Origin of the sequence: Aliikangiella coralliicola (genome assembly GCF_007004725.1) — a bacterium.
Lineage (GTDB): Bacteria > Pseudomonadota > Gammaproteobacteria > Enterobacterales > Kangiellaceae > Aliikangiella > Aliikangiella coralliicola.
The window spans coordinates 435,601-493,271 of sequence record NZ_ML660163.1 but is presented as its reverse complement, the minus strand read 5'-3'; the positions used below and the strand labels follow the sequence as shown (position 1 = coordinate 493,271).

The window sequence follows — 57,671 nt, the reverse complement described above, 5'->3', positions numbered from 1 at the left end:
TGGTGCAGAAATTTGCACAACGTCTCACGTATTATTGTAAAAAAGCGCCATTGCAATGGTTTAATTTTTATGACTTTTGGCAGGCGGACAACTCGAAAGAAGTCCAAAGAAAATTCGAGTGATATTGAAGAGAAATAGTTTATGTTGATTGAAAAGAAAGTGGAAGAAAAGCGTACAAGTAAAACCATCCTTTTTGGTAAGGAAAAGCTAACGATTGAAGACGTCAACGCGATTGCACACAACGATGCTGACGTTTGCCTAAGCGATGACGAATCATTTTATGAGAAAGTTACTTCTGGCGCAGAATTTCTTGAGCGTTTGTTAAAAGAAGATGGTGTTATCTACGGTGTTACTACTGGATATGGTGATTCATGTACAGTACAGGTACCGTTGGATAAAGTTGACGAATTACCGCTACATTTGACTCGGTTTCACGGATGTGGGCTTGGTGAATTTTTTAACGAATTGGAAGGGCGAGCGATTTTAGCCGTACGTTTAGCTTCTCTGAGTCAAGGAGTCTCAGGAGTACGCTGGCGAATGTTGCGCCAATTTGAAACATTGCTGAATAAAAATATTGTTCCCGTAATTCCCAAAGAAGGTTCGGTTGGTGCGAGCGGTGACCTTACCCCCTTGTCTTATGTTGCGGCAACTTTAATTGGCGAGCGAGATGTTTATTTTGAGAAAGAAAAAAGAGCCACAGCCGAAGTTTTTGAGGAGTTGGATATTACTCCGTTAAAGCTTAAACCTAAAGAGGGACTAGCTGTGATGAATGGAACAGCAGTAATGACCGCCTTGGCTTGTTTAGCTTATTCAAGAGCTGAATACCTCACCCGTTTATGCACGCGGATTACTTCACTTTGCTCATTAGCGCTAAAAGGTAATAGCAATCATTTTGATGATATATTATTTAGCGTAAAACCACATCCCGGACAGGGACAAATTGCCACCTGGATTAGAGAAGATTTGCATCACGATCATCATCCACGCAACTCTTCGAGATTGCAAGATCGCTACTCAATCCGCTGTGCGCCACATGTGATTGGTGTGCTTCGAGATTCTCTTCCCTGGATGAGGCAAATGATTGAAATTGAACTCAACAGCGCTAATGACAATCCAATCATTGATGGTGCAGGAGAGCATGTACTCCATGGCGGTCATTTTTACGGTGGCCATATTGCTTTTGTGATGGACTCCCTTAAGAACTGTGTCGCCAATTTGGCAGACTTAATGGACCGACAAATGGCATTGTTGGTTGATAACAAGTTTAATAATGGATTACCGAATAATCTATCTGCCGCAGTTTCAGATCGAAAACCACTGAATCATGGGTTTAAGGCAGTACAGATCGCTGTTAGCGCCTGGACCGCTGAAGCATTAAAAAACACTATGCCCGCGAGCGTTTTCTCTCGTTCAACCGAGTGCCATAATCAGGACAAAGTGAGCATGGGAACCATTGCTGCCAGAGATTGTGTCAGAGTGTTAGAGTTGACGGAACAAATTGCTTCTGCGTTGTTGATGGCAAGTACTCAGGGGTTAGAGCTCAGAATGAGACAGAATGAACTGGAAAAGAGTTCGCTCTCTGATTCTATCCTACAAACTCATAATGAAGTTTTTGAGCATTTTGAAATATTGACTGAAGATAGACCTCTGGATAAAGAATTGCGAAAATTTGTTGATTTAATTCAGTTGCAAGTCTGGTCGACCTACTAATTTAGAGTTGGAACTATAATGAAAAATGAACTGTCGGCCGAATTAGTCATTGAGGTACCTTTTTACGATCTCGATCCGATGGAAGTCGTGTGGCACGGAAACTATGTAAAATATTTTGAAAGAGTTCGTTGTGCGTTACTTGCAAAGTTTGACTATGGATACCCAGAAATGAAAGAGTCTGGATATATGTGGCCAATAGTCGATATGCGATTAAAATACGTAAATTCTGCCAGTTTTGGTCAAAAGTTGCGTTGTAAAGCAACGATTGTTGAATTTGAAAATCGCTTGAAAATTAAATATCAGATTCTTTGTGATGAGACAGGCAAGCGTTTAACAAGAGGTTATACAACTCAGGTTGCAGTTGATATTAACACACGAGAAATGCTTTTGGTGTCCCCTGAAATATTGTTAAAAAAACTCGGAGTGCAAAATGAAAATTGTTAACTCATTATTGATACTGAGTTTTTTATTTGGGGCGAATGCTGTTATTGGGGCGAGCGCATCGACTTGTCAAATTAAACAAATTAGCCAGAAAATTGCTAAGAGCGAGCTGCATTCAGATTTTATTCAAACAAAAGAGATTAAGGCGCTATCACGACCGCTTATTTCACGCGGGAAAATATGGCTGAGTCCGAGTAACAAATTGATTTGGCAAGTTTCGTCGCCACTTAAATCGACAATGGTGATTGGCGCAGGAGAAATGTACCAGTTTGATAAAAACGATTTGCCTGTTGAAATACCACCGAATGCAATTGCTAACGAAATTTCTACGTTGTTTTTTAATTTATTAAGCGGTAATCTCGAATCATTGAAATCGCATTTTACGATCACAAAGCAATGTAATGAGATGGGGTGGAGTATTAAACTGTCGCCAATTAAAAATGAGTTTTCTAAATTACTTAAAACAATTGAACTCACCGGCCAAGTGCATATAGAAAGTATTTTATTTGAAGAAAGCCGGGGAGATCTGACTAAAATTCGATTGACCGCGCTAAAAGAGCAAGCTCCACAGGTTTTAGAAAAATACCTCGAAGTAAGTCGCCTCGATAAAAAACATTCAAAAGAGAGTCGTCTTGAATAATAAGTTTGGCTTGTTAGCGTGGTGTGTTGGAATGGCGTTGCTAGTAGCGCTAGCCTCTTCGTTATTTCGGAATGGTGTCAATATCGAAAGCAATATTCTTAAGTTGCTTCCATCTTCTCAGCAGGATCCGTTTAGCGAGCAGGCGTTTGAACAATTTTCGCAACAAAGTATGCAGCGCTTGGTGTTTTTGGTAGCCAATAAGAGTCGAGTGAAGGCGAAAAAGTCAGCTGAGCAACTTGTTGAAAAAATAAAGTCGCTTGACGATATTCAGTCTGCTAGCTTTGGCATGTCGTCGAGTGAGCAAAAAGTACAAGGGTTGTTTAGCTACTTATATAGACATCGCCTGGTTTCGAAAAACGACGAAAAATTATTGAATGAAAAAAAATTTGATGACTTTTCTGACCGAGTCATTCAACAACTCTATTCGCCTTTGTCCGGCAGCCTGGCAGAACTAATTCCTAAAGATCCATTTCTTTTGTCTTATCGGTTCACATCTTCTATAAGCAATAGTGAACGAAACCTGCGGCTTGACGAAGGTTTTTTAATTGCCAAAGTGAATGATGTTTATTATGTTTTAGTCACTGCAACTTTAAAGCGAAGCGCATTTTCGCCGGAGGTACAGCAAAAGGTCTTAAGTGCTATAGGTGAAGTTGAATCTGATTGGCATAATGCTTCAGTTGGTACGAAGCTGCTGCGGACTGGGGCAGTGTTTTTTGCGTCACATGCGCAGGAAACAGCGCGTAATGAAGTTTCTACAATTGGTGTGGGATCATTGATACTCGTAATCGCTTTAGTCAGTTTAGCTTTTTTGAGTATCAAGCCGTTATTGTTGGTGACTACCACGATTTTTGTTGGTGTCTGTAGTGGATTTGTGACTGTTCACTATCTTTTTGGGTCAGTTCATTTACTGACAATTGTATTTGGTGCAAGTTTAATTGGTGTAGCTGTTGATTATTCCTTTCACTATTTTTCTGTTGAACAAGGTTCGGAGACTCGCAGTCGATTAAGCAAGGTATTTCCTGCAATTACCCTGGGTTTGATCTCTAGTGTCATTGGCTATCTTTCGCTATTAACCACACCGTTTCCTGGATTACAGCAAATGGCTACATTCTGCATCAGTGGACTAGTCGCTGCTTATCTTACGGTTGTTTTACTACTGCCATCAATACCATTAAAAAGCCGTATTCAAGGGCATGTTCTTCTGGTTTGCGATAAAATTATTAACTTTGCACAGAGTGGGGTGACAAAGCGAATTTGGCTAATGACACTACTCATTCCGGCAGTCGCACTAGTTACTTTTTATTCTAGTCCTCAAGAAAGCAGCGATATTCGTCAATTTCAAAATAGTAGCGTTGAATTGACACAACAGCAACAAGCGATTCAATCGATTCTGCTGACGCCAGCTGCAAACCAGTTTTATCTGGTCAAGGGAAAAACGCTCGAAGAAATGTTGGAGAGTCTGGAAAACGCGGTTCCTGCACTTGATAGATTAGTTGAATCTGGAGTCATCGAAGGTTACCAGAGCATTTCTCAATGGCTACCCAGCCTTCGCCGTCAGCAGCAAGTATATCAGCTTTATCAACGGTTATATCAATCGGATGCGCTAATAAATCTTGCGAACACTGGAATAATTGAAGAGAAGGACATTGATAAATTTCGTCGCGACTTTGCTGAAACAAAAAGTCAGATTATCTCTTCAGAAAACTGGTTAAGTTCTCCCCTTGGAAAATCTCTCTCGTATTTATGGTTGGGCGATATCAATCAACAGTATGCGGCCATAATCTCTATTGAGGGAATTAATCAGCTTGAAAAATTAGAAGATATCGATGCAAATGTTGTATTCGTCGATAAAGTTTCAAGAATTTCTGAGTTGTTTCAGATATATGAAACCAGAGCTTCATGGTTATTACTTGTTGCGCTAGTTTTAATTTTTACATTACTTAGTTTTCGATATCCTGTGGTTAAAGCGCTACTAATCATATCATCACCAGTCATTGCTATTGCCAGTGCGTTACTCGGTTTATTTTTGTTTAACATTCCACTGAGTTTATTTAATACGTTAGCGTTGTTTTTGGTGATCGGAATTGGGATCGATTATGGCTTATTTTTTGCGGAGTCGCGAGAAGCGAGCGCTAACACATTACTAGCCGTTGTGCTTTCTGCGATGACGACTTTGTTTTCGTTTGGCTTATTGGCGCTTAGTGAAACGCCTGCTATTCATGCTTTTGGTGTGACGATGCTATTTGGTATCGGTACTTCATTGGTTTTATCTCCTGTGATAGGAAGTTTGGTTATTAAACTCGGAAAACATACATAGTGACACAATTAAAAAAAGAAACTGTCGATGTCTTAGTAATAGGCGCTGGACCAGCGGGGAGCTTGGCTTCAGCATTACTAAAACAAAACAAAATTAATGTTTTAGTATTAGAAAAACAAAAATTCCCTCGCTTTTCGATTGGGGAGAGTTTATTACCTCAGCTTATGTCGTTTTTAGAAAAAGCCGATATGCGAGAGGTGGTAGACGAGGCCAGGTATCAATTTAAAGATGGGGCAGCATTTAGAAAAAATGGTGTTTATAGTGAATTCAATTTTAATCAGAAATACTCTGAAGGGCCTGGTACTACTTATCAAGTAAAGCGAGCAGACTTTGACAAGAGACTTGCTGACAGGGCAGAAGAGTTAGGAGTGGAAATTCGTTACCAACACGAAGTTTGTTCAATTGAAGAGAAAGATGATTATAGTGAGGTTGTTGTTAAGGACTCTCAAGGAGAGGCTTATGAGGTTAAAGCTGGTTTTGTTTTAGATGCAAGCGGTTTTGGCCGAGTTTTACCTCGTTTGCTTGATTTGGAGTACCCATCTGATTTACCTCAAAGGCAATCTATTTTTTGTCATATTCGCGATGGGATTTCTGATGGTGACTATGACCGGAACAAAATACTAATTAGCGTACATCCTCAGGACAATGATGTTTGGTATTGGTTGATACCATTTTCCGATGGTACCTGTTCATTGGGCGTGGTTGGTAAACCTGAATTTTTTGCCGAACTATCAGGAGAGCCGAGAGATAAATTACTCAGCGCTGTTGCCGCTGAACCAGACTTAGCTAAGTTATTACAAAGGGCTGAAATCATCACGGAAGTGCAACAAATTAAAGGTTACTCTGCAAATGTTAAGTCTCTATTTGGTAATAATTTTGCTTTGCTAGGGAATGCCGGAGAGTTTTTAGATCCGGTTTTTTCATCTGGCGTAACAATCGCATTTAAATCCGCAGAACTGGCCACGTCGCTTTTAATTAAGGAGAAGCGAGGTGAAACAGTTTGTTGGCAAAAAGATTATTCCGATAGTTTGTTGAAAGGTGTTAACACTTTTCGTGCGTTTGTTAATGCCTGGTATGATGGAAGACTTCAAGACATTATTTTTTATCAGGATTCATCGCAGCAGGTTAGAAAAATGATATGTGCGATTTTAGCGGGATATGCGTGGGATGAGAATAACCCTTATGTCGCACAACCGGAACGAAGATTGAATGTTTTGGCCGAAATATGCAAAAGTTAATTATCTTAATTATAGCAATCACTTGTTTGTGTAGTTGCGTTAGTCGCAAGCTCGCTGACAAGTCAATCGATATCAGCGCTGGAGTTCCTTTTTCATTGTTAACGCCTGCCAGTTTGGGTAAACAGTTAGCGCTTACTCAAGCTGCAGAAATCAGTTTCGACAACAACCAACATGAACTTTTATTTCAAGCGGAAATCACTTCGAAAAAAATGGTCGTGGTAGGATTGTTGGCGAGTGGCACTCGCTTATTTACCATTGAGTTTGATGGTGAAAAAATTACCAGTGAAGGTATCAGCAAAGTTATTGAAAAAATTAAACCTGGTTACCTCATTGCTGACATTCAATTATCATTATGGCCGGACAAGATCTTACGCGAGCACTTAAAACAGCATTCTGATTGTTTTAAATCTGGACAATGCGAATTACTGAATTCAAATGAAGGAAATCGGCGTCGGTTTATGAAGGATGGCGAAGAAATTATCAGTATAAGCTACCGCGGAACGCCAAGTTATAAGCATCAGCTAGAGTTCAAACATCACTTACGTGGTTATGGATTGAAGATTTCACCGCTAGCGATAGAAGAATTTTGATGAGTGAGCAAAACGATGACTGAAAATACTTATTATTTGGCAGACTTGGGAATTGTAAATGCTCTGGGAAGTGGTAAAGAAGCTGTTTTTGAGCATCTAATTTCAGCCGACTCTCCGGGTATGGGCAGAATAGTGTCTCCGTTAAGCAACAAAAACTATTATGTTGGTCAAGTGCAACAAGCACTGCCTGAAGTGCCACCCGAACTGAGCAAGCTTGACTGTCGAAATAACAGGCTTGCGTTGGCTGCAATCGAGCAGATTAAGCCAGTTATTGAGAAAGTTGTGGCAAAATACGGTTCCGAGCGTGTCGCAGTTGTTATGGGAACCAGTACATCCGGCGTTGCGGAATCGGAAGTGGCTGTTGCCCATAAAAACAGGGAAGGCAAGTTTCCCGAGCAGTTTGATTATCAGCAACAAGAGATAGGCACGGTTTCTGAGTTTTTGGCCAGATATTTGAGAATTTCAGGTCCTGCATATGTCATTTCTACAGCCTGCTCATCGAGCGGTAAAGTATTTGCTTCTGCCCGAGGGTTGATTGAGCTCGGGATATGTGACGCCGTGATTGTCGGTGGAGCCGACTCATTATGTGAAATGACACTTGGCGGTTTTTCCGCATTAGAAGCAACCGCTGATAGCTTAACGAATCCTTTTAGCGCCAATCGAGATGGCATTAATATTGGTGAGGCGGCGGCTATTTTCGTAATGACAAAAGAGGTTATAACACTAGAAGCGAGTGAAAAAGGAGATGCAACTAACAGGCTTAGCAACGTCAGGCTACTTGGGGTCGGAGAGTCATCGGATGCTCACCATATGTCGGCCCCTGATCCGGAAGGCCTGGGAGCCATTGAAGCTATGCGAAATGCATTATCTGATGCGACAATAGAAGCTGCTGATATAGACTATATTAATCTCCATGGAACTGGCACTAAATTAAACGATGAGATGGAGAGTAAAGCCGTTTTCGAAATCTTTGGCGGTCGCGTGCAAACGAGCTCGACCAAACCTTTAACTGGCCATACTTTAGGTGCTGCCGGTGCTACTGAAGCCGGTATTTGCTGGTTGTTACTTAACAATAGAGAACAAGAAGTGCTGGCTCCGCACATTTATGATGGCCATAACGACCCCAAATTAAGTAAAATTACGCTTTGTCAAACGAGTTCGAGTTCTGGTCCTTTGTCTAAAACTATGAGCAATTCTTTTGCATTTGGTGGAAATAATGTAAGCGTCATATTGGGCGTTGACGGAGATTAAAATTGACAGAGTGGGCAGGTGAACGGTTTGAATTTAGAATGCTTGCGAGAAGAGAGTCGTTTATAGATGTTAGTCATTATGAGTATCGATAAACAATGGTGAAGCTAGACACAGTAAAATCACAATCAACTGGTAAGTCTTTTGGTGAGGCGAGTTCGATCATAGAGCAATTCACAGTGGCTGAGCTGATTCCTCATTCGCCACCAATGGTATTACTCGATAGAATTGTTAAATATAGCGAGCAGAGTTTGAGCGCTGAAATTGATTTGCACGAAGACAGCAAATTTTTTGATGTCGGTAATAATGGCGTACCTGCATGGGTTGGAATAGAGTATATGGCTCAGGCTATCGCTTTATTCGCCGGTATAAAAGCAAAATTGAAAGGACAGCCAATCAAGCTCGGATTTTTACTCGGCACCCGTAAGTACCATATCGATAAGAAATATTTAGAGGGTAACCAAACCTACCAAATTAATGTCACTCAGCTTTATATGGATGATTCGGGGCTTGCCAGTTTCGATTGCGACATTAAACACGGTGATGAATTTTATGCCAGGGCAAAACTAAACGTATTCGAAACTGACGATGCGAGAAAAGTATTAGAGACTGATTGATGAGAAGAAGAGTTTTAGTAACCGGTTCCAGTCGTGGAATTGGAAAAGAGGTCGCACTATCCTTAGCTAAGGATGGATTTGACGTTGTTGTTAATTGCCGTTCTGGCGTCGATAGTGCTCAATCGGTTATCGAAGCGCTTAAAGCCCTTGGCAGCGATAGTTATTTATTACAATTTGATATTGCTGACAGAGAACAAGTTTCGACGGTTATTACTGAAGATGTTAAAGAGAAAGGCGCATACTATGGCATTGTTTGTAATGCGGGGATCACTCGAGATAATGCCTTTCCTTCAATAACCGGGGAAGATTGGGACCAGGTTATCCACACTAATCTGGACGGTTTTTATAATGTGGTTCATCCAGCTGTAATGCCGATGATTCAAGCTCGAAAAGGGGGGCGAATTGTTGCCATGTCATCGGTATCTGGCGTCGTGGGAAATCGCGGTCAGGTCAATTATAGCGCGTCAAAAGCAGGTTTAATTGGTGCAACTAAGGCGCTTGCCGTTGAGCTTGCAAAAAGAAAGATTACAGTCAACTGTGTCGCTCCCGGTTTAATTAATACTGAGATGTTGTCTGACGAACTAGTCAGTGAAGCAATGAAAATGATTCCGGCTAAAAGGTTAGGCGAGGCTAAAGAAGTTGCCAGTTTGGTTAGCTATCTATTTTCAGATGGAGCAGCTTATTTAACTCGTCAGGTGATTTCAGTCAATGGAGGAATGGCTTGATGAGTCACCGTGTTGTCGTTACCGGGATGAGTGGAATTACTGCTTTTGGTGATACCTGGGAGAAAATCCGTCCTCAACTAGAGTCGAAGAAAAATGCCGTACGCTACATGACTGAATGGGATTGTAGTGATGACCTTCGAACCCGGCTTGCCGCACCCATTGAAAATTACGTTTTTCCAAAATTTCCTCGCAAGAAGGTCCGCAGTATGGGGCGTGTTTCGCTGTTGGCGACGTGTGCAACTCAAACCGCATTGGAGCAGGCAGGCTTGCTTACTTCAGAAATACTAACAGACGGCAGAACCGGTATTGCTTATGGTTCTTCTTCTGGCAGTATGGCGCCGATCACTGTTTTTTCTAATATGCTTAACACTGGCTCCATGACAGGCTTTACATCCACTTCGTATGTTGAAATGATGAGTCATACTGCACCAGTAAATATGGGCGTTTTTTTTGGGTGTAAAGGTCGAATTATTCCCACTAGCAGCGCTTGCACTTCTGGCAGTCAAGGAATTGGTTACGCTTATGAAGCGATAAAATATGGAAAGCAACAAGTAATGATTGCCGGTGGCGCTGAAGAGTTAAACATTACCCAGGCTGCGGTGTTTGACTCTTTGTTTGCAACTTCTACTCAAAATAGTTCACCGCAACTTTCACCAAAACCCTTTGATAAAAACCGCGACGGCTTAGTGATAGGCGAAGGAGCCGGTACGCTAATTTTAGAAAATTATGACCATGCTAAGCAGCGTGGCGCCAATATTCTCGCTGAAGTGGTTGGCTTTGGATGTAATTCCGATGGCGCACATGTTACCCAACCCAAACAGGAAACTATGGCCACCGCAATGCAGTTAGCGCTTCAAGATGCGCAGGTAGAGGCGGCTAGAATTGGTTATGTCAGTGCCCATGGCACGGCGACGGATCGTGGCGATGTTGCTGAGTCAAATGCTACTCGCTCGGTATTTGGTCGCAATGTTCCCATCAGTTCTCTGAAAAGCTATTTTGGTCATACACTGGGCGCATGTGGTTCACTTGAAGCCTGGTTGACGATCGAAATGATGAATAGTGGCTGGTTTGCGCCGACAGCTAATTTAGACGAGGTGGACCCGGAATGCGGCGAACTTGATTACATCACAGAAAGTGATCGAGTGTTAGACTGCGAGTATGTTATGAGTAATAATTTTGCTTTTGGCGGCATCAATACTTCGCTGATATTTAAAAAAGCCACTTGATTTAATCGAAGCTCAGAAAGAGTCATTTTTCTGAGCTTCGGATAAGACCATGTTTTAGTTCAAGCCGCTCTTGGTTGAGCAAGTCATACTGAACAGTTTGAAACTAATATTGAACACTGATATGCCCTAACGAATAAGGTGGAAGGGCAGCGTTTTATTTCCTGTTTTTTTAATTTCCATCCTGAGGGTGAAGAGTACGTTTAGCGCGATCTTGAGGTGTTTTTTCTTTCCAGACAGGAAGATATTCCAAGTATTTACTATGAACGCTATTTTTGTTTTTTTCAAACCATTGGTTAGACTTTGCTGAGTTTTCAACTAACTTTGTATCTAGTAACCATTCTTTAAAGTCTGAAGAATTCAAAGAATACTCGGCATTTTCATCATTTTTTATCGGCCACATTGAAAAGCGAGCTTTCCAAAATCCCATACGTGGGGTAATGAGACTGTAATAAGTTTTACCTTCAGTTAGATCTGCTTCGAGGAAATCCGCGGCTTCTGATACCACCATAAATAAATGCTTGCCCGGTTTGGCGTTATACGCGATCTTGGTTCCATTAGCGATGATCCCGATAAATTTGGGTTGACCATCGATAATATCGTAAAGTGAACCGTTAATCGCACTCCCCACAAATGACGATCGCATAAAAATAACTTGTGATTCATTTTGATTGGCTTTCTGGATAGTTTGATTGGTCTTAATTTGCATGGGGTTGGATGCACAACCGACCATTATCATAGCCATGGATAAAATTAATACGCGAAAAATAGACATAGGAATTCCTTTTGTTGTGTTTTTATAGATGAGTTTTCTTGAAAATAGTCAGTCAGAAATATCAGCAATCTGGTTTGTGATTCACTGCCGCACTTTTCAAGAGCAGGTTATTTTTTCAAATGTTGCTAACCTTGGCAAGGTATTCTCAGAAAATTAACGGAGATGCGCGGTTTGATGTCTCTAAGCTAGAGTTGACTATAGGCTAACTCGTTTGCAAATCGATTTCATAGTTATCAATCAGGCGAGGTTTTCCCATCCAGGCTGCCGCCGCAATTAAGAGTTTTTTATCCGAGAGTGATGCTGTTTCCAGATCGGTTTGGCGCACGATTTCAAAATAATCGATCTTAAATCCATTTTCGGTCAGAGTTTCAATGGCTCGTTCTTTTAATTGAGCAATCGGCTGTTGCTGCTGTAAGCCGTCTGCTACAGATAAAATTGTCTTTCTGAGTACACTGGCCTGCTCTTTCTGCTGCGTCGTCAAATAACCATTGCGCGAGCTCATCGCAAGCCCGTTGGCTTCCCGCTCGATAGGAGCGCCGACGATTTCTATTGGCATCATCAGATCTTTAACCATTGCTCGAATGATTTGATATTGTTGGTAATCTTTTTTACCGAACACCGCGAAATTGGGTTGTACGATATTTAATAAAATATTGACAACAGTGGTGACTCCACGAAAGTGACCTGGCCGGCTAGCACCACATAGTTTATCGGTCATGCGGTTTGCTTCGACACTGGTGTGAATTTCTTTTCCCTGAGGATAAATATCATTGATAGTGGGGGTAAACAGATAATCGGTATCAAGTGTTTTCAGTTTTGCAATATCATCATCGAGCGTTCGTGGATAGCTGTCAAAATCTTCGTTGGGGCCGAATTGCATTGGATTAACAAAAATACTACAGACTACAATATCGGCTGTCTTTTTAGCCTGTTCAATGAGTGATAGATGCCCTTGGTGAAGGTTACCCATGGTTGGAACAAAACCAATAGTCTTCCCTTTACTTTTTAGATTCAGTATTTCCCGTTGTAAGTCTTTTGGTTGCTTGATTAATTTCATAACTCAATATTAATTATAACTGTCGATTTTTGTTTCTGTTTTCAGTTTATCGTTTCAATTGTGATCTTAATAGAAACCAATATTTAATCAAAACTATGTTCGCTACCTGGAAAAGTTTTGTTTTTAACTTGTTCAACATAATTTTTTATCGCATCTGCAATTGAGTGAACGGAGTCGTCATGCATAAAGTTTTTCACAAACTTTGGTCTAAAAGAATCATTCAGACCTAGCATGTCGTGCAATACGAGAACTTGTCCATCTGTTTCTTTCCCTGCACCAATCCCGATGGTGGGAATCGTTAGTTTCTGTGAAATTTCTTTGGCCAATTTTTGCGGTACGCATTCCAGGACTAGAAGCTTTGCGCCTGCTTTTTCCAATTCAATCGCATCGTTGATCATCTGTTGTGCTTGCTGTTCTTCTCTTCCTTGAACCTTAAAGCCACCTAGCGCATCAACAGACTGCGGCGTAAGTCCTAAATGAGTACAAACTGGGATCCCACGTTCGGATAGTTTCTTAATCGTCGATAGCAGCCATTCCCCACCTTCTAGTTTTACCATATTGGCGCCGGCTTGCATTAACGCCGCGGAATTTTCAATTGCCTGAGCTTCAGTTGCATAAGACATATAGGGTAAGTCGGCCACGAGAAGTGCGCCATTGTTTCCAGCGGCAACACAACGAGTGTGATAACACATTTGCTCAAGCGTAACCGGAACTGTGGTTTGTTGACCTTGAATAACCATTCCCAGGGAGTCGCCAATTAAAATAATCTCAACGCCGTTTTCAGAAAGTAGTTTCGCAAAAGAGGAGTCGTATGCAGTTAATACTGCAATAGGTTGCTGGTTATTTTTTAGCGACTGAATTGAATGTAGTGTTTGAGACTTCATCGTTCTTCCAGGATACTTTGTGACTGATTATGTTGTTACTGACTATATTACGGTCGGGTTAAAATAATGTCGACCGCTGGTTGTCGTTTCAATGCGTTCTAACAGTTGTTGATAGTGTTGATCATTATTCACTAAATCCATTCCCGACGCATTAACAATCAGGAGTGGTGAAGAATCATAGTAATGAAAGTAATCTGTGTATGCGTTGCTCAACTTTGTGAGATATTCTTCGGTAATCGAGTATTCCATTTTTACGCCTCGTTTACGTATTCTCTTCAACAGAACTTCGACTGGTGCCTGCAAGTAAATAACAAGATCAGGTGTCGGCGCATCAATGGTGAGGTTTTGATAAACTTGCTCATATAAATTCAGTTCATCATTGTCTAGAGTGACGCGTGCAAATAGACGATCTTTGTCCATCAAAAAGTCAGCCATGCGACACTCGATGAACATATCTGTTTGTATCAACTCTTTTAATTGTCGAATTCGTTGAAACAGAAAAAAGAGCTGTGCTGGTAATGCGCCTGCTTTAGGATCTTGGTAAAACTTTTCTAAAAATGGATTTTCTTCGGCACCTTCCAGAATTAATTCTGCTTGAAAGGTTTGAGCGAGTTTTTTCGCCAGTGTTGTTTTACCGACGCCAATCGGGCCTTCTACGGCGATAAATGATTTTTTGTTTAATGTTTGGTCGGCATCTATCACAGTTTAAAGATTCCTTGTTTATCAATTGATTCCGCCAGGCTTTTTACCGCAGTTCCGTCAGGAAGGACAAGGTCGGGTGATATTTCGAACAATGGTAAAATAACAAAGCTCCGTTGTTTCAATCCGATATGAGGCACTGTCAGTCTTGGCTCGTTAATAATGTCATTATTGTACAGTAGCAGGTCCAGGTCTAGTGTTCTTGGTCCCCATCTTTCAGAGTTGCGGACACGCCCCTGATCATTTTCTATCTTTTGTAATTGATCGAGCAGTTTTAGCGGTGACAAATGAGTGGTTAACATCGCAACCGCGTTGGTGAAGTCATTTTGATCTTGTGGCCCCATCGGTTTGCTTTGGTAGAAACTTGAGCAAGTATTCAAGTGGGTACGCTCTATTATTGAGAGGGCTTTTAGCGCTCGTTCTAGCTGTTGTTGCGGTTGTTGTAAGTTCGCGCCCAGTCCAATAAAGGCGATCTTCCCTGTTGATTGGGGGTTGTAGGTTGAAGATTCGTTCATGAAATTTATTGATTATTTTTAGGTTTTCGGTAACGTCGGTTCTTAGTACGTCGATTCGGTTTATCGCCTGAGCGTTTATTTCTAGGTTGTTTCGACAACAGGTTTACCATTTGACTTTTTTTACTGTCATCAGAATCTTGAAACTCGGTCCACCAATTGGCAATTTCAGATAACTGTTGATCGTTTCCTGCGCGCAGACACAAAAAGTCATATGCGGCTCTGAATCGCGGATGTTGTATCAGGCTGTCAATGTTACGCTTACGTCGATTACTCAGTCGGGGTTGCAGGCCCCATATTTCTCGCACAACCATTGAAAAGCGTTTAGGAATTGCAATCGTTTGCCGCTGTTTTTCGAGAATTTTATTGGCAGCTTTTTGACTCGCCTCATAAGGAGCCATGCCTTTTCTGATGAGCTGTTGAGTGTGTAACTGTAAAGGATGCCATAAAAAAACTGCGAATAGAAAAGCCGGCGTTACCGGCATTTTCTGTGCAATGCGATTATCTGTGCTTTTCAATGCTGCATCAATAAACAGTCTAAAGCTACCATCGCTATCTTGGTTGAGTGCGTTAGTCGTTGCTTTAAAAAGGTGTGGTGCGACGTCGAAGTCGACCAATTGCTCCCAGGTTTTTCGGGCATGACCGGCAAGAAAAAGTTTACTACTCTCATCCCACAGGCGAGCAGGAGAAACGTGCTCTAACATTTCTGACAACTCGGCAATTGGCTCGGCCGTACTTGGTTCAATAGAAAGATCGAGCTTTGCGGATAGTCGAATTGCCCGCAATATTCTGACCGGATCTTCGCGATATCGAGTGACGGCATCACCAATGAGTCTGAGTTGCTTTTTGTCCAGATCATCCATACCGCCCACATAATCGATTAAAGTATAATCTTGCGCGGAATAGTAAATAGCGTTTACGGTAAAGTCTCTTCGAAACGCATCTTCTTCAAGATTCCCGTAAACATTGTCTCTAACCAGTAGCCCTTGAGCGTTGGTTTTAGCATGAGCGTGGTGTGATTCTTCGTGGCCGGCCCTGAAGGTTGCTACTTCGATAATTTCGCGCCCAAATAATATATGTGCCAATCTGAAGCGACGACCGATTAAACGGCAGTTTTTAAATAGTTTGAGCACTTCCTCAGGTGTTGCATCCGTTGCAATATCGAAATCCTTTGGCGACAAATCCAGCAGCATATCTCTAACGCCGCCGCCGACCAGATAGGCTTGGTAGCCTGCGTTATTCAATCGGTGTAAAACCTTTACCGCGTTTTTGCTCATTTTTCCGCGAGAGACTGAATGCTGTTCTCTTGGAATAATTTCCGGCTCGTGTGTCTCTTGACTATTTTTACCGTTAAAAATTCGCCGCCAAATTTTTGTGATCATTAACTGGAGTAATCCCTGACGCTTATAAGTTATTCAGGAAAGCTGCGACACTGCGGATACCGCGTCCGGTAGCACCGGCTGACCATAAACTATTGGCCGAACTCTTGTAGCATGCGGCTAAATCTAGATGTATCCATCCACTTTCAGGTGACGGTAGAAAACGAGATAGGAAACCTGCTGCATTGCTCGCTCCACCAGCTCCGCCGCCTGGTATTGGTTTGCTATTGGCGGTATCTGCGAATTCAGAAGGGCAATTTTTCTGATGAGCCGGGGTCAAGGGAAGACGCCATACTGGGTCAAATTCAGATTCTGCCATAGAGGAAAATTGCGCTGCCAGTTCGTCATTCATGCAAAATAGCGCGTTATAATCTTCGCCCACTGCAACGATTGCTGCGCCGGTTAGCGTTGCTGCATCAATAATGATAGGCGCGCCCGTTGCACTAGCATCAATTAAACCATCCGCTAACACTAATCTGCCCTCAGCGTCTGTGTTGACGATTTCAACAGAAACACCGTTTCGATAGTCGAAAATATCAGACAGTCTGACAGCGTCACCGCTCACCATGTTTTCTGCGCAGCAGAGAAATAACTGCACTCGCTTTTTCAAGCCGTTCATAATGGCCAGTGCTAAAGAAGCCGCGACTGTCGCTGCTCCGCCCATGTCACATTTCATATGCAACATACCAGTGGAAGACTTTAAACTGTAGCCGCCACTGTCGAACGTGATTCCTTTACCAACTAACGCAGCAGCGGGAGGGGAGTCGGAACAATCTTTGGGACAAAAGTCCAGCGCGAGTAATGCCGGTGGCTTATCGCTACCCTTGCCGACACCGTGTATCCCAACATAGCCTTTATCTTTTAATTCTTCACCACTGATAATCTGGTAACTGACAAGGTCGGGGGCAAGCTGGCTGATAAATTCTCCCGCTTGCGTTGCAAGGCCGACAGGTGCCAAATCTTCAGGTGACTCATTAATGATTTTTCTAGCCCAGGAGTAAGCAGAAATCCGGTTTTGCAAAACGTCTTTTTCCTGCGCCGGGAGCTCAGCGAAATCTATTTTAAGTTGGCTTTTAGGGCTGTAAGACCCTAGCCAGAAATGCCACTGTGATTCCAAAGACCAATCACCAACCAGGTTTACAGCAGGTATTTTCATTGCTTGGAGAGTTCGAGCGCATTTTTGTATTTTTTGTAGTGCAGATTGTGATTCAACTAAATCTGGCATATGAATCGTTGCGCCGGCTTCATTAAATGATAAGTCATTATTTTGGCCCCACGATTCACCAATTGGCGCTGAGGATAATAAAACCTGTAAAGTTTGGCTCATTTAATTTTCCCTTGTTAGTGACTATTCTTGTTGCGTTAGCCTATTAAAACACACGCAAGTTGTTATTAGTTAATGATTTATTGGTCGAGAAAGTGACCAAGTTTACCGTGCTTGGTTGATAGATAGTCTTCATTATGCGGATTTCGGCCGTATTGTAATGGAACTCGCTCAACAACATCGATATTGGCTTCCTGAAGTGCCTCTACTTTACGTGGATTATTTGTCATTAATTTCACTTTAGAAACGTTCAGAGATGTTAGAATTTCTGCCGCAACCTCAAAACTTCGATGGTCTGCTTGAAATCCCAGGTTGATATTGGCTTCAACGGTATCTTGTCCTTCGTCTTGTAATGCATAGGCGCGAATTTTATTCACTAGCCCAATGCCTCGTCCTTCCTGGCGCAAATAGACGATCATTCCTCGCCCAACTTCAGATATTTTCTTCATTGCAGCTTCCAGTTGCGGTCCACAGTCGCAGCGTAAGCTCGAAAAGGCGTCACCTGTTAAGCATTCTGAGTGAATTCTTATTAAAAGCGGTTCTTCTTGATCGAGTTCTCCCATGGCCAAAGCAACATGTTCTTTTCCATCACATGATTTTTCCAGGGCATAAATGGTGAAATGGCCCCATTTTGTAGGGAGCTTTGCGTGTACTGTTGATTTTTTACTCATGTTTTGCGGTCTGCTTCGCTAGCGTAAATCGCCGTCTGGTTACTACATCTGTGTCTATTTTAGCTTATCTATCAAAGGATTAATATGCGTTAAAAATAATCGCTGTCGATTCATTCAATATTGTGGCTCAGAAAAAAATCTAATTGTTAAAAATTGTACGATCAATTCAATTTATCGATTCAGGCAGGTACAATGCGACTTCTGAGCTTAATTTCTCCACCGGGATACTGAAACAGGGATACATTGGTGAAGCATTTGTTACGGCTATTGTTTTGTTATAGTTTAATTTTATTGGTGTCTGGATGCGCCTCATTGCTGCGAGATTCTACTTCCAAAGAAGATTCGGGCAAAGTGATTGTCACTGATTTGGACGACACGCCAGTGCTGGAAGCAAGCACTCAAATTAGCCCTGAATTGCTTAAGGAAGAACTTGATTTAATTCGAGAGCATATATTAACCATTCATCCTCAGCCATTTGCGCGCTGGTCAAAAGCAGAATTTGAAACTCATATTCGTCAATTGAAAAAGCAACTTAACTATCCGCTCTCGCGGGGCGAGTTTTTTCTACGTGTTGCTCCCTTATTAGCAAATATGCATGATGTCCATAGTTACGTTAACTTACCAAAAGATCAATTTGGAGATTTTCGCAGACGAGGGGAGAAACTGTTTCCTCTGGCGGTTATTTTGCATCAGAAAAAAATATTCGTTGCTTCAGATTTGTCTGCAGAACCTATGGTGCCTAATGGCGCTGAAATTATTTCTATTAATCAGGCCCCAGTGTCTTATTTACTAGATAAAATGCGCTCGTTAACTGTTAATGAAACTCCGACAGGCCAGAATCGCCGTATTCAGATGGATTTTACCTGGTTATTATCAGCCATGGGTTATGCGCGTGATACCTACCGAGTTCAATATCTCTGGCAAGATCAGCCGTTTGAGCTTGAGTTAGCTGGGCTAAAACTTCCAAAAAGCTTGTCAAATGGCGAATCACCGGTTTCTTTTTATGGGTATTCCAAGTTAACGCCGAATACTTCGTTGTTCTGGTTAAACGATTTTAACGAAAACCCCGAAGTGTTTGAGGCTTATCTTGACGAAAAGTTTACCCAAATGCATGAACAAGGCATTAAAAACCTGATCCTTGATTTGCGCTACAACAGTGGCGGTTTGTCGGAAAACTTGAAAGCTTTGTTGTCTAGACTGACCCATAAGCCCATCCACTGGGCTGAGCGCGGTGTCATCAAAATTAGTGAAAGCCTCAAGAAAAACCACCTGACGAAAACCCGTCAGCGAAGAGAGGACAAATACTCCTGGGGACTCCAGTGGCTGCCGTTTGAGTGGACTGACAGTTTACAACACTCTATCTGGTGGTCTGAACCGGGTGAAGTTATCAACCTTGAGCTTAATGCAATTGAACCTAACTCCAGCAAGAACCTTTCAGGTGTGTGGGTACTTACTAATGGTTATTGCTACTCCGCCTGCAGCTTTTTCGTGGCAAGCGTTAACCACCATCAGCTAGGCAAAACACTAGGCGAGAAACCTGGTAGTTTGGCGAAATTTCAGTTTGCTTATCCGGTCAACATTGAACTGCCCCATAGTGGTTTGACCTTAACGCTACCAACAATGCGCCTGGATTTTACCAAAACCAACCTGCCTGATTTAATCATGCCGCAAGAGCAAATTCGCAGAACTCAAGAAGATATTGCCTCTCGTCGCGACCCAGTTTTGAACCGAGCATTACGGGACGCAGAAAGCGTGAATAAACAAAAGTTCTAACAACTAGTAATTTTTCCCATATCATTGTTATTTAATTTACGATAATCTCTATTTGAGATTTTTGTTGGTTGGCTTAGGTTAATTAGGCAGCGAAGCATAAAAGGCGCTACACTTAAAAGGGTGTCTTTAAGCGAGTTTATTGGTGTTTTATACGGTCAAGGAGACGAAAGATATTATGGCAAAGTGGGTGACAGAACAGCTCGAAGAGTTACTTCATCAAATTAATGAAGTTCCATTTACTGATGATCGAGACAGAAAACAATTATCTATTTTGATGAATGGTTTTGCCAGGCTAAACAATGCTGCGATGGAAAAGGCTGCGACTAAAACTCGTTCTCAAATGCGAGGTTGGAGTCTGGATGGAGCAGTTGAGGCTGAAGCTGAGAAGAAGAAATCCAAAAAAGAAGACTCTACTGCCGATGAATTGACTCGGTTGCGTCCAATTCGGTAGTTTTGAGCCATACGCTAGCGCTTGTATTGGTTTTATTGCTGGTACAAGGGCGCTATTGTCCGATCTCTATAGTGAGCCTACTTTCCCCGTTCCCCTCAAGTAGATTTCCTTTTAATCATTAATTCAATATACCACCCTGAAAACAGACTGACTCTGTGGGCAATTGATGCAGACTAACTGGTGTTTAGGTTTTAACCAGTGGTATAATCCGCGCCCTGATTTTTCGTGGAATCAGTCTGTTTGTCACTTTAAACCACCGGAAATTACGATTGAGCATGACCAAAAAGCTGTACATTAAAACCTGGGGCTGCCAGATGAACGAATATGATTCATCTCGTATGGCCGATCTATTGAACAAAACTCATCAACTGGAGCTAACCAATGAGCCTGAAGAGGCTGATGTTCTGGTTTTGAATACTTGTTCCATTCGAGAAAAGGCGCAAGAAAAGGTATTTTCACAGCTGGGCCAATGGAAAAACTTTAAGCAGAGCAAGCCTGACCTGCTGATCGCTGTTGGTGGTTGTGTTGCCAGCCAGGAAGGAAAAGTGATTCGCCAAAGAGCGCCATACGTTGATATGGTGTTTGGGCCTCAGACTTTGCACCGATTGCCCAACATGATTAATGAAGTTTCCCAGGAAAAATCACCAGTTATTGATATTACCTTTCCTGAAATCGAAAAGTTTGATGTTTTGCCTGAACAGCAAGTGGAAGGTGTCACTGCTTTTGTTTCAATCATGGAAGGATGTAGTAAATACTGCTCTTTTTGTGTGGTTCCGTATACCCGAGGGGAAGAGGTAAGTCGACCATTCGACGATATCATTGCCGATGTGGTCGGCCTTGCTGAAAAAGGCGTCAGAGAAGTGAATTTGCTGGGGCAAAATGTTAACGCTTATCGTGGAAAAACACACGATGGCGGGCACGCAGACCTCGCCGATCTCATTGAATTGGTCGCCGCGATAGAAGGTATCGACAGAATTCGATTCACCACGTCACACCCGGTAGAATTTTCTCAGAGACTAATTGATGTTTACGCCAAAGTCCCCGAATTAGTCAGTCATTTGCATTTGCCGGTTCAAAGCGGGTCTGATCGCGTTTTAAATATGATGAAACGAGGCCATACAGTACTCGAATACAAATCTAAGATCCGAAAACTTAAAGCAATTCGTCCGAATATCAGCATGTCATCTGATTTCATCATCGGTTTTCCTGGAGAAACTGACCAAGATTTTCGCAACACTATGGATTTAATCGCGGACATTGATTTTGATTTAAGCTTTAGTTTTATCTACAGCCAAAGACCAGGTACACCTGCATCAGATTTGGTTGACGACACGCCAATGGAAACTAAAAAAGAGCGTTTGGCTTTACTGCAACAACGGCTTAATCAACAGGGCCTGGCCCATGCTCGACGTATGCTGAACACGACTCAGAGAATTTTAGTCGAAGGCCCTTCAAAGAAAGATCCGATGCAACTGTGTGGAAGAACAGAAAATAATCGAATTGTTAATTTTGACGGACAACCAAAAATGATTGGCCAATTTGTTGATGTGGTGATTACTGAAGTGTTGCCTAATTCAATGCGTGGAGTTTTAGCTAACTAAGGAAAGCGGAAAATCATTGATGGTAACCAAGGAATTTATTCTCGACCCCTATGACAATCAGTATCTGGCGATTCTGAGTGGACACCTTGACGAAAATTTTCGTCTATTGGAAAAACGTCTCGGTGTAGAAATTAATAATCGTGCTAATGTTTTTAAAATTATTGGCGAGGATGCACACGTAGAGGCCGCGCTGGAAATTATCCAACAACTTTATCAGGAAATTGAAGATAACCGTTGTTTAACCACTGAAAAACTTCACTTGATTGTTCAGGCAGGTTGTCAAAAGCTCTCAGATAGCATTAGTGAGAAGCCATCAGACATTGTTATCACGACCAAAAAAGGATTGATTCGACCGCGGGGAATTAATCAACAAACTTATGTTGAAAATATTCTCTCCAGTGATGTGACTTTTGGTGTCGGACCTGCCGGAACGGGTAAAACCTATCTTGCTGTGGCGGCGGCAGTCGATGCGCTTGAGCGTCAGGAAATCAGACGAATTTTATTGACTCGCCCGGCGGTAGAAGCAGGTGAAAAGCTCGGTTTTTTGCCTGGCGATTTGAATCAGAAAGTTGATCCTTATTTGCGACCACTATATGACGCATTATATGAAATGCTCGGGTTTGAGCGCGTAGCCAAATTGATTGAGCGTAATGTGATTGAAGTGGCCCCGCTAGCCTATATGCGAGGACGCACCCTGAACGACGCATTTATTATTATGGACGAAAGTCAGAATACGACCATCGAGCAAATGAAAATGTTTTTAACCAGAATAGGGTTTAATTCAAAAGCGGTGATAACCGGCGATATCACTCAAATTGATTTACCTCGTGGAAAAACCTCTGGGTTGAGACAAGCTATCGATATTTTGAGTAATGTTAAAGGTGTGAAGTTTTCCTTTTTTCAATCTGCCGATGTGGTGCGACATCCTGTTGTTCAGAGGATTGTCCGTGCCTATGAGGCTAATGATGAGCTTGCTCAAAAAAAGCCGCAAAATCGTAATGAAAGATTTGAGCTAAACGACGAAAATACTTTTGAATCACAAGACGATAAAACCCAAGATGCGGGTCAGGCGTGAGTCTATGATTGTCGAGGTTGATATTCAAAATCCGCAGCAATTTCAGAACATTCCTGCACAAGATGAAGTTGTTAAGTGGATTCAGTCCGCTTTAGAGCACGCCAAATATGCTGCAGAAAGGGCTGAAGTGACACTTCGCATTGTCGATGAGTCTGAAAGCGAACATTTAAATCACACCTACCGTAATAAAGCCAAACCAACCAATATTCTTTCTTTTCCGTTCGAAGCTCCGCCAGAAGTACCGCTCGATCTACTCGGTGATCTGGTTGTGTGCAACGAAGTGGTGAAACTGGAAGCGACTGAGCAAAATAAATCAATCAAAGATCATTGGGCTCATATGTTAATTCATGGCACATTGCATTTGTTAGGCTTTGATCATATTGATCCCAATGAAGCAGATGAAATGGAGTCGCTGGAAGTTTCGATTTTAGCGTCTCTTGGAATTGCTGATCCCTATAATTGAGCTAATCAATTCATCAAAAATCATTTTAACTTATTCAAATAACTATCTATTGAGAAAGCCGTTGAATTCTCTTATCCAAATCTCAGGCTAATTTATTTTTAGTTGTCGAGTTACTCTAAATCTCAACAACCGAAAAAATGGTAAAATTCCGATGTTATTAGCTTGAATATTCACTCTCAACATTGGCCTGAGTTTGGTTAATTCCACGATGGTTTGTTTGTCATTATTAGCGGCTTATTCACTGCCTTCTGTTTAGAATTGTTGCTAAAAATGCATAAAATTCGGCGTTATTTGCTAACATCGTTTTAACCGTTCGATTAATATCCAGCCCTAATTCTCTTATATCTTATTAGTATATGCAGCCATTCCTCTAGCTTGCAATTGGGCGATAACTGTTTTATAAACGAAGTGCTTCGAGAATCTAAGTAGTATCCGGGCAAAATAAAAATAACCTAATCTAATCAAAGGATATAGAGACATGGCTAACAACTTCAGAAAAAGAAGCTTAATCTTGGCAATGGGGCTCGCGCTTAGTTCGACGCCTTTATATGCTGCTGAGGAAGAGCAAGACGATGATGGCGAGGAAGAAGCTCAAACGATGGTAATTGTAGGGTCTCGAGCTGCTCCACGTTCAATTGGAGATTCTCCTGTACCAGTTGATGTTATTTCAGCGGATGAGATGGCAAAAAATGGCTCGACCGATATGACCTCCCTGTTGGCAGCGGTCGCGCCTTCATTTAATGTTAACGAACAACCTATCAGTGACGCTGGAACCATTACCAGACCTGCTAACTTACGTGGACTTCCACCAGATAACACACTTGTACTGGTTAACGGCAAACGCCGTCACCGTTCTGCTGTCATTACTTTCCTTGGTGGTGGTATTGCTGACGGCTCTCAAGGGCCTGACGTCTCTGTCATTCCTGCAATGGCATTAAAACAGGTAGAAATACTTCGTGATGGTGCATCTGCTCAATATGGTTCAGACGCAATCGCAGGTGTACTTAACTTTGTACTAAAAGATAATAGTAGTGGCGGAGAGTTTGAAGCCCGTTGGGGTGAATATGCTGAAGGAGACGGCGATACGGCTGTTTTTTCTGGAAACCTCGGTCTTCCATTGAGCGAGCGGGGTTTTGCAAATTTTACCTTTGAACTAAAAGATGCTGAGGCAACCAGCCGCAGTGTACAGCGTGGCGATGCTGCAACGCTGATTGCGGCCGGAAATACCAATGTTGCTGATCCTGCCCAAATTTGGGGTTCTCCAGAAGTAAAAGACGATATTAAATTTTTCGGGAATTTCGGACTTGATTTAGGTAACAACAAAGAAGCCTATATGTTCGGAAACTACGCCGAAAGAACTGTCGACGGTGGTTTTTTCTTCCGTAATCCAAATACTCGACCTGGCGTCTTTGCTGGTATATACAGGGATGTTAACGGCACGATAATGCTGCGTCCTGATCCAGAAGTAGATGCCGCTGGAGCTGCTGCCTGGGACAATGCAACACCGACTTTGCTTGTTGGTTCACTTGCCGGCGCAGACCAACAGATCAACTGTCCTTTAGTTGAAATAGTAAACAATGTACCCGATCCTGCTGCGCTAGCATCTCTTCCCGGCGCTAACTGTTTTGCATTCAATTCAATGTTCCCTGGCGGTTTTACGCCCAGGTTTGGTGGTCAGGTAGTTGATACTTCCATTGTATTAGGGACTAAAGGTGAGTTTGAAAGCGGTATGTTATACGATCTGAGTTTCAGTGTAGGTCGTAACGCAGTTGATTTTACCATTCGTAACACGGTTAACGCTTCTCTGGGACCAAATACACCAACCTCATTTGAGCCTGGAAGCTATATTCAATTAGAAAAAGCGCTAAACTATGACATTTCTAAAGAAATAGAAACTGATGTGGTTGAATTGCTAACATTTTCTGCTGGTGTTGAGTGGCGAGAAGATTCCTTTGAAATCAAGCCGGGCGACTTGAAGTCATTCGAAGTTGGTATTTTGGGCTTCGATCCGGCGGCTAACAATGGAAATGGCGCAACTCAAGGATTCGGCATCGGTTCAAACGGATTCCCAGGTTTTAAACCCGAAGCCGCAGGCGTGTTTAGTCGCAGTAACGTTGGTGTTTATATTGATTTAGAAACCTACGTTAATGACGCACTTATGATTGATTTTGCTGTTAGATACGAAGATTTCAGTGATTTTGGTAATACCACTGACTGGAAATTATCGGGCCACTTTCAAGCCAGCGATGAATTCGCGTTCCGTGGTTCTGTCTCGACAGGATTTCGAGCGCCGACTGTTGGTCAATCTAACGTAATTAACGTATCAACACAGTTTACCAACGGTGCACTCGCTGATCAGGCGACCTTACCGCCGACTAACCCGATTTCAGTTCAAAAAGGTGGTAAAGCATTAACACCAGAAGAATCTGAAAGTTTCACGATTGGTGCTGTTTGGGAACATGAAGACTTGTTTGTTACGATTGACTTGTTCCAGATTGAAGTGACTGATCGAATTGCTCAAACGTCTACTTTACTGTTAACACAAGATGATATTACGGCGTTGTTAGCACAAGGTATCAACGATGCGACCAGTTTTACTGGAATCAGATACTTCACCAATGACTTCGATACCACAACACAGGGTATAGATATAGTTATCAGCTATTCGTGGGATGGTTTCGGTGGTGACAATGACTTAAACTTTGCGATAAACCACACATCAACAGAGGTTGATTCTCGTAATCCTGACATTATCGACGATACAAGAGTTAGACAATTGGAAGAGAATGTTCCGGAAGATCGAGCAACAATTACTTACAATCACTCTCAGGATAACTGGGATCTTTTAGCCCGCTTAAATTACTACGGCGAATATTTCGAGCCACACCTCGATGATCCGACGTTACCGATTGATGCTGGCTCTGCAGTGACAGTAGATGCTGAATTTGGTTTTAATGCTAATGAAAGTCTTCGTCTTGCGATAGGTGCTAAAAACCTGTTTGACGAAGAGCCTGACCTAAACCCTTGGGCAACAGTTGTTGGTTCTCAGTTTCCACCAACCTCTCCAATGGGATTCAACGGACGCTTCCTATATCTAAAAGCCAACTATTCTTTCTAGAGTTCAGGCAATTAGATATTTCTTAAGAAACTGGCGCATTATGCGCCAGTTTTTGTTTTCATTGAGTTTTACTTCAGACGTTGACAAATCCCTTCCAAACTCCCCGGTTCCTTTGCTACAATTCTGTTGTTTGTAGCCACAAGAGCAAAGTTCTCAATGAGCGATGATAAACCTCCCTCGAGGAGTTGGTTCGAGAAAATAGTTTATCTTTTTCAAGATACCCCACAAGACAGAGAGCAACTGGTCGAAATTTTGAAAGTTGCTGAAGAAAATGCCCTAATCAATCCAGAACTTCTTTCAATGATGCTTGGTGTCATGCACATATCCGAGCTTCAAGCGCGAGATATTATGATCCCTCGTCCTGAAATGGTGGTGATTGACGAAGAAATGGACTTTTCATCGATGTTATCCACTGTAGTAGAGTCTGGCCACTCGCGGTTTCCAGTTATTGGCGATAATCGTGACGATATTGAAGGGATTTTATTAGCCAAAGACCTGCTTCACTTTTCCTCTCAATCAGAAGCGGATCCTGTCAGCAGATTCAACTTAAAGGATTATTTACGTCCTGCCGTTATCATTCCAGAAAGTAAGCGCCTCGACACACTATTGAAAGAATTTCGCGCTAATCGCAATCATATGGCAATTGTTGTCGATGAATATGGTGGTGTAGCTGGTTTGGTGACTATCGAAGATGTGTTAGAGCAAATTGTGGGTGAAATCGAAGATGAGTTTGATATCGACGATGAAGAAGACAATATCCATAAAATTGCTGACAATCGATATAACGTCAAAGCTCGAACCGAGATTGAAGAGTTCAATGAATATTTCAGTTGCGAGCTAAGTAACGAAGAGTATGACACGATTGGCGGTATTTTAATGCAAGCTTTCGGGCATATGCCTGCAAGAGGTGAATCGATTACGATTGATAATCTTAAGTTTGAAATCGTTTCGGCTGACACTCGAAGAATAAAACTTTTGCGTATTAGTTTTGTCGAAAGTCAGAGTCTGGCTAAAGTCAGCGAATAATCTAATCCGAAATACTACAAATAAGATCACAACAGAAAAGATCACTAAAAATAAGATCAACAAAAATAAGGTTACTTAGCGTTGCTTACATTAATTCAGTCCTGGCTAGACTGGTGTTTTAAAACGCCGCTGAAAAGCCGAATTAGTTTGTTTTTAAGTGGTGCGCTTTTCCCACTAGCATTTGCGCCAGTGAATTTGTGGCCGCTGATTTTTGTTTCATTTTTCTTTTTTGTTACGGCTTTAATTCGTTCAGTCCCGCTATCACCATTTAAAATCGGTTATTACTGGGGGCTTGGCTGTTTTCTCGTTGGCGTTAGTTGGGTTTATGTCAGCATTCATGAGTTCGGCTATGTTCCAGTGCTAGGCGCTGCGTCATTAACGCTGCTATTTGTCGTTTTCTGGGCGTTTTTTAAGGGCGTTTTCAGTTATTTAGTTATTAAAACGATCCAAATGTCATCACGCTCAATGGTGATATTAATTGCGCCTACGCTATGGGTTCTAAGTGAGTTTTTACAATCGAGTATATTTAGCGGTTTCCCCTGGTTACTGGCAGGATACAGTCAGATCGACTCACCGCTTTCTTCATTGGCGACCTGGTTTGGCGTATATGGTCTTAGTTGGTTTGTTGTTGCTATTGCAGCAGCGATTGTTTGTGGGCTAACTCGGCCCGAAGGGCGTTTGTATTGGGGAGTCGCGGCGACGCTAATGGGGGTTGCGCTAATTGCCAGAGTAACGCTAACCGATACGGCGGCGATTAAACAACAAACAGCGTTGAATGAGAAAAACTCGTTAGATGTTGCGTTAGTTCAACCGAATATTGCGCAGGAGAAAAAGTGGGACAGGCGTTACTTTGCCGAAATTATCGAGATTCTTTTTCAAGAATCTGAACAGCTGTGGTCTGCAGATCTGGTTGTTTGGCCTGAGGGAGCAATTCCCGCCTATGCGCATCAAGTGAGGGATATTACCTACGATCTCCAACAAAGAGCGATTCAAAACAATTCTCACCTGATTCTCGGTATTCCTGAGTATGATCAAGCGAGAGAACTTAGTTTTGTAGCATTGAAGTCATTTGGTGAGCAATCACAAACCTACCACAAGCAAGTGCTCGTTCCTTTCGGTGAGTATGTTCCTTTGGAAAAATGGTTACGTGGCTTGATTAAGTTTTTGGATTTGCCAATGAGCGGATTTACGCCGGCAGATGTGCCTCAAGTTCCCATGCAGTTTGACAATTTTACTGTGATACCTGCAATTTGTTATGAAATTGCTTACCCGGAAATTATCCGCGAATTATCTGCTGTTAATCAGTCTGCAAACAAAGCGAGCCCTCAGCTTATCGTGACGGTTAGCAATGAAGCATGGTTTGGAGAATCACTGGGACCCTATCAGCATATGCAGATGGCCAGAATGCGGTCGCTTGAATTGGGGATCCCCCTGGTTCGTTCTACCAATGATGGCATTACCGCAGTTGTTGATGCCAGGGGAACATTAATAAAGCAGCTTCCTCGGTATCAACAGAGTAGCCTACGCATGTCGGTTCCCATGACTAATTTTGCTACTTATTATCGACGTTGGGGGCTTGCTGGAGTTTATACCCTGTTGGCGATTTCCAGCGTTTTTATTGTTTTATCAGTCTGGTATCGAAAAACTAAGGGTTCGTGATAGCTATAAGTTAAAGCTATAGATTCTTCCCAATATTTGCCGTTTGCAACGCCGTTTATCTCGTCTCTAAAATCAGGAAGCCACTCTTTTAATAGGGGGGATTTCGTCGCTGATAAGACTATCGATTGTAATAAGGTGCCTGAGCCAATTGTCGCTGTGGGACCGCTTATAGAGCTGAATCAATATAAAATGACAGTATAAAATCGGCTATTTTGATGTCTGATGTCGTTGCTCATTTTGCCCATAGATGACTATGCGCTGCAATGAGCGCCTAATCAGCCACCAAAATCTCTCGATTTTCCTAATGTCATTTTATATTGATTCAGCTCTAGTTTGCAGTGCAATATTCCGTGGATGTCCAAAGTAAAAAAAATCATAAGAAAAAATCACTTTTATAATCACAAATCAATTAAACAGAGTATACTTAAAAGACACAAGTTAAAGAACAATAGTTAATAAAAGTTGAATAAAATCAACTGTTTCTGATTGATTTATGTTAGGTTGAGATAAGTTAACCCGTTATTCGCTGTAATCTTGACTTATATCACTGGGACGGCTTGCTATTTTTTAGAAAGTCTTTTAAAAAGGCATAGCGATAAGAGAATCTGGGAAGGGGAATGTTAGAGAACTATTTACCTATACTTGTATTCATTGTGATCGGGCTGGGCTTTGGTACGTTTCTGGAGCTGGTAGGTTTCTTCGCCGCTCCACGAAAAGACGTTGAAGACAAGCTACTTCCGTTTGAATGCGGTTTCGATGCTTTTGAAGATGCACGTCACAAGTTTGACGTTCGTTTTTATCTGGTTGCTATCCTATTTATTATTTTCGACCTTGAAGTCGCTTTCCTGTTTCCCTGGGGGGTTGTTTTCCAAGAACTGAGTTGGTTTGCCATTGGCGCTATGGGCGTATTTCTTGGCTTGCTGGTTGTCGGTTTTATTTATGAATGGAAAAAAGGGGCGTTAGAATGGGAGTAGAAAGCACTATCACGATGAATGGTCAAAATGCGCAAACCCAAAAGCGAGATAATATCGAATCGTCTAACATCAAACTTCCAACGGAAGCGCCGGGCGCGCAACCACAGCAGGCCGGCAAAGGCTATCTGGTTACAAGCGTTGACACATTAGTCAACTGGGCGAGAACCGGCTCTATGTGGCCAATGACTTTCGGTCTGGCTTGTTGCGCGGTTGAAATGATGCAGGCAGGTGCCTCTCGCTATGATTTTGACCGTTTTGGCGTTGTTTTCAGACCGAGTCCTCGTCAATCGGACGTAATGATTGTGGCCGGCACACTCACCAATAAAATGGCACCGGCATTAAGGCGAGTTTATGATCAGATGCCAGAACCTAAATGGGTTATTTCTATGGGGTCCTGTGCTAACGGTGGCGGTTATTACCACTATTCTTATGCAGTTGTCAGAGGATGTGATCGGGTCGTTCCCGTTGATATTTATGTCCCTGGCTGCCCGCCAACTGCTGAAGCGCTGATTTACGGCGTCATTCAACTTCAGAACAAAATTAAACGTACCAATACGATTGCGCGACAGGTTTAGGGAACCTCAAATGACCGAAAAATTATTACAAGCGGTTGAAAAGCATCTAGAGGATAAAGTTCTTTCAACCAGGCAATATCTTGATGAAATCACTGTTGAAGTCAGTAAAGAAAATTTGTTGTTGGTTTTATCTACATTAAGCGATCACGATGATTTCCAGTTTGAACAACTCATTGATCTTTGTGGAGTCGATTACCTTACCTATGGCCAGGACGAATGGTCAACCAGCGAAGCAACAAGCAGCGGATTTGAACGTGGAAGAGAATCTATCCAGCCTTCGCAGACCTGGGATAAACCACGTTATGCGGTGGTTTATCACTTACTATCAGTCACTTTGAATCACCGCATTAGAGTTCGTGTATTTGTTGAAGAAGATATGATGATTCCGAGTGTTGTCGAAATTTGGAACGGCGCAAACTGGTTTGAGCGCGAAGCATTTGACTTGTTCGGCATCCTGTTTGAAGGGCACCCCGACTTAAGAAGAATTTTGACAGACTATGGTTTTATCGGTCACCCATTTCGAAAAGATTTTCCAGTTATCGGTGAATTGGAAATGCGATACGACGAAGAACAAAAACAATGTATTTATGAACCAGTAACAATAGAAGAAAGAGTTTCTGTGCCAAAAGTTATTCGTAAGGAAACAACTGGACCGGTAAATTAGTTACTCAAACTTTATTCTTAATTAAGAAAAATTTGTCAAAGCCGCTAACTTCGGTATGCGTTAGGCTGAGCAAAAACTAAGGCCAGGAATTGGCGGCTTACCACAGAAAAAATAAAATGATAAAAATCTGAGCGTGTATTAATAAAAGCGTGTTTTAAAACAGACCCTAAGAAAATATAGAATTAAAATATGGCTGAAATTGAACATTACACATTAAACTTTGGGCCTCAACATCCTGCCGCGCATGGTGTCTTGCGGATGATTCTCGAAATGGATGGCGAAACCATCGAGCGCGCTGATCCTCATATCGGGTTATTACATCGCGCCACTGAGAAATTGGCCGAAATCAAACCCTATAACCACAGCATTGGTTATATGGACCGTCTCGATTATGTGTCAATGATGTGTAATGAACACGCTTACGTTCTGGCAATAGAAAAATTGTTAGGCGTTGAAGTGCCGAAACGTGCGCAATATATCAGAGTCTTGTTTGCCGAGGTTACTCGTATACTCAATCATTTGATGTGGTTGGGCGCACATGGTTTAGATGTTGGCGCGATGACCATGTTCCTGTACTGCTTTCGAGATCGCGAACCCTTGATGGATGCTTACGAAGCCGTTTCCGGCACACGCATGCATGCGACTTATTATCGTCCGGGTGGCGTTTATCGTGACTTACCCGAAGTTATGCCTCAGTATGAAAAATCTCCCTGGCGCAATGAAAAAAAGTTAAAAGAATTAAACGCGAACCGACAGGGCTCGTTGTTGGATTTTTTGTGGGACTTTAGTGAGAATTTTGATGCTAGTGTTGACGAGTATGAGTCATTGCTGACAGAAAATAGAATCTGGAAACAACGCCTGGTTGGTATTGGTGTTGTATCTCCTGAGCGAGCTTTTCAACTGGGACTCACCGGGCCAATGCTGAGAGGATCGGGAGTCGCCTGGGATTTGAGAAAAATGCAGCCTTATGAAGTGTATGCCGACCTGGATTTTGATATTCCAGTTGGCAGAAATGGCGATAGCTACGACCGTTACCTGGTTCGTGTTGAAGAAATGCGTCAATCAAACAAGATTATTCGTCAGTGCATTGAGTGGCTGCAAAACAATCCTGGCCCGGTCATGATCGATGATCACAAAATCGCGCCGCCCAAACGCGCCGATGTTAAGAATGATATGGAATCGTTAATTCATCATTTTAAATTATTTACTGAAGGCTACTGTGTGCCTGAAGGCGAAGCCTATGCATCGGTTGAACACCCCAAAGGAGAATTTGGTATTTATCTTCTTTCAGATGGAGCGAATAAACCTTATCGACTGAAAATAAGAGCGCCTGGGTTTGCTCATATTTCAGCGATGGATGAATTAACTAAAGGGCATATGCTGGCTGATGTGGTGGCGATTATTGGTACTATGGATATTGTTTTTGGGGAGATCGATCGCTAATGACTGACTTTAATTACGACCAGACTCGCCACCTCAAAAAATTAATTCCGGCAGAAGAAATTACGGCAATTGATAACTGGATAAAAAAATATCCACCGGAGCGTAAACGCCCACCAATTATCGCTGCGTTGAAAGTGGTGCAAGATCACAATGGAAACTATCTAACTGAAGAAATGATGCAGGCGGTTGCAGAATATCTGGACGTTCCTCATGTTGCAGTTTACGAAGTCGCAACTTTTTATTCGATGTTCCATTTAGATAAAGTGGGTAGGCACGTTATTTCGGTTTGCAACAATATTTCATGCTCGCTGCGCGGCGCTGACAAGGTTATTGAACACTTACAAAATCGGCTCAATATTAAAGTTGGTGAAACCACAGAAGATGGACTTTATACGATCAAAACCGTTGAGTGTATGGCAGCTTGTGGCGGGGCTCCGATGCTTGAAGTTGACAAAGTTTATCATGAGAATTTAACTGAAGAAAAAATCGATCAAATCCTTTCTGATATTGCGGCGGTGGAATTAACACAAAATAGTTCAAGCAAGCAACATGAAAACGACGCTGATTCCAGCAACGAATTTTCCGGGGAGGCGCAGGACTAAACATGACCAATGAAGTTTGTTTTAGAACGCTCCACCTGGATACTCCCTGGTCACTAGAAGCTTATGAAAGCGTCGGTGGCTATAGTATGTTAAAACGTATTGCTGCCGGCGATCTTTGTCACGACACTATCATTGATGAACTAAAGCTTTCGGCTTTGCGAGGTCGCGGTGGTGCGGGCTTTCCGACTGGCTTGAAGTGGAGTTTTATGCCGCGCAATATGCCGGGTCAAAAATATGTTGTTTGTAATTCCGATGAAGGAGAGCCTGGGACATTTAAGGATAGAGATATTCTGCGTTATAACCCGCATCAATTAATCGAAGGTATGATTATCGCTGGCTATGTGATGAACGCCACTGTCGGTTACAACTATATGCGCGGCGAGTTTTACGAGCCCTTTGAGAGAATGGAAGCGGCAATCGCGGAAGCAAAAGAAAAGCAGTACCTGGGAGAAAATATTTTAGGGTCCGATATTAATTTTGAGCTACACAATCATATGGGCGCAGGTGCCTATATTTGTGGTGAAGAAACTGCCCTGATTGAATCGCTTGAAGGTAAAAAAGGACAACCTCGATTTAAACCGCCCTTCCCAGCAAACTATGGTGTTTTTGGTCGCCCCACTAATGTTAATAACACTGAAAGTTATGCATCTGTACCGGCCATTTTGCAACACGGCGGGCAATGGTTTCTCGATCTCGGAAAACCGAATAATGGCGGAACAAAAATTTTCTCTGTATCAGGACACGTTAATAACCCGGGCAATTTTGAAGTTAACATGGGATTACCATTTGCCGATTTGTTAGAAATGGCAGGGGGAGTTTTAGGTGGTAAAAAGTTAAAAGCCGTTATTCCGGGTGGTTCCTCATCGCCAATTTTGCCGGCGGAAGTGATGATGGAATTGACCATGGATTATGATTCGATTGGTAAAGCCGGTTCGATGTTGGGGTCGGGGGCGGTTATGGTGCTTGATGAAACCACCTGCATTGTTCAATTGGCTGCGGTAACGGCTCACTTTTATTATGAAGAATCTTGTGGTCAATGTTCTCCATGCCGTGAAGGAACTGGCTGGATGTCTCGAGTGATCCATCGCATATTAAAAGGCGAGGGAAGAGCAGAGGATATTGATAATCTGGATCGAGTGGCTGGAAATATTATGGGCCGTACTATTTGTGCATTAGGCGATGCCGCGGCAATGCCAATCCAGGGTTTTTTAAAGCATTACCGGCATGAATTTGAATATATGATTGAACATAAACGGAGCATGGTTGAAGCTTAATTTGTCATGCGCGAATATGTAATTGTCTTTTATGAATGGTAGACGGAAAGCCAGTTAACCAAAAAACAGTTTAACGATAAACAACCTAACGGTATACAAAAAGTCGAACACTATGGGTAAAGTGCATCTGGAAATCGATGGCAATAAGTTAGAAGCCGAAGTGGGCTCAATGATTATTGAGGTTGCGGATAAAGTTGGAATTGATATTCCACGTTTTTGTTACCACAAAAAACTGTCTGTCGCTGCTAATTGTCGTATGTGTATGGTTGATGTTAGTAATATACCTAAAGCCGTGCCTGCTTGTGCTACGCCGGTGGCTGAGGGAATGATTATTCAAACTAAGACGCCAAAGGCTATTGATGCACAAAAGTCAGTGATGGAGTTTTTATTAATTAATCATCCGCTTGATTGTCCTGTTTGCGATCAAGGTGGGGAATGTGAGTTACAAGATTTATCGGTTGGTTATGGTGAAGATATCAGCCGTTTTACCGAAGGCAAAAGAGTTGTTGAAGATAAAAATCTCGGGCCGTTAATAGCCACGGATATGACTCGGTGCATTCATTGCACTCGTTGTGTTCGATTTGGACAGGAAGTGGTCGGCATTCGTGAAATGGGTGCTACTGGTCGTGGGGAACATGTTGAGATTGGCACCTATATTGAGGGGGCTATCGAGTCAGAAGTTTCCGCCAACATTATCGATCTTTGTCCCGTAGGAGCGCTAACCGCCAAACCTTCATTGTTCAAAGCCCGCGCCTGGGAATTGAGACAGTCAGCGTCAATTGCGGCTCATGATTGTTTAGGATCGAATGTTTATGTTCATCATCGTGGGCGTGAGATTATTCGGGTTGTACCGAGAGAAAATGAATCAATCAACGAAGTATGGCTTTCCGATCGAGATCGTTTTTCTTACCAGGCACTCACGGACAGCGAACGCCTGTTAAAGCCGCGGATAAAACAAAATGGTGAATGGCAAGACACCGAGTGGGAAACTGCGCTCAACGCCGTTGTGAGCGAAATGAAACGAATCATCGGGGCTTCGAACGGCGAAGATTTCGGCGTTCTGGTTGGTAATAATATTACTACCGAAGAAAGTTACCTGGCACAAAAATTTATTCGCGGTGTTGGCTGTAATAACATCGATTTTCGAGTTCGACGGCGAGACTTTTCAGGAGATGGTCGTGGGAGCGTTAGGTCGGGATTTAATTTCCCGATGGAAAAAATCGATCACATGGATGCCACATTGTTAATTGCCGCAGACTTGCGTCATGAGCAACCACTCACTTCTCTCAGAGTTAGAAAGTCCACTGGTTTTGGGAAAGTGATGGCGATCAATCCTTTTGATGGCGAATATAACTTTCGACTGACCCAGGAGTTACAGCCTGAGGCCAAGATGCTCGCACAAGAATTTGCTGCGGTTTTGGTGGCGGCGGACGCAATAAATCCTGATGTGTTGAGTGCTGAGGCCAAAGAGTGGCTAAACGGAATTGAAGCCAACGACACTCATCAACAGATTGCAAAAAACCTGGTTGATAACGAAGCATCTTGCATTTTAATGGGGGTTTATGTTCAAGAACACCCACAAGCAGAAATTATTAATTGGCTGGCAGAATCTTTGGCCAGTGTCACTCAGTCTGATTGGGGATACATGACTTTAGGATGCAACGCAGCAGGCAACAAAATTGCGGGCGCAGTGCCTATGCAGTCGGCTGCCGGAGGTAAATCTGAACCTGGAAAAAATGCAAAACAAATGCTGACCTCGGGTTTAAAAAGCTATTTCCTGATTAATTGTGAACCTGATGTGGAAAGTGTCTGGTCTAAACAAGCGCTGCAGAATTTACAAAATGCTGAGTGTGTCATAGCGTTAACGCCATTTGCTGACGGTCGGGTGCCAGAGTATGCCGATATTATGTTACCGATCGCTGGATGCTACGAAACCTCAGGAACTTACATTAATGTGGAAGGAAAGTGGCAATCTTTTGCTGCGTCTGTTTCGGCGCCGGGAGATGCGCGTCCTGGTTGGAAAGTGCTGCGTGTTTTGGCCAACTTATTTGAACTGAGCGGGTTTGATTATGAGTCGTCAAAGCAAGTCATTGATGAATTGCACGAAAAGTTTGAAGCCGTAGGGGATATACGCGTTGCTAGAAAAGTGCCACCACCACTTATGCAAGTCAGTGAACAAGAGGCCAGCCGCGAGTGTTTAGGTTTGTACATGGTCGACCCCATGGTAAGAAGGGCTAAAGCGCTTCAACAGACACCCAAAGCTTCAACGCATCCTATCAGTATTTCGAGAGTAAAAACCATATGACGGAATCTGAATTTATGTTTAGCGATTTGATGGTCTGGGCAGAGACGGCGTTCTGGATCTTGCTGAAAATTGTAGCGATTTTAATCCCGCTAATTTTAGCTGTTGCTTACACGACTTATGCAGAACGAAAGATTATTGGTTATATGCAACTCCGCTTAGGCCCGAACAGAGTTGGCCCAAAAGGTTGGCTGCAACCAATCGCTGATACCGTTAAGTTGATCATGAAAGAAATTGTGGTGCCGCGCGGTGCGAGTAAAACTTTGTTTGTGATGGCACCGATTCTTTTTATTGGCCCATCGTTTGCGGCTTGGGCTGTTGTTCCGTTTGACGCTGGTGTTGTTCTGGCCGACGTGAATGCCGGACTGCTTTATATTTTGGCAATGACTTCAATTGGTGTTTACGGCGTCATCATCGCCGGTTGGGCATCGAATTCAAAATATGCATTTTTAGGCGCAATGCGAAGCGCTGCACAAATTGTTTCTTATGAATTAGCCATGGGATTTGCGTTGGTTGGTGTATTGATGTGTTCGCAAAGCATGAACCTTGGAGAAATTGTCCTTTCGCAGTCAGGAGGAATTTTCCAATGGTTCTGGATTCCGTTATTCCCGCTTTTAGTGGTTTATTGGATATCAGGTGTCGCTGAAACTAATCGTGCACCGTTCGATATGGCCGAAGGCGAATCAGAAATCGTTGCGGGGTTTCATGTTGAATATGGCGGTATGGCCTTTTCGTTATTTTTCCTCGCTGAATATGCCAATATGATTTTGATTTCGTTTCTGACTGCCTTGCTCTTTTTTGGTGGTTGGTTATCGCCATTTGAAGGCTACGGCATGCTGGATGAGATGACCGCATGGATACCCGGGACTATCTGGTTATTGATAAAAGCATCTATTTTCTTATTTGGCTTACTTTGGATCCGAGCGACGTTTCCTCGGTTTCGATACGATCAGATTATGCGCTTGGGTTGGAAAGTATTTATCCCGGTTACGCTCGTTTGGTTACCAGTTGTTGCGATCTGGATAAAGTCCAACGTGTGGCCTTTTAATTAATAATGATTTTTCAGGTGAAGATTACCAGTGAAAGTTTTGATGATAGAAAACAGTGACAATGGAAAATTCTGATGAAAACCGTTAAACAGTTTCTCAATAGCTTTTTGTTGGTTGAGTTGCTCAAGGGGTTACGAGTGACCTGGGCAAATATGTTTCGGCGAAAAGTAACCGTACAGTTTCCTGAAGAGAGAACACCTCAGTCTCCCAGGTTTAGAGGATTGCATGCGCTTCGTTCTTATCCCAATGGTGAGGAACGATGTATTGCTTGTAAATTATGCGAGGCTGTTTGCCCCGCCTCTGCGATTACGATTGAAGCGGGCCCAAGAGAAAAAGATGGTTCGCGTCGAACCACAAAATATGAAATTGATTTATTTAAATGTATTTTTTGTGGTTTTTGCGAGGAGTCCTGTCCAGTAGATTCCATTGTGGAAACCAGAATTTTTGATTACCACTTTGAAAATCGTGGCGAACATATCATGACAAAAGAAATGTTGCTGGAAGTTGGCAGACTTAACGAGGAACAGATTGCAGCTGATCGTGAGGCCGACGCTAAATATCGATGATAGAAAGACGATTAGATAAGAAAAATGAATCACTACAGATTTTGAGTTATTCGATTTCCTTACTCTCCTAATGAGAGGGGGGAGAAACAACACAATTAGAGACTAGTTAATGAGTTTTCAAGTTATTGTTTTTTACAGTTTTGCTGCCTGGCTTATCTTTGCTGCATTGATGGTCATTAGTAGCAAACATTCGGTAAAAGCAGCACTATTTTTAGTACTGGCTTTTGCTTCGGCCTCTGGAATCTGGATGTTGCTGGAAGCTGAATTTTTAGCGGTTAGTTTGATTGTTGTCTATGTCGGCGCGGTGATGGTGCTGTTGCTATTTGTGGTGATGATGTTAGATGTTGACTATGCAGCACTCAGACAAGGATTTGTGAAAAAGTTGCCGCTCGCTTTGATAATTGCACTTGGTTTTTTTGCAATTTTATACAGCTTTATTACCCATGGCGATTTTTCTGGAGAAGCTTACGCGTCTCCCGCACCAAAACCAGAAGATTATTCCAATATTAAAGAATTGGGCCGAGTGCTTTACACCGATTATGTTCTCGCCTTTGAAATTGCTGCGGTAATTTTACTGGTGGCTATTATCGCCGCTATCGCGCTAACTTTCCGCGGGCGTCGCAGTCGTAAGGCGCAGGTTATTAGTAAACAGCTCGCGGCGAATAAGAAAAACCGTCTGAAGGTATTGAAAATGGATGCCGTCAAAACCGCTCCAAAGTCTGAGAGTAATGAGGAAGCTGAGGAATGATAGGTTTATCCGATTATTTATTATTAAGCGCCATTTTGTTCGCCATTAGTGTCGCGGGTATTATCATCAACCGTAAAAACGTAATTACGTTGTTAATGTGTATCGAATTGATGTTACTAGCAGTGAATACTAACTTTATCGCTTTTTCTCATTTTCTTGAGGATACCGCGGGGCAGGTTTTTGTATTTTTTATTCTCACAGTAGCTGCCGCTGAAGCCGCGATAGGATTGGCAATTATTGTCGTATTATTTCGCAATAGAGCCACTATTGATGTTGAACAACTTAATCAACTAAAAGGATAGCCAAGGTTTAATACTATGCAAGATATACTGCTCGCTATCGTTCTTCTACCACTTGCTGCAGCAATTATTGTGGGATTAGGTGGTCAATTTATCGGTCGAAACTGGGCACATCGCCTGACCATTGCTGCAGTTGGTGTGTCTTGTGCCTTGTCTATTAATACAGCGCTCGGTTATGTCATCGGTGATAGTGAACCCTTGAACTTAACATTGTACACCTGGGCGCAAATAGGCAGCCTTAATTTACAAGTCGGATTTTTAATTGATTCACTGACCGCAACCATGATGGCGGTGGTGACTTTTGTATCACTGATGGTTCATGTGTATACCATCGGGTATATGAAAGAAGATCCGGGATATCAACGCTTTTTCTCTTATATTTCGTTATTTACATTCGCGATGCTGGTTTTAGTGATGGCGAATAATTTCCTTCAATTATTTTTTGGTTGGGAAGCTGTAGGTCTGGTTTCGTATTTGTTAATCGGGTTTTGGTACAAAAAGCCGACGGCAATATTTGCTAACTTGAAAGCCTTTTTAGTTAATAGAGTCGGTGACTTTGGCTTCTTGCTCGGGATTGCCGGTGTCTACATGATATTTGGCACCTTAGATTATGCCCCGGTATTTGAACAGATAAAGCAAGGTTTTACCGATGTCCAAATACCAATTACTGACGAAACTTTCTGGTCCGGTATTACTTTCGTGTGCATCGGTTTATTTATCGGCGCGATGGGAAAATCTGCGCAAGTACCTTTGCATGTTTGGTTACCAGACTCCATGGAAGGCCCAACGCCTATTTCTGCATTAATTCATGCGGCAACAATGGTGACTGCAGGCGTTTTTATGGTGGCGCGAATGTCACCGATATTCGAACTCTCTGAAGTCGCGTTAAATGTTATTTTAGTGATTGGCGCAACCACTGCATTATTTATGGGATTTCTTGGAGTGGTGCAAAACGATATCAAAAGAGTGGTGGCCTATTCGACGTTATCTCAGCTAGGTTACATGGTCGTTGCTTTAGGGGCTTCTGCATATTCTGTTGCCATATTTCACTTGGCAACCCATGCATTTTTCAAAGCACTGTTATTCCTCGGAGCAGGTTCGGTAATTATCGCGATGCATCACGAGCAGGATATTCGAAAGATGGGGAATTTAAGAAAATATATGCCGATCACTTATACCACCTGTTTGATTGGTTCATTAGCGTTAATAGGTACACCCTTTTTCTCAGGTTTTTATTCCAAGGAAGCCATTATTTTAGCGGCACAAAACTCGCAACTTGCAGCAGCGGATTACGCTTATTATGCAGTGTTGATTGGCGTGTTTTTTACCGCCTTGTATTCCTTCAGAATGTTCTTCCTGGTGTTCCACACCAAAGAACGGATGGATGAACATTGCAAATCGCATCTAAAAGAATCACCCGCGGTTGTGTGGATTCCTTTGGTGCTGTTAGCTATTCCGTCACTGATGATTAGTTGGTGGATTGCTGCGCCCATTATGTCGGGCGAGTTTTTTGGAACGGCGATTAGCGTAGCGGAAAATCATGACGTGATTGCACCAATGGTTGAAGAATACCAGAAGCCCTTTGCTTTAGGATTACACGCCTTTTTCACATTGCCATTCTGGTTTGCAGTGTTCGGTGTTTTAACAGCGTATATTTTTACCGTTGTTAAACCTGCCTGGAGAGAAATGCTCAGTCAAAAACTTGGCGTTGTAAACAAGGTTCTCACCAACCATTATTATTTTGACAAGGTGTATATAGATTATATTTCTGCCGGTGGTGTCGGACTGGGAACACGTTTCTGGAAATGGATTGATGCTGGTTTGATCGATGGCTGGTTGGTTAATGGTAGTGCAAAAACTGTCGCGGCAATATCGGGTCAGGTGAGAAAAATTCAAAGCGGCTATTTATATCACTATGTGTTAGTCATGGTTGTTGGTTTACTCGCATTTTTGGCGTGGATTTATTGGCGAGCGTTAGCGGGATAAACAAGCTTTAGTAAGTAGTAAATAATGTAGTAAATAATAAGTCATAAGCCATAAATGATAAGTTTGTAGGTTGAGTTAGTTTCGTGCTTTTACGGTACAACTCAACATAGGAGTTCAGAGTTGGGATGAAGTGTTGAGTTAAGCTTCTGCTTGTCTAACGCAAAATAATATTTCCCATGGCGAACGGAAGTTAATAAAAGGTTTAAGGGTTTAATTAAAAGAATGATTGAAAAACTACCCATATTAAGCTTATTGATCTGGCTACCAGTTTCCGGTGGATTGCTCGTATTATTTGGACCGGGACAGAAACATAAAAATGTCACCCAGTGGCTCTCTTTGATTACCGCGTTAGCCACTTTTGTTTTAAGTGTATGGGCGCTTTCAGTATTTGATAGCAGCCGCTACTTTATTCAATTCACCGAAGACAGAAGCTGGATAGAAAGTTTAGACATTCGTTATTCTCTCGGTGTTGATGGATTTTCATTTCCATTAATTGTGCTCACTTCATTGATGACACTGATAGTCGTTATTGCAAGTTGGAACAACATTAAGTTTAGGATGTCGCACTACCTCGCCGGTTTTTTAATTATGGGCGGGTTGATGAATGGTGTTTTCGCAGCGACAGATTCAATTTTGTTTTATGTCTTTTGGGAAGCCATGCTAGTTCCTATGTTCCTGATAATCGGAATTTGGGGAGGACCAAACAGAATCTATGCCACGCTAAAGTTTTTCCTGTATACCTTTTTAGGATCCGTTTTTTTACTTATTGCTTTGATTTATCTTGGCAAACAAGCAGCAAGTTTTGATATTTTTTCGATGCACCAACTGGTCATCGATCTTGATACGCAAAAATTATTGTTTTTTGCATTTCTAATCGCTTTCGCTGTCAAGGTTCCTATGTGGCCGGTACATACCTGGTTACCAGATGCTCACGTTCAAGCGCCCACTGGTGGCTCTGTCATATTAGCGGCAATCATGCTGAAAATGGGCACCTATGGTTTTGTCCGCTTCATGCTGCCGATAGTGCCAGACGCTTCCATGGCAATGGCTAATTTTATGATAGTGCTTTCGTTGATTGCTATCGGTTATATCGGTTTGGTCGCGCTCGCACAAAAAGACATGAAAAAGTTGGTTGCTTATTCTTCCATTGCCCATATGGGGTTTGTTTCTTTAGGTTTATTTATCAGTTTTTCGCTGGTAGAAGGAAAGCACCTGGATGCTGCAATCATGGGAATTCAGGGGGCAATGGTACAAATGATTTCTCATGGTTTTATTTCTGGCGCGTTATTTTTGTGTATCGGCGTCTTATATGATCGCGTTCATAGCCGTGAAATTGCGGATTACGGTGGAGTTGTAAACACTATGCCGAGGTTTGCCATGTTTTTTATGTTATTCGCTATGGCGAATGCAGGGTTGCCTGGAACTTCGGGGTTTGTTGGAGAGTTTCTGGTTATTATCGCCAGCCTGAAGGTTAATTTCTGGATCGCTGCAGTCGCGGGGCTAACATTAATTTTAGCGGCTGCATACACACTGTGGATGTATAAGCGTGTGATATTCGGTGAAATTGCTAATGACAAAGTCGCCTCGCTTCAGGATCTGTTGGTACGCGAGCACATAGTGATGATCGTGCTAGCTATTATGGTGCTGGTGTTTGGCTTGTACCCGGCACCGCTGCTGGAGATTATGCAACCCAGTGTTGAACATTTAATTGATTGTAATTTGGTATCAAAGTTATCGCCTGAAGGAATGTGTTCCTAATGAATGACTCTATGAATTTTTCGCTAATCACTTCAGAGATATTTTTATTGATTGCACTCTGCGTGATCATGATAGTTGATCTTTTTCAAAGAGATAAAGAGAGGAAACTGACATTTACATTGACTCAATTGAGTTTGTTTGTTTTGTTTGTGTTGGGTTTTAATGATTTAAATGCACCCAAAGAAATTGCATTTAACGGGCATTGGATTGCCGATCAGTTAGCAGTTGTTCTTAAACTTGCCATTTACACCATTACTTTTATTGCCTTGTTTTATGCTCGTGCATTTATCAATCATCGTAGTTTGATGCGTGGTGAATATTATTTACTCACTTTGTTTGCTGTTCTCGGTATGATGATTATGGTGTCGGGAAATAGCTTTCTAACAATTTACCTTGGATTGGAACTATTATCACTGTCGCTGTATGCCCTGATTGCGTTACAACGGGATTCTAAGTTAGCTTCTGAGTCTGCGGTAAAATACTTTGTGATGGGAGGGTTAGCGTCCGGTTTTCTGCTGTATGGAATCTCCCTGGTTTATGGCGCAACCGGTAGCATCATTATCAGTAGTGTGAGTGATTATTATGCGACTAACCAGGTTAATTTAATTAGCCAGTTTGGTTTAGTCTTTATCGTTATCGGGCTGGCGTTCAAGTTTGGTGCGGTTCCGTTTCATATGTGGTTACCTGATATTTATCACGGCTCACCAAGTTCTATCACCGCATTTATCGCTAGCGTTCCCAAAATCGCTGCCTTCGGTATGCTCATAAGGTTATTGGTTGAAGCATTTGGACAATTTATTAGCGACTGGTCTGAAATGATTCTAATCGTAGCGTTGCTATCAGTCGCTTTTGGTAATGTGATTGCGTTGGCCCAAAGAAATTTAAAACGTCTGTTGGCCTACTCTGCAATTGCGCATGTCGGTTATTTTTTACTGGGTGTGGTTCCCGGTACTGATGCTAGTTATTCAGCTGCGATGTATTACATCATTGTTTATGCGCTTATGACTCTGGCAGGTTTTGGTATTGTTATTTTTATGAGTACCGACAAAAACGAATACCAGCAGATTACCGATTTACAAGGTCTTGGAAAATATCATCCATGGTATGGTTTGATGTTTTCTGTTGTTATGGTTTCTATGGCAGGAATACCACCTTTTATTGGGTTTTGGCCCAAGTTGGAAATTTTTCGTCATTTAATTATTAACGGCTTTGTATTAGAAGCAATTATTGCCATTGCCTTTTCGGTAGTTGGGTTGTTTTACTATTTGCAGGTTATTAAAGAAATGTTTTTTGCGGAAACGAATGAAAGCCCTGCGATTACCTCAAGCCGTTCACTAAAAATAGCCATCAGTATTAACTGTTTGTTATTGATTATGCTCGGAATTATGCCAGACAGTATTTACCAGTATTGCTTAAGCGCATTTGGACTTATTAGCTAAGGAGATTAACTGTGGACTGGTTGCAGCAAATTATGCAGGAATACCTACCGATTATTTCAGAAGATCGGTTAGTGCAGGCATCGCTCATTGTACTGATTAGCGCAGTTGCGTCGGTTATTGCGAAGTCTATTCTTAATCGCCTTCAAATTCATGGTGCCGGCAGAACAAGTAGTCCAATCGATGATCATATGTTTGGCGTGCTAAAAAAACCTGTCAGTATGTCAATTCTATTAATTGGCATACACCTAGCCGCCATTCGTTCTCAATTATTTGAAGAGCAGCTACCGTTTATTGGTTCAGTTTTAGCAACCATTGCTGTTTTCTTCTGGGTAAGGTGCGTTGTTAGCTTTTCTCAATTCGTATTGAAGCATCTTAGTCGAGATGATGCCAAATTTAAAATGGTTCAAAGACATACCTTGCCGTTATTCCAAAATCTGGCAGTTATAATTTTTTATGGTGCCGCGCTTTATTTAATATTAGTTGCCTGGGATATTAATGTTTCTGCGTGGGTGGCCTCTGCAGGTATCCTCGGTTTGGCGCTTAGCTTTGCGGCCAAAGATACACTGGCTAATTTATTTGCTGGTGTTTTTATTATGGCAGACACACCATATAAAATTGGCGACTTTATCGTTTTAGATAGCGGTGAGCGTGGAATGGTCACGCACATCGGGATTCGAAGTACGCGAATTCTCACTCGAGACGATGTAGAAATTATCGTTCCAAACGCGATTATGGGGAACACTAAAGTTATCAATGAAACCGCTGGCCCACACAGTAAATTTCGCATCCGAATTCAAGTTGGCGTAGCCTATGGTAGTGATGTGAAAAAAGTTAGAAAGGCATTGCTATCCGCAATAGAAAGAGCCCCTAAAGTTGAACAGGACCCTGAACCCAGAGTTCGTTTTCGTACTTTCGGTGACTCTAGTCTCAATTTTGAGTTGTTATGCTGGGTTGCTGAACCTGTTTTAAGAGGACAGGTGAGCGATATTTTAAATGAAGCTGTTTACGACATATTCAATGAGCAAGGGATCAATATTCCATTCCCACAAAGGGATGTCAATTTAAGACAACTGCCTTCTGAAAGCGAATAACATTTTTATTTTGAATATCTACTACTGAGTTTTTATTTCAGGCGCTACCAGTTATTCATTACTAGTTACTCATTACCAGTCATTCATTGGGCAAGTTTCTTTACAGCTGACTCGTGATCGATCAGAGTTTGCTTTGCATCTTGATTAAAAACTGCCTTGCGTGGCTTTCCGTTAATGGGTCTGAGAAGTAATAGCCCTGACCATAGCGGTAACCTGATTTTTGCAAAAATTCTAATTGTTGCTCCGTTTCAATACTTTTCGCTGTTGCTACGAAGTTGAGGTTGTTAGCAAGATCGGCAATGGTTTTAATTAGTGCTTCGTCATCCGGGTTTTTACCAATACCTCGAGTTAGATCGCGATGCATTTTGATCGCATGAATAGGCAGCTTATTGAGGTTAGCTAATGGCGTTTTGCCACTAGCAAAATCATCCAGTGTGACCTTGAAACCATTTTTATCGAGTTCAGTCAAAAACTGAAGATCGTGTTCATCTTGTAATCTCAAATGTTTTTCATTAATTTCAATATGAATATCAGTTGCTTCTAGATTAAAGGTTTGTAGCTTTTTTAACAGGTGTTCGGGACAGGCTATTTTCGCACAATACCTGGGAATAAGATTAATCGCGAAGGCGACGCTGAATCCTTCCGCTTTCCATTGTCTGAGAATTCTAAATGACTGATTAATTAACCACTCTGTCAAGGGTTCAATTAACCCCGTTTGCTCTGCAATATTGATAAATTGAGAAGGATAAACTGTTGTTCCCTCATTGGTGCGCCAGCGGAGTAAAATTTCAAAGCCAACAGTTTGGTTGCGAGTTAAATCAACTTTCGGTTGATAAACCAGGAAAAATTGATTATTTTCCAGCGCCTCCAATAAAGCATACTTCATTGCTATACGCTCGCTGGTCTTTTTCTGTAAATCCTGATTGATGTAACTGACAATTTGTGCGCCTTGTTGCCGCGCACTTTTTAAAGCTCGCATTGAGCTTTCGATTAATTTTTCATTGGTTGTCGCATCGACAGGAAAGCAACTAACGCCTGCATTGGCTGTTATCGACGCTGAAGTTGAGAGTTTTTGTTTGGCGATTTCAGTTAAAATATTTTCAATTTTAAACGCGGTATCTTCAAACTTATTAATACCTTCTAAAATAATAACAAACTTATTGGTTTCATATCGAGCAAGGGTATCGTCTTCATTCAGATGTTTTATTATGCAGTTACTTGTGTTAAGTAGTAATTCTCGAATTGAAGTGCGGCCAAGGGTTTGACATAAAAACTCAAAACGATCAATCGCAATTGTAACAAACACCAGTTTGGCTTTGTTGTTATTTGCGTGATCGATGGCGTGGGTCAATCGGTCGTTGGTTAATATTTTATTAGGTAGTCCCGTCAAATTGTCATAGTAAGCATCTCCCAATTGCGAGCTGGTTGAACTGGTCAGGGAGCTAATATCAGTAATGACAATCACATAATTAAAATCTTTTGATTCGCCTTCAATAACATCGACCCGAATACTGATTGGGTAGCTGGTGCCATTCTTTCTTGGCATAGTCGCTTCCCCTTGCCAGGATTTCTTTTGTCGAACCTGTGCTCTAAGATTTTCAGTGACATCTTTTGAGAGTATTCTTTTGGCTACGCGGATAATATTTTTACCGATTAAACTGGAAGACTCAAAACCAGTCTGTACATGGTAAGCATTGTTAACGACAGCTATGTCGAGTTTACTGTTGGCAATGATGATGACATCACGAGTGCTATAAACCGCTTGTTTGTATAAATTTAATTTCGTTTCTGCTTTTTTTTCTTCGCTAATATCTAACCAGGTGCCTGTGGCTCTGATTGGGCGTCCTTCTTCATCTCTCTGGTAAACCCGCCCATATAGTTTGGTCCAAACCCATTCTTCGAAGAAGAAGACTCGATAAACCATTTTGATGGCGTTATCATTTCCGTTAATGAATTTTTCCCATGCTTGCTTGACATTATCTACGTCCTGATGATGAATGTATGACTCATATTTAGACATAGTCATTACAATCTCATCGTCCTCAGTCATGGTTATGGTTATTGTAGAATTTTTTGACTTACTGCTATTCCTTTGCCAGTCCCAAACACCACGGCGCTTATCTAAAAGAGCCAGTTCTAAACGCTTTTCTTTTTCCTGTAATTCTTTGCACAAGTTGACCAGTGTTCGTTTAACATTGCCTCGTCGATAAAGGTACCAAAAAATTAAAATGGCTAATAGCAAGTAGGCGGCAGTTTGAAATTTGACCGACATCCATAGCGGTGCTTCTACAGAAAAGGGAATACTTTCTATTTTAGAAAAATATTGATAGTTCGGAAGTACTGCGCGAACATTTAATTGGTAGTTTCCTGCAGATAAGTCTCCAATCGTTAGTTCGCTGGCGGAAACGAGTTGAGGTTTTGTTTGCTCTACTCCCGTTAGCCAATACTCATATTGCCATTTTTGCGGCGTCAAATAATCTAGTACTGATAAATGAAAAGTAATTAAATTTTCATGTTTGGGTAATATGACATTTCGTTCGGACCAATCGATGTCGCTGGAAAGTATTACTTTATCACGTAATTGAACTGCCGTTATTAGCGGCGAAATGCGTTCATCAGGTAAACTAAGCTTATCAGGTTCAATGATTAGAATTCCATTGGTGCTGCCAAACATTAAATCGCCGGAACTTGTTTTACTGCTAGCTCCCTCGTTAAATTCATTTCCCGGTAAACCATTGTAAAAATCAAACATAAGGTAATTGAAAGTTTGCAGATTTATTTTTGCCAGACCTGAGTGAGTGGTTGCCCACAAATAGTCTTTGTCCGGTAGTAGCGAGTAAACAACATTGTCAACAAAACCATTTCTTGGGCTGAAATGCCTGATAACATTATTCTCAGTCGCCGTTAGATCAGTGACGTAAATTCCTTCTCCACTAAATGCTGTCCAGAGCTGCTTTTTCTCTTTATCAAGATAAAAGTCCGTCAGGAATAGATCGACATTTCGGCTTTTATGTCTTGCCTTGAAAACTTCTTTGCGAATTTTTTGTCGGTAATCGTATGAGATTAAACTACTTTTAAATCCGAACCATAACAGGTTATCCTGATAGCGAACAAAACTTGATATTTCGATATTATCCGGCGTCATTAGCTGGTTTTCATAGTCGAACTTTTTAGTTTTGGGGCTAAACTTCAGCGCGCCTTGTTGTGTTGCTAACCAAATATCACCTAGATCGGTTAGCGCAATCGAGTAAATAAAAAAGTCGGTATCTGGTGAGAGCTTTTTGGGACGATACACCTCCAGCTTTTTTTCTTTCGGTTGGTATTTTATTAATCCGTTAGCGGTTGCCAGCCAGAGAGTATCTCCATCTTTTTGGATAAAAAATATACGGGCTTGCTGTGATGATAAGTTATATTTATCAAGAGCGAGGTGTGACTCTAATGTGCCCTCACTTGACGATAGGTAGTTCAGTCCCATCTCGGTTCCGATCCAAAAGTTTCCGGGAGACTCCTCTACAAAACTCCAAACGCTGTTATCGTTCAGCTTTATTTCGGGGTTTTGAGTTAAGGTATAGATCGATTGGAAGTGTAAGCTTTGGGGATCCCAGACATAAGCGCCTTGACTGTTGGTGCCGAGCCACAGCTTGTGATTTTTATCCAGGAATAGTTTTGTAATGGTGTAGTTAGTGTATTTAGGTAGTATTTCTGAAAGTGAAAACAAATGAGAGATAGTTCCACTATAGGTTTCATATCGATAAAGCCTGTCTTTGAATGAAAGAAAAACACTTTGCCCAAATTTCACCATACTGGTAATTAATTGTTCGGTCATCAATAACTCTGCCGCTTGCTCTGACTCCTTCAAGTTAATTCGAAACAGGTTTTGGCCTGAAACCAGCAACATTTTTTCATTGTCAATTTTAAGTAGTTGGTCGATTGCTGACTGGTTGAGACTTTTTGTCAGCGGATATTGGCGTAATGAGGAATCACGTTTATTAAATTGATATAAGCCATTTGTAGTGCCCAGCCAGATAATGTTTTTATCTTCAAAAGCTGTCTTTATATAAATACCCTTGTTGAGCAGCTCTTTCATCGAAGGAAATGCGTGAATTTCTTTGTCTCTGGTATTTAATTGGTAGATTCCTTCCCAAGATACAATCCAGAATTTTTCCGGTTCTGCTTCAATAATCGCGATTGTATAATTTTTCTGGTCGGGTTCTGATGCAAATGAAGGTAGTTGATAGACTTGGCCGTCACCTTGGTTGTGAGCAAGGCGGATTAAACCTCCATAGGTGCTGGCCCAAATTTTACCCTTTGAGTCCTGTATCAGATGATTGATAGAATTGCCGAACAATATTTGATCAGGACCCTGGATTGCCTCAATCTTATTACCGTCCAGCCGATTGAGACCAGCGGTGGTTGAAATCCACATGAAGCCCTTACGATCCTGGAGAAAGTGGGTAACCGTATTATGACTTAATCCCTGATCGGTGGCGTACTGTCGAAACCCAGTCTGTTTAATTAAGCTGGTTGTGCTTTCTGATTTGAGGCACGGAATAATGATTAGATTTGCCAGGAAGAATAATAAAATTTTATTCAAATCGAATGCCCTGATGTTCTGGTGTCTTATGTCTTATACCAGATGAATTCACCTGGTACAAAAGAACCTTCCTTTTGCCTTGAGGATACCTGATTTAGCGCGATAATGCTGCTAACCGCTGGTAATTTAACCAATTAATATAGGAACAGGTGAAAAATTCTGAATGAATTGATAATATTACTTGTTATTGCTGTGAGCTTTCGTTAGAATTCCGTCCACATTGATGCGGGGTGGAGCAGTCTGGTAGCTCGTCGGGCTCATAACCCGAAGGTCGTTGGTTCGAATCCGGCCCCCGCTACCAAATTCTTGTAGTCGAAGAAGCCCCTATATGGGGCTTTTTCGTAGGTCAAACAAAAGTTGTTCGACTACAATAGTATTTTGTTTTAAATCGTTTGTTTATCCGCAGGAATTAAATAACTGTTGGTTTGATAACAATCGGCTCAAAGGTAACTGGTTTGTTAAAACTGGTTCCAACACAGTACCATAAGGTGCCATCTCTTATACTCAGGTATGATAAGTTGGTTTCCAGAAGTATTTAAGAATGGGCCTTATGTGCCCATTTTTTATTTATGCCATTTAATAATGATTAGGTCATAAGTGCCAGTAGATAAGAGTGGACAATAAGTGAGCTGATTGCAACAATTAAGGCAGCTTCAGATGCCACACTGCTGTATTGATGGCAATAGAGTAACACGAGTGAAATTATGGCAAAAGTAGATCAGTTAACAGAAATGTTACGCCCGTCAGCAGAAGCGCTTGGTTATGAGTTTTTGGGTATTGAATATATTTCCCAGGGTAAACATTCTGTTCTTAGAATTTATATTGATCACGAAAATGGAATAAATGTTGATGATTGTGCTAGCGTAAGTCATCAAGCGAGCGGTATTTTGGAAGTGGAAGATCCGATTTCCAGTCAATATACTTTAGAAGTATCGTCGCCGGGATTAGAGAGACCTTTATTTACGCTTGCGCATTTTAGTCAGTTTGTCGGTCGTGTTGTTAACTTACGTTGTCATGTCGGAGTTGACGGTAGAAGAAAATTTAAGGGTAAGTTGCTTGAGGTTGATAAAGAGCAGCTAACTGTAAGTGTAGATAATCAAAATTATATTTTAGATTTTAGTGATGTTGACAAGGCCAACCTGGTTGCAGAGTTTGACTAACAGGCAGGGTTAAGGTTTTTATATTGAGGCTTGTAAAGTTATGAGTAATAAAGAAATTTTATTAGTTGTAGACGCCGTATCGAACGAAAAAGATGTCGATAAGGAAATTATATTTCAGGCGTTAGAAGCTGCAATCGCAACGGCAACCAAAAAGAAGCAAGGTATTGATATTGAAGTTCGTGTGGCGATTGACAGAACAACTGGTGATTATGATACTTTTCGCCGTTGGCTGATTGTTGATCCTGAAGAGCAAATTTTGGAAAATCCATTAGCCGAAATTACACTCGAAGCTGCACAATATGATTCTCCTGAAGCCGAAGTCGGCGGATATGTTGAAGAACAGATTGAGTCGATTGCGTTTGGACGAATTGCTGCACAAACCGCCAAACAGGTTATTGTGCAAAAAGTTCGAGAAGCCGAGCGAGCAAAAGTGCTTGAAGCGTTTGAATCTAGAGTTGGTGAGTTGGTTACGGGGGTTGTCAAAAAGACTAACCGTGATTCTATTATTCTTGACCTGGGAAATAACGCCGAAGCAATAATCCCCAAAGAAGAAATGATGCCCCGAGAAGCCGTCAGAGCCGGTGATAGAGTTCGCGGATTGCTTTATGCGATTAAACCTGAAGTGAGAGGGCCTCAGCTGTTCGTTAGCCGTGCAAATGCGGCTATGCTTATCGAATTGTTCCGCATCGAAGTGCCTGAAATCGCTGAAGAAGTGATTGAGCTAAAAGGGGCTGCTAGAGATCCTGGTTCGCGGGCTAAAATCGCTGTAAAAACAAATGATAAGCGCATCGACCCGGTCGGGGCTTGTGTTGGTATGCGTGGTTCTAGAGTTCAGGCAGTATCTGGTGAGCTGGCAGGCGAGAGAATTGATATTGTCCTATTTGATGATAATTCAGCTCAGTTTGTTATTAACGCCATGGCTCCGGCAGAGGTCGCTTCTATCATCGTTGATGAAGACAAAAATACCATGGATATAGCCGTCGCCGAAGATCAGTTGGCACAGGCGATAGGCCGGAATGGTCAAAACGTTCGTTTAGCCAGTCAGTTAACCGGCTGGACTTTAAACGTAATGACGTTAGAAGAAGCTGACACAAAGAGCAAAGAAGAAAATCAAGAACTGATTGAGCTATTTATTAAAGAGCTTGATGTTGATGAAGAATTAGCGGAAGTACTTGCTCAAGAAGGTTTTACCACCGTTGAAGAAGTGGCTTATGTGCCACAGTCTGAAATGCTCGATATTGAAGGTTTTGATGAAGAACTCATTGAGGCCCTAAAAGCCAGAGCCAAAGACACGTTGCTAACTAAAGCGATAGCGTCTGAGGAAAAGCTTGAGGATTCTGAGCCTGCGGAAGATTTGTTAAATATGGATGGTATGGATCGTCACCTTGCATTTGTATTGGCGAGCAAAGGAATTATTACGATGGAAGATTTAGCAGAGCAAGCTGTTGATGAATTAATTGATATTCCGGAAATAGATGAAGAACGAGCTGCGCAATTAATTATGACAGCTCGAGCGCCATGGTTTGCTGAGTAGCATCCTAGTTCTTAGGGGGGATTTATGTCTGAAGTGACAGTAGAAAAACTCGCAAAAATCGTCGGAACACCGATAGATAAGTTGCTAGAGCAAATGAAAGATGCCGGCGTTGACTTGTCTGGGCCGAACGATGCGGTATCAGATGAACAGAAGAAAACACTATTGGCGCACCTGAAGAAGAGTCATGGCGAATCTGCCAGTGCTGCTTTGGGGCCCAAGAAAATTACCCTTAAGAGAACGACAAAAAGTTCGCTTAAAATGGCTGGAACAGGCGGAAAGTCTAAGACGGTTAATGTTGAAGTTCGTAAGAAGCGAACTTACGTTAAGCGTGCTGATGTTGAAGAATCGAGTCCTTCAGAAGAACTGGTTGTTCCTGAGGTAGTAGAAGAAACACCAGTTGAGCCAGAGCTACAAGAAGAAAATCTCAAAGCTCAGCAAGCTGCCGCGGAGGAAGCTAAAGCTAAAGCGCAAGCAGAAGCAATGGCCCGAGCCGAAGCAGAAGCGAGAGCGCAGGCTGAAGTTGAAGCGCGAGCTCAAGCAGAGGTTGAGACCCAAAAGCAGGCGGAAGAAAAAGCAAAAAATGAAGAATTTGAGCTTGTTGTAGAGCCTGAAGAAGATAAGAAAACCAAAAGACCAATACGTAAAGGTGCGGTGCCTCCCGCCGCTCCTCCAGCCGATACATTGGCAGATAAATCGCGTAAGAAAAAACGTAAGAAGAAAAAGAAATCCCGTGATGATTCAGACACTCCAGCAGATATGTTGTCTGAATTCAAACGTCCGGTTCACCGTAAATTTAAAGACGATAAAAAATTATCCGAAGAAAGAAGGCCAATGGTAGCACCAAAATCAATGAAACATGAGTTTCAAAAACCGACCAAAGGTGTTGCTAAACAACCTGTGTCTATTCCAGAGTCGATTACCGTCGGCGATTTGGCGCAAAAAATGTCTGTAAAAGCTACCGAGGTTATTAAGGCCATGATGGGGCTTGGTAGTATGGCGACCATTAACCAGACCATTGACCAGGAAACTGCGCAGCTAGTTGCGGAAGAGATGGGTTACGAGGTCGTACTGTTGGCAGAAAATGCGGCAGAACTGGCTTTATTAGAGTCAAGTGTCAACGAAGGTGAAGAAACGAGCCGAGCTCCCGTTGTTACCATTATGGGACATGTAGACCACGGAAAAACCTCATTGCTCGACCACATTCGTGAAAGTAAAGTTGCTGATGGCGAAGCGGGTGGAATTACCCAGCATATTGGTGCGTACAATGTATCTACTGGAAAAGGCTCGGTTACCTTCCTTGATACACCGGGTCACGCGGCATTTACTGCAATGCGTGCTCGTGGTGCTAACGCCACAGATATCGTCATTCTTGTGGTTGCGGCTGACGATGGTGTAATGCCTCAAACCATTGAAGCGGTTCAGCATTCAAAAGCTGCAGGCGTTCAAATGATAGTCGCTGTGAATAAAATCGATAAAGAAGAAGCCGATCCAGACAGAGTTAAGAATGAATTGTCTCAGCATGACGTGATTCCAGAGGACTGGGGCGGAGATATCCCGTTTGTTCATGTGTCAGCAAAAACTGGTGAAGGAGTTGAGGATTTACTCGAAACGATTTCCCTGGTCGCGGAATTACAAGAATTGAAAGCGATCAATGCAGGTCCGGCGAAAGGGATTGTTATTGAATCTCGATTAGACAAGGGGCGCGGTGTTGTTGCATCTGTGTTGGTTCAATCTGGCGAATTAAAGCCGGGTGACATATTGTTAGCTGGATTCCATTACGGTCGTGTAAGAGCTTTAAATGATGAAAATGGAAAACCGACTGACAGTGCCGGGCCGTCGATTCCGGTGGAAGTGCTTGGATTGTCTGGTGTTCCTGAAGCTGGTGATGAAATTTCTGTTGTTCCTGATGAGCGTAAGGCAAGGGAAGTCGCTAACTTCCGCCAAGGTAAATATAAAGATTTACAAATGGCCAAGCAGCAAAAGTCTAAGCTAGAAAACATGTTTTCTAACATGGGATCAGACGAAAAGCTGGCGCTTAATGTTATTGTTAAAGCTGATGTACAAGGTTCATCAGAAGCGTTGCAAAGTTCATTATTAGAATTAGCGACTGAGGAAATTCAGGTTAATGTAATTTCTTCTGGCGTTGGTGCGATTACTGAAACTGACATTACGCTGGCGTCGGCTTCAAATGCGATTGTCGTTGGTTTTAATGTTCGAGCCGATGCGACTGCAAGAAAAGCTGTCGAACGCGAGGGTGTTGATTTACGCTATTACAGTGTTATTTATGATGTAATTGATGAGGTAAAAGCAGCGATGTCAGGCATGCTTTCACCGGAGAAGAAGCAAGAAATTATCGGTCTGGCAGAAGTTCGTGATGTGTTCAAATCGCCTAAGCTCGGTGCGATTGCCGGTTGTATGGTTATTGAAGGCATCGTGAAGCGTAACAATCCAATTCGCGTATTACGCGATAATGTTGTTATCTACGAAGGTGAGCTAGAGTCTTTACGTCGATTTAAAGATGATGCCAATGAAGTTCGTAACGGTATGGAATGTGGTATCGGCGTTAAGAATTACAATGATGTGAAGGTCGGCGACCAGATCGAAGTATTTGAAATTGTAGAAGTTGCGCGTACTTTATAGTTTTTGTTCGGGCGAACTAATAGCAGTTCAGGCAAGTGTTTTTCAGGTAAATTAGCATCACTGTCAGGTAGCTGTAATTAAAAGCAACATAAAAAGACAGGCATTTGCCTGTCTTTTACTTAAACCCGGATTGTCAGTCATTAAACTGATAATTTTAGTTAGAGATAGAAAATTAGTGCTTAGCATAAATGCAGCACTCATTAGTTAAATAATCAGGTAGTCATGGCTAGAGAATTTAATCGGACCGATCGAGTTTCCGAACAGTTACAACGGGAACTGGCTCAAATCATTCAAATGGAAATTAAAGATCCTCGTGTGGGAATGGTCACTGTTTCCGCCGTTGAAGTTTCGCGAGACCTTTGCTACTCAACTGTTTTTGTCACCTTCCTTGGAATTGATGAGGATAAAAAATCCATCAAAGTAGCGCTGGATGTGCTAAATAATGCTGCAGGTTTTATTCGTGGACTAATCGGCAAGAGAATGAAGCTCAGGGTTGTTCCGCAAATAAAATTTGAGTTCGATAAATCTATCGCGCGCGGCAGTGAGCTTTCTGCACTGATTAAAAAAGCTCGCGACAAAGATTCTGATGCTGATGCCGCGGAAGGCGAAAGCGAATAGTTCTGAAGATTTAGTTTCAAAAATACATAATTCAAGAGAGCACCGATGGGCAGACGTCGCGCCAAAGGCCGTAAAGTTAACGGCATACTGCTACTTAATAAACCTCAAGGAATCAGTTCAAACAAAGCTTTGCAGCAAGTCAAACAACTTTTTTTTGCTGCTAAGGCAGGACATACCGGTGCACTCGACCCTCTCGCTACCGGGATGCTTCCAATCTGTTTTGGAGAAGCAACAAAGTTTTCCCAGTTTTTACTCGAATCTGATAAGGGTTATCGCGTAGTCGCAAAGTTAGGTGTACGCACAGATAGCTGTGATTCGACGGGCGAAACAATCGAAACAAAACCAGCCAATGTTTCTGAAAAGAAACTACTCAAAGCGCTTGACCAATTTCGTGGTGACATTTTGCAAGTCCCTTCAATGTTTTCCGCGTTAAAGCACAAAGGTCAACCTTTATATAAGTTAGCTCGCCAGGGAATTGAAATTGAACGGGAGGCTCGTGAGATTTCAGTCTTTCATCTTGAACTACTTCGATTTGAAGAAGATGAAGTTGAATTAGAAATAGAATGTAGTAAAGGAACTTACATTCGTAACATTGTTGATGACCTTGGTCAGGTTTTGGAGTGTGGGGCCCACGTGACCGAACTGCATCGTTCTTTTGTTGCAGATTATCCGGTTGAGGATATGGTGACTATGGAGCAGCTTGAAGCAGATAGAGATGAAGGTGTGAGTCTGGATCAATATCTCTTGCCCATGGATAGTTCTGTAATGCATTTAGATGAAGCAGTACTAGATGCAGATAGCGAACATTATTTTTTGCAAGGGCAGGCGGTAGTGTATCCAGATCTGGAGCAAGGCGACTATATTCGAGTTTATAATGAAGATGATGAGTTTATCGGTATTGCTGAGGTGGACAAAGAGTTAATGCTGGCTCCTAAGCGGCTTGTTGTTAGATAACTGAGTGTAAATTTCATAGAATCAGGTATTTTTCGGATAACGTGTTCATGTCATCGTAAATCCCCACAAACTCATTCGATTAGAAAAAAATTGGTAGCTAAGTTATGAAAGCGGTTTTTCTCGATTATGCCACTATTGATAAAAGTATTGATTTTAGTTGCGTACATAACGCTGTTGATGAACTG

General features: G+C 42.1%; 49 protein-coding genes and 1 tRNA gene (2 of these 50 only partly in view). 41 read left to right on the top strand and 9 right to left on the bottom strand.

Annotated features, from left to right (window positions below; all coding sequences use genetic code 11):
* The 11 genes from FLL46_RS10800 to FLL46_RS10750 form a co-directional block, all read left to right on the top strand.
* Positions 1-122, top strand: the end of a protein-coding gene (locus tag FLL46_RS10800; RefSeq protein ID WP_142893521.1) for a glycosyltransferase family 2 protein. It extends 1,585 nt beyond the left edge of the window; 122 of the gene's 1,707 nt are visible here — the last part of the coding sequence; the start codon falls outside the window, past its left edge; it ends in the stop codon at positions 120-122.
* Between the two features lie 19 nt (positions 123-141).
* Positions 142-1,710, top strand: a complete 1,569-nt coding sequence (locus FLL46_RS10795) for an HAL/PAL/TAL family ammonia-lyase (protein ID WP_142893520.1) — start codon at positions 142-144, stop codon at positions 1,708-1,710.
* Between the two features lie 18 nt (positions 1,711-1,728).
* On the top strand, positions 1,729-2,154 hold the full coding sequence (locus FLL46_RS10790; RefSeq protein WP_142893519.1) for an acyl-CoA thioesterase: 426 nt from the start codon (positions 1,729-1,731) through the stop codon (positions 2,152-2,154).
* On the top strand, positions 2,141-2,791 hold the full coding sequence (locus FLL46_RS10785) for a LolA family protein (protein ID WP_142893518.1): 651 nt from the start codon (positions 2,141-2,143) through the stop codon (positions 2,789-2,791). Before FLL46_RS10790 ends, FLL46_RS10785 begins: the two co-directional genes overlap by 14 nt.
* Positions 2,784-5,108, top strand: a complete 2,325-nt coding sequence (locus FLL46_RS10780; RefSeq protein WP_142893517.1) for an MMPL family transporter — start codon at positions 2,784-2,786, stop codon at positions 5,106-5,108. Before FLL46_RS10785 ends, FLL46_RS10780 begins: the two co-directional genes overlap by 8 nt.
* A complete protein-coding gene (locus tag FLL46_RS10775; protein ID WP_142893516.1) occupies positions 5,108-6,346 on the top strand; it encodes an NAD(P)/FAD-dependent oxidoreductase in 1,239 nt (412 codons plus the stop codon). The genes FLL46_RS10780 and FLL46_RS10775 overlap by 1 nt, the downstream gene beginning before the upstream one ends.
* A complete protein-coding gene (locus tag FLL46_RS10770; RefSeq protein WP_142893515.1) occupies positions 6,334-6,936 on the top strand; it encodes a DUF3261 domain-containing protein in 603 nt (200 codons plus the stop codon). The genes FLL46_RS10775 and FLL46_RS10770 overlap by 13 nt, the downstream gene beginning before the upstream one ends.
* Positions 6,937-6,951: 15 nt before the next feature.
* Positions 6,952-8,187, top strand: coding sequence for a beta-ketoacyl-[acyl-carrier-protein] synthase family protein (locus tag FLL46_RS10765; RefSeq protein WP_142893514.1), 1,236 nt, complete (start codon positions 6,952-6,954; stop codon positions 8,185-8,187).
* A gap of 95 nt (positions 8,188-8,282) precedes the next feature.
* A complete protein-coding gene (locus FLL46_RS10760) occupies positions 8,283-8,801 on the top strand; it encodes a hotdog family protein (RefSeq protein WP_142893513.1) in 519 nt (172 codons plus the stop codon).
* Positions 8,801-9,526, top strand: coding sequence for a 3-ketoacyl-ACP reductase FabG2 (locus tag FLL46_RS10755; RefSeq protein ID WP_142893512.1), 726 nt, complete (start codon positions 8,801-8,803; stop codon positions 9,524-9,526). Before FLL46_RS10760 ends, FLL46_RS10755 begins: the two co-directional genes overlap by 1 nt.
* The gene (locus tag FLL46_RS10750; protein ID WP_142893511.1) at positions 9,526-10,752 is read left to right on the top strand and encodes a beta-ketoacyl-ACP synthase; all 1,227 of its coding nucleotides are present in this window, start codon (positions 9,526-9,528) and stop codon (positions 10,750-10,752) included. The genes FLL46_RS10755 and FLL46_RS10750 overlap by 1 nt, the downstream gene beginning before the upstream one ends.
* A gap of 169 nt (positions 10,753-10,921) precedes the next feature.
* Here the strand turns inward: FLL46_RS10750 and FLL46_RS10745 are convergent, their stop codons facing one another.
* The 8 genes from FLL46_RS10745 to ribA form a co-directional block, all read right to left on the bottom strand.
* Positions 10,922-11,524: a hypothetical protein gene (locus tag FLL46_RS10745; protein WP_142893510.1), complete on the bottom strand. Its 603-nt coding sequence runs from the start codon at positions 11,522-11,524 to the stop codon at positions 10,922-10,924.
* 202 nt (positions 11,525-11,726) lie between these two features.
* Entirely contained in the window at positions 11,727-12,581 is an 855-nt protein-coding gene (gene panC / locus FLL46_RS10740) for a pantoate--beta-alanine ligase (protein WP_142893509.1), read from the bottom strand.
* A gap of 83 nt (positions 12,582-12,664) precedes the next feature.
* Entirely contained in the window at positions 12,665-13,465 is an 801-nt protein-coding gene (gene panB / locus FLL46_RS10735; RefSeq protein ID WP_142893508.1) for a 3-methyl-2-oxobutanoate hydroxymethyltransferase, read from the bottom strand.
* Positions 13,466-13,507: 42 nt separating this feature from the next.
* A complete protein-coding gene (locus tag FLL46_RS10730; RefSeq protein ID WP_210418665.1) occupies positions 13,508-14,167 on the bottom strand; it encodes a deoxynucleoside kinase in 660 nt (219 codons plus the stop codon).
* Positions 14,164-14,679 (bottom strand): 2-amino-4-hydroxy-6-hydroxymethyldihydropteridine diphosphokinase, encoded by a 516-nt coding sequence (gene folK / locus FLL46_RS10725; protein ID WP_142893507.1) that lies wholly within the window; start codon positions 14,677-14,679, stop codon positions 14,164-14,166. Before folK ends, FLL46_RS10730 begins: the two co-directional genes overlap by 4 nt.
* 5 nt (positions 14,680-14,684) lie before the next feature.
* Positions 14,685-16,058, bottom strand: a complete 1,374-nt coding sequence (gene pcnB, locus FLL46_RS10720; RefSeq protein ID WP_142893506.1) for a polynucleotide adenylyltransferase PcnB — start codon at positions 16,056-16,058, stop codon at positions 14,685-14,687.
* Positions 16,059-16,080: 22 nt separating this feature from the next.
* On the bottom strand, positions 16,081-17,382 hold the full coding sequence (gene pepB / locus FLL46_RS10715) for an aminopeptidase PepB (protein WP_142893505.1): 1,302 nt from the start codon (positions 17,380-17,382) through the stop codon (positions 16,081-16,083).
* 77 nt (positions 17,383-17,459) lie between these two features.
* Positions 17,460-18,050, bottom strand: a complete 591-nt coding sequence (gene ribA, locus FLL46_RS10710; protein ID WP_142893504.1) for a GTP cyclohydrolase II — start codon at positions 18,048-18,050, stop codon at positions 17,460-17,462.
* A gap of 246 nt (positions 18,051-18,296) precedes the next feature.
* On the opposite strand from ribA, the gene FLL46_RS10705 reads away from it, so the two are divergent.
* The 23 genes from FLL46_RS10705 to FLL46_RS10595 all read left to right on the top strand — a co-directional run bounded on the left by FLL46_RS10705 (position 18,297) and on the right by FLL46_RS10595 (position 45,986).
* Positions 18,297-19,823 (top strand): S41 family peptidase, encoded by a 1,527-nt coding sequence (locus FLL46_RS10705; protein WP_142893503.1) that lies wholly within the window; start codon positions 18,297-18,299, stop codon positions 19,821-19,823.
* A 175-nt stretch (positions 19,824-19,998) separates the two neighbouring features.
* Positions 19,999-20,274 (top strand): hypothetical protein, encoded by a 276-nt coding sequence (locus FLL46_RS10700; protein WP_142893502.1) that lies wholly within the window; start codon positions 19,999-20,001, stop codon positions 20,272-20,274.
* A gap of 275 nt (positions 20,275-20,549) precedes the next feature.
* Positions 20,550-21,875 carry a tRNA (N6-isopentenyl adenosine(37)-C2)-methylthiotransferase MiaB gene (gene miaB / locus FLL46_RS10695; RefSeq protein WP_142893501.1) on the top strand — a complete coding sequence of 442 codons (1,326 nt, stop codon included), beginning with the start codon at positions 20,550-20,552 and terminating at the stop codon, positions 21,873-21,875.
* A gap of 19 nt (positions 21,876-21,894) precedes the next feature.
* Complete coding sequence (locus FLL46_RS10690; RefSeq protein ID WP_142893500.1) at positions 21,895-22,950, top strand: PhoH family protein; 1,056 nt, start codon at positions 21,895-21,897, stop codon at positions 22,948-22,950.
* A 4-nt stretch (positions 22,951-22,954) separates the two neighbouring features.
* A complete protein-coding gene (gene ybeY / locus FLL46_RS10685; protein WP_210418664.1) occupies positions 22,955-23,413 on the top strand; it encodes an rRNA maturation RNase YbeY in 459 nt (152 codons plus the stop codon).
* Between the two features lie 478 nt (positions 23,414-23,891).
* Positions 23,892-26,531 carry a TonB-dependent receptor plug domain-containing protein gene (locus tag FLL46_RS10680; RefSeq protein WP_142893499.1) on the top strand — a complete coding sequence of 880 codons (2,640 nt, stop codon included), beginning with the start codon at positions 23,892-23,894 and terminating at the stop codon, positions 26,529-26,531.
* A 156-nt stretch (positions 26,532-26,687) separates the two neighbouring features.
* Positions 26,688-27,557 (top strand): CorC family transporter, encoded by an 870-nt coding sequence (locus FLL46_RS10675; RefSeq protein WP_142893498.1) that lies wholly within the window; start codon positions 26,688-26,690, stop codon positions 27,555-27,557.
* 81 nt (positions 27,558-27,638) lie between these two features.
* On the top strand, positions 27,639-29,216 hold the full coding sequence (gene lnt / locus FLL46_RS10670; protein WP_142893497.1) for an apolipoprotein N-acyltransferase: 1,578 nt from the start codon (positions 27,639-27,641) through the stop codon (positions 29,214-29,216).
* 617 nt (positions 29,217-29,833) lie between these two features.
* Positions 29,834-30,190: an NADH-quinone oxidoreductase subunit A gene (gene ndhC, locus FLL46_RS10665; RefSeq protein WP_142893496.1), complete on the top strand. Its 357-nt coding sequence runs from the start codon at positions 29,834-29,836 to the stop codon at positions 30,188-30,190.
* On the top strand, positions 30,181-30,765 hold the full coding sequence (locus FLL46_RS10660) for a NuoB/complex I 20 kDa subunit family protein (protein WP_246119297.1): 585 nt from the start codon (positions 30,181-30,183) through the stop codon (positions 30,763-30,765). Before ndhC ends, FLL46_RS10660 begins: the two co-directional genes overlap by 10 nt.
* A 10-nt stretch (positions 30,766-30,775) precedes the next feature.
* Positions 30,776-31,429 carry an NADH-quinone oxidoreductase subunit C gene (locus tag FLL46_RS10655; RefSeq protein ID WP_142893495.1) on the top strand — a complete coding sequence of 218 codons (654 nt, stop codon included), beginning with the start codon at positions 30,776-30,778 and terminating at the stop codon, positions 31,427-31,429.
* 189 nt (positions 31,430-31,618) lie between these two features.
* Positions 31,619-32,872, top strand: a complete 1,254-nt coding sequence (locus FLL46_RS10650) for an NADH-quinone oxidoreductase subunit D (protein ID WP_142893494.1) — start codon at positions 31,619-31,621, stop codon at positions 32,870-32,872.
* Positions 32,872-33,474 carry an NADH-quinone oxidoreductase subunit NuoE gene (nuoE, locus tag FLL46_RS10645; RefSeq protein WP_142893493.1) on the top strand — a complete coding sequence of 201 codons (603 nt, stop codon included), beginning with the start codon at positions 32,872-32,874 and terminating at the stop codon, positions 33,472-33,474. Before FLL46_RS10650 ends, nuoE begins: the two co-directional genes overlap by 1 nt.
* Positions 33,475-33,476: 2 nt before the next feature.
* On the top strand, positions 33,477-34,748 hold the full coding sequence (gene nuoF, locus FLL46_RS10640; protein WP_142893492.1) for an NADH-quinone oxidoreductase subunit NuoF: 1,272 nt from the start codon (positions 33,477-33,479) through the stop codon (positions 34,746-34,748).
* A gap of 112 nt (positions 34,749-34,860) precedes the next feature.
* Entirely contained in the window at positions 34,861-37,053 is a 2,193-nt protein-coding gene (gene nuoG, locus FLL46_RS10635; RefSeq protein WP_142893491.1) for an NADH-quinone oxidoreductase subunit NuoG, read from the top strand.
* A complete protein-coding gene (gene nuoH / locus FLL46_RS10630) occupies positions 37,050-38,102 on the top strand; it encodes an NADH-quinone oxidoreductase subunit NuoH (RefSeq protein WP_210418663.1) in 1,053 nt (350 codons plus the stop codon). Before nuoG ends, nuoH begins: the two co-directional genes overlap by 4 nt.
* 71 nt (positions 38,103-38,173) lie before the next feature.
* Positions 38,174-38,665, top strand: a complete 492-nt coding sequence (nuoI, locus tag FLL46_RS10625; RefSeq protein WP_142893490.1) for an NADH-quinone oxidoreductase subunit NuoI — start codon at positions 38,174-38,176, stop codon at positions 38,663-38,665.
* Positions 38,666-38,774: 109 nt separating this feature from the next.
* Positions 38,775-39,413: an NADH-quinone oxidoreductase subunit J gene (locus FLL46_RS10620; protein WP_142893489.1), complete on the top strand. Its 639-nt coding sequence runs from the start codon at positions 38,775-38,777 to the stop codon at positions 39,411-39,413.
* On the top strand, positions 39,410-39,715 hold the full coding sequence (gene nuoK / locus FLL46_RS10615) for an NADH-quinone oxidoreductase subunit NuoK (protein ID WP_142893488.1): 306 nt from the start codon (positions 39,410-39,412) through the stop codon (positions 39,713-39,715). The genes FLL46_RS10620 and nuoK overlap by 4 nt, the downstream gene beginning before the upstream one ends.
* Positions 39,716-39,730: 15 nt before the next feature.
* Positions 39,731-41,698, top strand: coding sequence for an NADH-quinone oxidoreductase subunit L (gene nuoL / locus FLL46_RS10610; protein ID WP_142893487.1), 1,968 nt, complete (start codon positions 39,731-39,733; stop codon positions 41,696-41,698).
* 222 nt (positions 41,699-41,920) lie between these two features.
* Entirely contained in the window at positions 41,921-43,456 is a 1,536-nt protein-coding gene (locus FLL46_RS10605; RefSeq protein WP_142893486.1) for an NADH-quinone oxidoreductase subunit M, read from the top strand.
* Positions 43,456-44,895, top strand: a complete 1,440-nt coding sequence (gene nuoN / locus FLL46_RS10600; protein ID WP_246119296.1) for an NADH-quinone oxidoreductase subunit NuoN — start codon at positions 43,456-43,458, stop codon at positions 44,893-44,895. The genes FLL46_RS10605 and nuoN overlap by 1 nt, the downstream gene beginning before the upstream one ends.
* Positions 44,896-44,906: 11 nt before the next feature.
* Positions 44,907-45,986: a mechanosensitive ion channel family protein gene (locus FLL46_RS10595; RefSeq protein WP_142893485.1), complete on the top strand. Its 1,080-nt coding sequence runs from the start codon at positions 44,907-44,909 to the stop codon at positions 45,984-45,986.
* Between the two features lie 121 nt (positions 45,987-46,107).
* Here the strand turns inward: FLL46_RS10595 and FLL46_RS10590 are convergent, their stop codons facing one another.
* The gene (locus tag FLL46_RS10590; RefSeq protein WP_142893484.1) at positions 46,108-50,580 is read right to left on the bottom strand and encodes an EAL domain-containing protein; all 4,473 of its coding nucleotides are present in this window, start codon (positions 50,578-50,580) and stop codon (positions 46,108-46,110) included.
* A gap of 224 nt (positions 50,581-50,804) precedes the next feature.
* On the opposite strand from FLL46_RS10590, the gene FLL46_RS10585 reads away from it, so the two are divergent.
* From FLL46_RS10585 to FLL46_RS10555, 7 genes are all read left to right on the top strand, one after another.
* Positions 50,805-50,881 (top strand) — tRNA-Met (locus FLL46_RS10585).
* A gap of 403 nt (positions 50,882-51,284) precedes the next feature.
* Complete coding sequence (gene rimP, locus FLL46_RS10580) at positions 51,285-51,740, top strand: ribosome maturation factor RimP (RefSeq protein ID WP_142893483.1); 456 nt, start codon at positions 51,285-51,287, stop codon at positions 51,738-51,740.
* A 40-nt stretch (positions 51,741-51,780) separates the two neighbouring features.
* Positions 51,781-53,274: a transcription termination factor NusA gene (nusA, locus tag FLL46_RS10575; protein ID WP_142893482.1), complete on the top strand. Its 1,494-nt coding sequence runs from the start codon at positions 51,781-51,783 to the stop codon at positions 53,272-53,274.
* Between the two features lie 24 nt (positions 53,275-53,298).
* Positions 53,299-55,914 carry a translation initiation factor IF-2 gene (gene infB, locus FLL46_RS10570; RefSeq protein ID WP_142893481.1) on the top strand — a complete coding sequence of 872 codons (2,616 nt, stop codon included), beginning with the start codon at positions 53,299-53,301 and terminating at the stop codon, positions 55,912-55,914.
* A 222-nt stretch (positions 55,915-56,136) separates the two neighbouring features.
* Entirely contained in the window at positions 56,137-56,532 is a 396-nt protein-coding gene (gene rbfA / locus FLL46_RS10565) for a 30S ribosome-binding factor RbfA (RefSeq protein ID WP_142893480.1), read from the top strand.
* A gap of 45 nt (positions 56,533-56,577) precedes the next feature.
* A complete protein-coding gene (truB, locus tag FLL46_RS10560) occupies positions 56,578-57,486 on the top strand; it encodes a tRNA pseudouridine(55) synthase TruB (protein ID WP_142893479.1) in 909 nt (302 codons plus the stop codon).
* Positions 57,487-57,590: 104 nt separating this feature from the next.
* Positions 57,591-57,671, top strand: the beginning of a protein-coding gene (locus FLL46_RS10555) for a D-2-hydroxyacid dehydrogenase (RefSeq protein ID WP_142893478.1). It continues 876 nt past the right edge of the window; the window shows 81 of its 957 coding nt (coding positions 1-81); the start codon lies at positions 57,591-57,593; its stop codon lies off the right edge, out of view.

Bases quoted from the DNA above. Each gene is read 5' to 3' on its own strand.
- FLL46_RS10795 (WP_142893520.1), top strand. From the start codon at position 142: ATGTTGATTGAAAAGAAAGTGGAAGAAAAGCGTACAAGTAAAACCATC.
- FLL46_RS10790 (WP_142893519.1), top strand. From the start codon at position 1,729: ATGAAAAATGAACTGTCGGCCGAATTAGTCATTGAGGTACCTTTTTAC.
- FLL46_RS10785 (WP_142893518.1), top strand. From the start codon at position 2,141: ATGAAAATTGTTAACTCATTATTGATACTGAGTTTTTTATTTGGGGCG.
- FLL46_RS10770 (WP_142893515.1), top strand. From the start codon at position 6,334: ATGCAAAAGTTAATTATCTTAATTATAGCAATCACTTGTTTGTGTAGT.
- FLL46_RS10765 (WP_142893514.1), top strand. From the start codon at position 6,952: ATGACTGAAAATACTTATTATTTGGCAGACTTGGGAATTGTAAATGCT.
- FLL46_RS10760 (WP_142893513.1), top strand. From the start codon at position 8,283: ATGGTGAAGCTAGACACAGTAAAATCACAATCAACTGGTAAGTCTTTT.
- FLL46_RS10755 (WP_142893512.1), top strand. From the start codon at position 8,801: ATGAGAAGAAGAGTTTTAGTAACCGGTTCCAGTCGTGGAATTGGAAAA.
- FLL46_RS10750 (WP_142893511.1), top strand. From the start codon at position 9,526: ATGAGTCACCGTGTTGTCGTTACCGGGATGAGTGGAATTACTGCTTTT.
- FLL46_RS10745 (WP_142893510.1), bottom strand. From the start codon at position 11,524: ATGTCTATTTTTCGCGTATTAATTTTATCCATGGCTATGATAATGGTC.
- panC (WP_142893509.1), bottom strand. From the start codon at position 12,581: ATGAAATTAATCAAGCAACCAAAAGACTTACAACGGGAAATACTGAAT.
- panB (WP_142893508.1), bottom strand. From the start codon at position 13,465: ATGAAGTCTCAAACACTACATTCAATTCAGTCGCTAAAAAATAACCAG.
- folK (WP_142893507.1), bottom strand. From the start codon at position 14,679: ATGAACGAATCTTCAACCTACAACCCCCAATCAACAGGGAAGATCGCC.
- pcnB (WP_142893506.1), bottom strand. From the start codon at position 16,058: ATGATCACAAAAATTTGGCGGCGAATTTTTAACGGTAAAAATAGTCAA.
- pepB (WP_142893505.1), bottom strand. From the start codon at position 17,382: ATGAGCCAAACTTTACAGGTTTTATTATCCTCAGCGCCAATTGGTGAA.
- ribA (WP_142893504.1), bottom strand. From the start codon at position 18,050: ATGAGTAAAAAATCAACAGTACACGCAAAGCTCCCTACAAAATGGGGC.
- FLL46_RS10700 (WP_142893502.1), top strand. From the start codon at position 19,999: ATGGCAAAGTGGGTGACAGAACAGCTCGAAGAGTTACTTCATCAAATT.
- miaB (WP_142893501.1), top strand. From the start codon at position 20,550: ATGACCAAAAAGCTGTACATTAAAACCTGGGGCTGCCAGATGAACGAA.
- FLL46_RS10690 (WP_142893500.1), top strand. From the start codon at position 21,895: ATGGTAACCAAGGAATTTATTCTCGACCCCTATGACAATCAGTATCTG.
- ybeY (WP_210418664.1), top strand. From the start codon at position 22,955: ATGATTGTCGAGGTTGATATTCAAAATCCGCAGCAATTTCAGAACATT.
- FLL46_RS10680 (WP_142893499.1), top strand. From the start codon at position 23,892: ATGGCTAACAACTTCAGAAAAAGAAGCTTAATCTTGGCAATGGGGCTC.
- FLL46_RS10675 (WP_142893498.1), top strand. From the start codon at position 26,688: ATGAGCGATGATAAACCTCCCTCGAGGAGTTGGTTCGAGAAAATAGTT.
- ndhC (WP_142893496.1), top strand. From the start codon at position 29,834: ATGTTAGAGAACTATTTACCTATACTTGTATTCATTGTGATCGGGCTG.
- FLL46_RS10660 (WP_246119297.1), top strand. From the start codon at position 30,181: ATGGGAGTAGAAAGCACTATCACGATGAATGGTCAAAATGCGCAAACC.
- FLL46_RS10655 (WP_142893495.1), top strand. From the start codon at position 30,776: ATGACCGAAAAATTATTACAAGCGGTTGAAAAGCATCTAGAGGATAAA.
- FLL46_RS10650 (WP_142893494.1), top strand. From the start codon at position 31,619: ATGGCTGAAATTGAACATTACACATTAAACTTTGGGCCTCAACATCCT.
- nuoE (WP_142893493.1), top strand. From the start codon at position 32,872: ATGACTGACTTTAATTACGACCAGACTCGCCACCTCAAAAAATTAATT.
- nuoF (WP_142893492.1), top strand. From the start codon at position 33,477: ATGACCAATGAAGTTTGTTTTAGAACGCTCCACCTGGATACTCCCTGG.
- nuoG (WP_142893491.1), top strand. From the start codon at position 34,861: ATGGGTAAAGTGCATCTGGAAATCGATGGCAATAAGTTAGAAGCCGAA.
- nuoH (WP_210418663.1), top strand. From the start codon at position 37,050: ATGACGGAATCTGAATTTATGTTTAGCGATTTGATGGTCTGGGCAGAG.
- nuoI (WP_142893490.1), top strand. From the start codon at position 38,174: ATGAAAACCGTTAAACAGTTTCTCAATAGCTTTTTGTTGGTTGAGTTG.
- FLL46_RS10620 (WP_142893489.1), top strand. From the start codon at position 38,775: ATGAGTTTTCAAGTTATTGTTTTTTACAGTTTTGCTGCCTGGCTTATC.
- nuoK (WP_142893488.1), top strand. From the start codon at position 39,410: ATGATAGGTTTATCCGATTATTTATTATTAAGCGCCATTTTGTTCGCC.
- nuoL (WP_142893487.1), top strand. From the start codon at position 39,731: ATGCAAGATATACTGCTCGCTATCGTTCTTCTACCACTTGCTGCAGCA.
- FLL46_RS10605 (WP_142893486.1), top strand. From the start codon at position 41,921: ATGATTGAAAAACTACCCATATTAAGCTTATTGATCTGGCTACCAGTT.
- nuoN (WP_246119296.1), top strand. From the start codon at position 43,456: ATGAATGACTCTATGAATTTTTCGCTAATCACTTCAGAGATATTTTTA.
- rimP (WP_142893483.1), top strand. From the start codon at position 51,285: ATGGCAAAAGTAGATCAGTTAACAGAAATGTTACGCCCGTCAGCAGAA.
- nusA (WP_142893482.1), top strand. From the start codon at position 51,781: ATGAGTAATAAAGAAATTTTATTAGTTGTAGACGCCGTATCGAACGAA.
- infB (WP_142893481.1), top strand. From the start codon at position 53,299: ATGTCTGAAGTGACAGTAGAAAAACTCGCAAAAATCGTCGGAACACCG.
- rbfA (WP_142893480.1), top strand. From the start codon at position 56,137: ATGGCTAGAGAATTTAATCGGACCGATCGAGTTTCCGAACAGTTACAA.
- truB (WP_142893479.1), top strand. From the start codon at position 56,578: ATGGGCAGACGTCGCGCCAAAGGCCGTAAAGTTAACGGCATACTGCTA.